Source organism: Olsenella phocaeensis (assembly GCF_900120385.1).
GTDB classification, from domain to species: Bacteria; Actinomycetota; Coriobacteriia; order Coriobacteriales; family Atopobiaceae; genus Olsenella_I; species Olsenella_I phocaeensis.
Genome location: NZ_LT635494.1, coordinates 598,396 through 653,901, shown reverse-complemented (window position 1 = coordinate 653,901; position 55,506 = coordinate 598,396). Strand labels below are relative to the sequence as shown.

At 66.8% G+C, this 55,506-nt stretch carries 52 protein-coding genes and 10 pseudogenes (1 of these 62 only partly in view); 22 read left to right on the top strand and 40 right to left on the bottom strand.

The window, feature by feature from the left end; all coding sequences use genetic code 11:
• The 3 genes from BQ7388_RS03145 to BQ7388_RS03135 all read left to right on the top strand — a co-directional run.
• Nucleotides 1-67, top strand: partial view of a sensor histidine kinase gene (locus BQ7388_RS03145; protein WP_062531684.1) — the end only. 1,250 nt of this gene lie to the left of the window's left edge; only the last 67 of its 1,317 coding nucleotides appear in the window; its start codon lies beyond the left edge, outside the window; its stop codon occupies nt 65-67.
• 116 nt (nt 68-183) lie between these two features.
• Nucleotides 184-1,110: a carbon-nitrogen hydrolase family protein gene (locus BQ7388_RS03140; protein ID WP_062531683.1), complete on the top strand. Its 927-nt coding sequence runs from the start codon at nt 184-186 to the stop codon at nt 1,108-1,110.
• A gap of 110 nt (nt 1,111-1,220) precedes the next feature.
• Nucleotides 1,221-2,645 (top strand): MATE family efflux transporter, encoded by a 1,425-nt coding sequence (locus tag BQ7388_RS03135; RefSeq protein WP_234946800.1) that lies wholly within the window; start codon nt 1,221-1,223, stop codon nt 2,643-2,645.
• Between the two features lie 49 nt (nt 2,646-2,694).
• Here the strand turns inward: BQ7388_RS03135 and BQ7388_RS03130 are convergent, their stop codons facing one another.
• Together BQ7388_RS03130 and BQ7388_RS12230 are read right to left on the bottom strand one after the other, a co-directional pair.
• Nucleotides 2,695-4,002: an alpha/beta hydrolase-fold protein gene (locus BQ7388_RS03130; protein ID WP_009278501.1), complete on the bottom strand. Its 1,308-nt coding sequence runs from the start codon at nt 4,000-4,002 to the stop codon at nt 2,695-2,697.
• Nucleotides 4,003-4,235: 233 nt separating this feature from the next.
• Nucleotides 4,236-4,868: a DUF1801 domain-containing protein gene (locus BQ7388_RS12230; RefSeq protein WP_009278500.1), complete on the bottom strand. Its 633-nt coding sequence runs from the start codon at nt 4,866-4,868 to the stop codon at nt 4,236-4,238.
• Between the two features lie 235 nt (nt 4,869-5,103).
• On the opposite strand from BQ7388_RS12230, the gene BQ7388_RS03115 reads away from it, so the two are divergent.
• On the top strand, nt 5,104-7,962 hold the full coding sequence (locus BQ7388_RS03115) for a Cna B-type domain-containing protein (protein WP_072499758.1): 2,859 nt from the start codon (nt 5,104-5,106) through the stop codon (nt 7,960-7,962).
• A gap of 143 nt (nt 7,963-8,105) precedes the next feature.
• On the opposite strand, the gene pdxR is transcribed toward BQ7388_RS03115, so the two are convergent.
• Nucleotides 8,106-9,554 (bottom strand): MocR-like pyridoxine biosynthesis transcription factor PdxR, encoded by a 1,449-nt coding sequence (gene pdxR, locus BQ7388_RS03110; protein WP_072499757.1) that lies wholly within the window; start codon nt 9,552-9,554, stop codon nt 8,106-8,108.
• A gap of 37 nt (nt 9,555-9,591) precedes the next feature.
• Nucleotides 9,592-9,933 (bottom strand): 4Fe-4S cluster-binding domain-containing protein, encoded by a 342-nt coding sequence (locus BQ7388_RS13435; protein WP_407668474.1) that lies wholly within the window; start codon nt 9,931-9,933, stop codon nt 9,592-9,594.
• A gap of 108 nt (nt 9,934-10,041) precedes the next feature.
• Between BQ7388_RS13435 and pdxS the strand changes: the two genes are divergently transcribed.
• Nucleotides 10,042-11,382: a pyridoxal 5'-phosphate synthase lyase subunit PdxS gene (gene pdxS / locus BQ7388_RS03100; protein WP_129583140.1), complete on the top strand. Its 1,341-nt coding sequence runs from the start codon at nt 10,042-10,044 to the stop codon at nt 11,380-11,382.
• A 288-nt stretch (nt 11,383-11,670) separates the two neighbouring features.
• Entirely contained in the window at nt 11,671-11,991 is a 321-nt protein-coding gene (locus BQ7388_RS03095; protein ID WP_072499755.1) for a type 1 glutamine amidotransferase family protein, read from the top strand.
• A 26-nt stretch (nt 11,992-12,017) separates the two neighbouring features.
• Here the strand turns inward: BQ7388_RS03095 and BQ7388_RS03090 are convergent, their stop codons facing one another.
• Nucleotides 12,018-12,812 (bottom strand): protein-ADP-ribose hydrolase, encoded by a 795-nt coding sequence (locus BQ7388_RS03090; RefSeq protein ID WP_072499754.1) that lies wholly within the window; start codon nt 12,810-12,812, stop codon nt 12,018-12,020.
• Nucleotides 12,813-12,902: 90 nt separating this feature from the next.
• Between BQ7388_RS03090 and BQ7388_RS03080 the strand changes: the two are divergent.
• Nucleotides 12,903-13,823, top strand: a pseudogene (locus tag BQ7388_RS03080) (DeoR/GlpR family DNA-binding transcription regulator); the annotation flags it as partial.
• 58 nt (nt 13,824-13,881) lie between these two features.
• A pseudogene (locus BQ7388_RS12870) lies at nt 13,882-15,435 on the top strand (pyruvate formate lyase family protein); the annotation flags it as partial.
• 123 nt (nt 15,436-15,558) lie between these two features.
• Here the strand turns inward: BQ7388_RS12870 and BQ7388_RS12865 are convergent.
• The 3 genes and pseudogenes from BQ7388_RS12865 to BQ7388_RS03060 all read right to left on the bottom strand — a co-directional run.
• Nucleotides 15,559-15,969, bottom strand: a pseudogene (locus BQ7388_RS12865) (flavodoxin); the annotation flags it as partial.
• A gap of 344 nt (nt 15,970-16,313) precedes the next feature.
• Entirely contained in the window at nt 16,314-17,228 is a 915-nt protein-coding gene (locus tag BQ7388_RS03065; RefSeq protein WP_072499752.1) for a CPBP family intramembrane glutamic endopeptidase, read from the bottom strand.
• Nucleotides 17,229-17,239: 11 nt separating this feature from the next.
• Complete coding sequence (locus tag BQ7388_RS03060; protein ID WP_129583139.1) at nt 17,240-17,917, bottom strand: TetR/AcrR family transcriptional regulator; 678 nt, start codon at nt 17,915-17,917, stop codon at nt 17,240-17,242.
• Nucleotides 17,918-18,124: 207 nt separating this feature from the next.
• Between BQ7388_RS03060 and BQ7388_RS03055 the strand changes: the two genes are divergently transcribed.
• On the top strand, nt 18,125-18,559 hold the full coding sequence (locus BQ7388_RS03055; RefSeq protein WP_009278486.1) for a cupin domain-containing protein: 435 nt from the start codon (nt 18,125-18,127) through the stop codon (nt 18,557-18,559).
• On the opposite strand, the gene BQ7388_RS03050 is transcribed toward BQ7388_RS03055, so the two are convergent.
• On the bottom strand, nt 18,544-19,215 hold the full coding sequence (locus tag BQ7388_RS03050) for a CPBP family intramembrane glutamic endopeptidase (RefSeq protein ID WP_456319921.1): 672 nt from the start codon (nt 19,213-19,215) through the stop codon (nt 18,544-18,546). The genes BQ7388_RS03055 and BQ7388_RS03050 overlap by 16 nt on opposite strands.
• 299 nt (nt 19,216-19,514) lie before the next feature.
• On the opposite strand from BQ7388_RS03050, the pseudogene BQ7388_RS13190 reads away from it, so the two are divergent.
• Together BQ7388_RS13190 and BQ7388_RS03040 are read left to right on the top strand one after the other, a co-directional pair.
• Nucleotides 19,515-19,712: pseudogene (locus tag BQ7388_RS13190) on the top strand (glycine radical domain-containing protein); the annotation flags it as partial.
• A 45-nt stretch (nt 19,713-19,757) separates the two neighbouring features.
• A complete protein-coding gene (locus tag BQ7388_RS03040; RefSeq protein ID WP_072499749.1) occupies nt 19,758-20,429 on the top strand; it encodes a transaldolase family protein in 672 nt (223 codons plus the stop codon).
• Between the two features lie 411 nt (nt 20,430-20,840).
• Here the strand turns inward: BQ7388_RS03040 and BQ7388_RS03035 are convergent, their stop codons facing one another.
• Nucleotides 20,841-21,635 (bottom strand): cation transporting ATPase C-terminal domain-containing protein, encoded by a 795-nt coding sequence (locus BQ7388_RS03035; protein ID WP_234946799.1) that lies wholly within the window; start codon nt 21,633-21,635, stop codon nt 20,841-20,843.
• Between BQ7388_RS03035 and BQ7388_RS03030 the strand changes: the two genes are divergently transcribed.
• Entirely contained in the window at nt 21,537-22,376 is an 840-nt protein-coding gene (locus tag BQ7388_RS03030) for an aldo/keto reductase (RefSeq protein WP_083558233.1), read from the top strand. The two genes, BQ7388_RS03035 and BQ7388_RS03030, sit on opposite strands and share 99 nt — an antisense overlap.
• 99 nt (nt 22,377-22,475) lie before the next feature.
• Complete coding sequence (locus tag BQ7388_RS03025) at nt 22,476-22,796, top strand: carboxymuconolactone decarboxylase family protein (RefSeq protein ID WP_072499748.1); 321 nt, start codon at nt 22,476-22,478, stop codon at nt 22,794-22,796.
• Between the two features lie 419 nt (nt 22,797-23,215).
• On the opposite strand, the gene BQ7388_RS03020 is transcribed toward BQ7388_RS03025, so the two are convergent.
• Both BQ7388_RS03020 and BQ7388_RS03015 read right to left on the bottom strand, forming a co-directional pair.
• The gene (locus BQ7388_RS03020; protein WP_268794039.1) at nt 23,216-24,283 is read right to left on the bottom strand and encodes a branched-chain amino acid aminotransferase; all 1,068 of its coding nucleotides are present in this window, start codon (nt 24,281-24,283) and stop codon (nt 23,216-23,218) included.
• A 359-nt stretch (nt 24,284-24,642) separates the two neighbouring features.
• The gene (locus tag BQ7388_RS03015; RefSeq protein ID WP_234946795.1) at nt 24,643-25,626 is read right to left on the bottom strand and encodes a P-type ATPase actuator domain-containing protein; all 984 of its coding nucleotides are present in this window, start codon (nt 25,624-25,626) and stop codon (nt 24,643-24,645) included.
• A 972-nt stretch (nt 25,627-26,598) separates the two neighbouring features.
• On the opposite strand from BQ7388_RS03015, the gene glmU reads away from it, so the two are divergent.
• Both glmU and BQ7388_RS03005 read left to right on the top strand, forming a co-directional pair.
• A complete protein-coding gene (gene glmU / locus BQ7388_RS03010; RefSeq protein WP_009278481.1) occupies nt 26,599-27,996 on the top strand; it encodes a bifunctional UDP-N-acetylglucosamine diphosphorylase/glucosamine-1-phosphate N-acetyltransferase GlmU in 1,398 nt (465 codons plus the stop codon).
• Nucleotides 27,997-28,992, top strand: coding sequence for a ribose-phosphate diphosphokinase (locus BQ7388_RS03005; RefSeq protein WP_072499746.1), 996 nt, complete (start codon nt 27,997-27,999; stop codon nt 28,990-28,992).
• 294 nt (nt 28,993-29,286) lie between these two features.
• On the opposite strand, the pseudogene BQ7388_RS13430 reads toward BQ7388_RS03005, so the two are convergent.
• Nucleotides 29,287-30,279: pseudogene (locus BQ7388_RS13430) on the bottom strand (HAD-IC family P-type ATPase); the annotation flags it as partial.
• 429 nt (nt 30,280-30,708) lie between these two features.
• Here BQ7388_RS13430 and BQ7388_RS02995 point away from each other — a divergent pair.
• Nucleotides 30,709-31,740 carry a zinc ribbon domain-containing protein gene (locus BQ7388_RS02995; RefSeq protein ID WP_072499745.1) on the top strand — a complete coding sequence of 344 codons (1,032 nt, stop codon included), beginning with the start codon at nt 30,709-30,711 and terminating at the stop codon, nt 31,738-31,740.
• Between the two features lie 290 nt (nt 31,741-32,030).
• Here the strand turns inward: BQ7388_RS02995 and pcp are convergent, their stop codons facing one another.
• Nucleotides 32,031-32,642 carry a pyroglutamyl-peptidase I gene (gene pcp, locus BQ7388_RS02990; RefSeq protein ID WP_009278477.1) on the bottom strand — a complete coding sequence of 204 codons (612 nt, stop codon included), beginning with the start codon at nt 32,640-32,642 and terminating at the stop codon, nt 32,031-32,033.
• 159 nt (nt 32,643-32,801) lie between these two features.
• On the opposite strand from pcp, the pseudogene BQ7388_RS02985 reads away from it, so the two are divergent.
• Nucleotides 32,802-33,350 (top strand): annotated as a pseudogene (locus BQ7388_RS02985) (sulfide/dihydroorotate dehydrogenase-like FAD/NAD-binding protein); the annotation flags it as partial.
• Nucleotides 33,338-34,303 (top strand): annotated as a pseudogene (locus BQ7388_RS02980) (FAD-dependent oxidoreductase); the annotation flags it as partial. The pseudogenes BQ7388_RS02985 and BQ7388_RS02980, both read left to right, overlap by 13 nt.
• Before the next feature lie 486 nt (nt 34,304-34,789).
• Here the strand turns inward: BQ7388_RS02980 and BQ7388_RS13425 are convergent.
• From BQ7388_RS13425 to BQ7388_RS02960, 4 genes and pseudogenes are all read right to left on the bottom strand, one after another.
• Nucleotides 34,790-34,942, bottom strand: a pseudogene (locus BQ7388_RS13425) (zinc-ribbon domain-containing protein); the annotation flags it as partial.
• A gap of 45 nt (nt 34,943-34,987) precedes the next feature.
• Nucleotides 34,988-36,058: a glycosyltransferase family 2 protein gene (locus tag BQ7388_RS02970; protein WP_062531658.1), complete on the bottom strand. Its 1,071-nt coding sequence runs from the start codon at nt 36,056-36,058 to the stop codon at nt 34,988-34,990.
• A gap of 587 nt (nt 36,059-36,645) precedes the next feature.
• Complete coding sequence (locus tag BQ7388_RS02965) at nt 36,646-37,413, bottom strand: hypothetical protein (protein ID WP_040656718.1); 768 nt, start codon at nt 37,411-37,413, stop codon at nt 36,646-36,648.
• Between the two features lie 45 nt (nt 37,414-37,458).
• Nucleotides 37,459-37,965 (bottom strand): energy-coupling factor transporter transmembrane component T, encoded by a 507-nt coding sequence (locus BQ7388_RS02960; RefSeq protein ID WP_072499744.1) that lies wholly within the window; start codon nt 37,963-37,965, stop codon nt 37,459-37,461.
• 83 nt (nt 37,966-38,048) lie between these two features.
• Here BQ7388_RS02960 and pth point away from each other — a divergent pair, with 83 nt between their 5' ends.
• The 4 genes and pseudogenes from pth to BQ7388_RS02940 all read left to right on the top strand — a co-directional run.
• A complete protein-coding gene (gene pth, locus BQ7388_RS02955; RefSeq protein WP_407668490.1) occupies nt 38,049-38,459 on the top strand; it encodes an aminoacyl-tRNA hydrolase in 411 nt (136 codons plus the stop codon).
• An 87-nt stretch (nt 38,460-38,546) separates the two neighbouring features.
• Entirely contained in the window at nt 38,547-38,921 is a 375-nt protein-coding gene (locus BQ7388_RS02950; protein ID WP_072499743.1) for a TMEM175 family protein, read from the top strand.
• Nucleotides 38,922-39,106: 185 nt separating this feature from the next.
• Nucleotides 39,107-39,391: pseudogene (locus BQ7388_RS02945) on the top strand (FAD-binding oxidoreductase); the annotation flags it as partial.
• A pseudogene (locus tag BQ7388_RS02940) lies at nt 39,372-40,061 on the top strand (FAD-dependent oxidoreductase); the annotation flags it as partial. The pseudogenes BQ7388_RS02945 and BQ7388_RS02940, both read left to right, overlap by 20 nt.
• A 573-nt stretch (nt 40,062-40,634) precedes the next feature.
• On the opposite strand, the gene BQ7388_RS02935 reads toward BQ7388_RS02940, so the two are convergent.
• From BQ7388_RS02935 to rplE, 22 genes are all read right to left on the bottom strand, one after another.
• Nucleotides 40,635-41,597, bottom strand: coding sequence for a C39 family peptidase (locus BQ7388_RS02935; RefSeq protein WP_072499742.1), 963 nt, complete (start codon nt 41,595-41,597; stop codon nt 40,635-40,637).
• Between the two features lie 174 nt (nt 41,598-41,771).
• On the bottom strand, nt 41,772-42,410 hold the full coding sequence (gene pyrE, locus BQ7388_RS02930; RefSeq protein ID WP_072499741.1) for an orotate phosphoribosyltransferase: 639 nt from the start codon (nt 42,408-42,410) through the stop codon (nt 41,772-41,774).
• Between the two features lie 99 nt (nt 42,411-42,509).
• On the bottom strand, nt 42,510-42,992 hold the full coding sequence (locus BQ7388_RS02925) for a hypothetical protein (protein ID WP_072499740.1): 483 nt from the start codon (nt 42,990-42,992) through the stop codon (nt 42,510-42,512).
• A gap of 762 nt (nt 42,993-43,754) precedes the next feature.
• On the bottom strand, nt 43,755-45,419 hold the full coding sequence (locus BQ7388_RS02915; protein ID WP_072499739.1) for an ATP-binding cassette domain-containing protein: 1,665 nt from the start codon (nt 45,417-45,419) through the stop codon (nt 43,755-43,757).
• Between the two features lie 76 nt (nt 45,420-45,495).
• Nucleotides 45,496-45,981, bottom strand: coding sequence for a 50S ribosomal protein L17 (rplQ, locus tag BQ7388_RS02910; RefSeq protein WP_072499738.1), 486 nt, complete (start codon nt 45,979-45,981; stop codon nt 45,496-45,498).
• Between the two features lie 28 nt (nt 45,982-46,009).
• The gene (locus tag BQ7388_RS02905) at nt 46,010-46,951 is read right to left on the bottom strand and encodes a DNA-directed RNA polymerase subunit alpha (RefSeq protein WP_072499737.1); all 942 of its coding nucleotides are present in this window, start codon (nt 46,949-46,951) and stop codon (nt 46,010-46,012) included.
• A 23-nt stretch (nt 46,952-46,974) separates the two neighbouring features.
• On the bottom strand, nt 46,975-47,568 hold the full coding sequence (rpsD, locus tag BQ7388_RS02900) for a 30S ribosomal protein S4 (RefSeq protein ID WP_072499736.1): 594 nt from the start codon (nt 47,566-47,568) through the stop codon (nt 46,975-46,977).
• A gap of 18 nt (nt 47,569-47,586) precedes the next feature.
• On the bottom strand, nt 47,587-47,988 hold the full coding sequence (rpsK, locus tag BQ7388_RS02895) for a 30S ribosomal protein S11 (RefSeq protein ID WP_009278461.1): 402 nt from the start codon (nt 47,986-47,988) through the stop codon (nt 47,587-47,589).
• 10 nt (nt 47,989-47,998) lie between these two features.
• On the bottom strand, nt 47,999-48,370 hold the full coding sequence (rpsM, locus tag BQ7388_RS02890) for a 30S ribosomal protein S13 (protein WP_009278460.1): 372 nt from the start codon (nt 48,368-48,370) through the stop codon (nt 47,999-48,001).
• 15 nt (nt 48,371-48,385) lie between these two features.
• Complete coding sequence (rpmJ, locus tag BQ7388_RS02885) at nt 48,386-48,499, bottom strand: 50S ribosomal protein L36 (RefSeq protein ID WP_009278459.1); 114 nt, start codon at nt 48,497-48,499, stop codon at nt 48,386-48,388.
• A 117-nt stretch (nt 48,500-48,616) separates the two neighbouring features.
• Nucleotides 48,617-48,835, bottom strand: a complete 219-nt coding sequence (gene infA / locus BQ7388_RS02880; protein ID WP_009278458.1) for a translation initiation factor IF-1 — start codon at nt 48,833-48,835, stop codon at nt 48,617-48,619.
• A gap of 176 nt (nt 48,836-49,011) precedes the next feature.
• Nucleotides 49,012-49,797, bottom strand: coding sequence for a type I methionyl aminopeptidase (gene map, locus BQ7388_RS02875; RefSeq protein ID WP_072499735.1), 786 nt, complete (start codon nt 49,795-49,797; stop codon nt 49,012-49,014).
• Nucleotides 49,794-50,420 carry an adenylate kinase gene (locus tag BQ7388_RS02870; RefSeq protein ID WP_009278456.1) on the bottom strand — a complete coding sequence of 209 codons (627 nt, stop codon included), beginning with the start codon at nt 50,418-50,420 and terminating at the stop codon, nt 49,794-49,796. The genes map and BQ7388_RS02870 overlap by 4 nt, the downstream gene beginning before the upstream one ends.
• A 217-nt stretch (nt 50,421-50,637) precedes the next feature.
• Nucleotides 50,638-51,918 carry a preprotein translocase subunit SecY gene (gene secY, locus BQ7388_RS02865; RefSeq protein ID WP_009278455.1) on the bottom strand — a complete coding sequence of 427 codons (1,281 nt, stop codon included), beginning with the start codon at nt 51,916-51,918 and terminating at the stop codon, nt 50,638-50,640.
• Nucleotides 51,912-52,361, bottom strand: coding sequence for a 50S ribosomal protein L15 (rplO, locus tag BQ7388_RS02860; RefSeq protein WP_009278454.1), 450 nt, complete (start codon nt 52,359-52,361; stop codon nt 51,912-51,914). Before rplO ends, secY begins: the two co-directional genes overlap by 7 nt.
• Nucleotides 52,362-52,371: 10 nt before the next feature.
• On the bottom strand, nt 52,372-52,560 hold the full coding sequence (gene rpmD / locus BQ7388_RS02855; RefSeq protein ID WP_009278453.1) for a 50S ribosomal protein L30: 189 nt from the start codon (nt 52,558-52,560) through the stop codon (nt 52,372-52,374).
• A 2-nt stretch (nt 52,561-52,562) separates the two neighbouring features.
• Nucleotides 52,563-53,084: a 30S ribosomal protein S5 gene (rpsE, locus tag BQ7388_RS02850; RefSeq protein ID WP_009278452.1), complete on the bottom strand. Its 522-nt coding sequence runs from the start codon at nt 53,082-53,084 to the stop codon at nt 52,563-52,565.
• Nucleotides 53,085-53,095: 11 nt separating this feature from the next.
• Entirely contained in the window at nt 53,096-53,464 is a 369-nt protein-coding gene (gene rplR / locus BQ7388_RS02845) for a 50S ribosomal protein L18 (RefSeq protein ID WP_062531648.1), read from the bottom strand.
• A gap of 64 nt (nt 53,465-53,528) precedes the next feature.
• Complete coding sequence (gene rplF / locus BQ7388_RS02840; protein WP_072499734.1) at nt 53,529-54,065, bottom strand: 50S ribosomal protein L6; 537 nt, start codon at nt 54,063-54,065, stop codon at nt 53,529-53,531.
• 29 nt (nt 54,066-54,094) lie between these two features.
• Entirely contained in the window at nt 54,095-54,493 is a 399-nt protein-coding gene (gene rpsH, locus BQ7388_RS02835; RefSeq protein WP_009278449.1) for a 30S ribosomal protein S8, read from the bottom strand.
• A gap of 87 nt (nt 54,494-54,580) precedes the next feature.
• Nucleotides 54,581-54,766 (bottom strand): type Z 30S ribosomal protein S14, encoded by a 186-nt coding sequence (locus tag BQ7388_RS02830; protein WP_009278448.1) that lies wholly within the window; start codon nt 54,764-54,766, stop codon nt 54,581-54,583.
• 59 nt (nt 54,767-54,825) lie between these two features.
• A complete protein-coding gene (rplE, locus tag BQ7388_RS02825) occupies nt 54,826-55,383 on the bottom strand; it encodes a 50S ribosomal protein L5 (protein WP_072499733.1) in 558 nt (185 codons plus the stop codon).
• Nucleotides 55,384-55,506: the final 123 nt, after the last annotated feature.

Sequence of the window (55,506 nt, the reverse complement as noted above, 5' to 3'; positions counted from 1 at the left end):
CTCGCGCGAGGGCGTGGGCACGCGCTTCTCCGTGAGCTTTCCCGTCTCTGCGGATGGACGCGCCTGACGGGGGACGCCCCGTGCTTCTCCCCCGTAAAATGTCATGGCCCCACGGCGGCCGCCCGCCGTGGGGTGGCTATTCTCCCCTTTGCACGACTCGCAAGCCCGCAGAAGGAGCAGCGCATGAGGGAACTCGCCGACGCCTGCCGCATTGCCGTGGTGCAGATGCAGCCCACGATCTTCGACCGCGACACCTGCGCCTCTCGGATGGTGGAGACGATCGATCACGTCTCGCGCGAGCGCCCCAGCGACCTCATCGTCTTCCCCGAGCTGGCGATTCCCGGTTACCCGCATGGCCTGACCTTCGGCTTCGTCACCGGTGCGCGCAAGCCAGCCGGCCAGCTCGACTGGAAGCGCTACTACGACGGCTCCGTCCTGGTCGACGGACCGGAGGTGGGGACCATCGCCGAGGCGGCGCGCCGAACCAGCAGCTGGGTGAGCGTGGGAATATCGGAGCGCGACGCCACGAGCGGCACGCTCTACAACAGCAACGTGGTCATCGACCCCGAAGGAAGGGTCGACGCCGTGCACCGCAAGCTCAAGCCCACGGGCCTCGAGCGCGTGGTGTGGGGAGACGCCCAGGACCACTACTTCCCCACCTCCGACACGCCCTGGGGGCCGATGGGCACCCTCATCTGCTGGGAGAGCTACATGCCCCTGGCGCGCGTCGCGCTGTACCAGAGGGGCGTGACCATCTACCTCGCCCCCAACACCAACTGCAACCCCGAGTGGCAGGCCACGCTGCGGCACATCGCCCTGGAGGGGCGCTGCTTCGTGGTCAACTGCGCGCCCTACGTCGAGCGAGCGGACTACCCGGCCGACCTGGCGGAGCCGGAGGAGGTCGAGGCGCTGGACGAGGTGGTGTACACGGGCGGGAGCTGCGTGGTCGACCCCTACGGACACTACGCCGCCGGCCCCCTGTGGGACGAGCCGGGCGTCATCTATGCCGAGCTCGACCTGCAGCAGGTGGCGGCGAGCAAGTGGGAGTTCGACCCCGTGGGCCACTATGCCCGGCCCGACGTGCTCGAGCTGCGCGTGAGCGACCGGTAGGACCTCGTTCGGCCGGTTCGCCCCTCCCGCACGTAACGATTCCGTGAGGATGTGAGCACCGGCTCAGCATCCCGACGGGCCACGCCGGGCTTCGGTGCATCATGCCTCTCATGCGAAGCGACGCAGACGACACAGACGTGACCGCACGGACGGACGCGGCCGAAGCCCACCACAGGGGCAGGCAGACCCCCGAGGAGAAGTTCCGGCAGATGACCGAGGAGCCCATCCGGCCCCTGATACTCTCGCTCGCCACGCCCTCGATCCTCTCCAACCTGGTCACCAGCATCTACAACCTGTCCGACACCTTCTTCGTGAGCAGCCTGGGCACCTCCGCGTCGGGTGCCATCGGCATCTCGTTCGTCGCGATGACCGCGATCCAGGCCATAGGCTTCTACTTCGGGCAGGGCACGGGCAATGCCATCTCGCGCCACCTTGGGGCGAGGGAGAGGGACGAGGCCTGCGTGCTTGCCACCACGGGCCTCGCCTGCACGCTGACGCTGGGGCTGGTCGTCGCCGTGCTGGGCAACGTCTTCATCGACCCCATCTGCCTCCTGGCCGGGTCGACCCCCACTATCCTCCCCTACGCGCGGCGCTTCGTGGGCATCATCCTCATGGGCGCGCCGTTCATGTGCAGCTCGCTCATGCTCAACATGCAGCTGCGCTTCGAGGGGGAGGCCTTCTACTCGATGGCGGCCATCATGACGGGCGCCGTGCTCAACATGGCGCTGACGCCGTTCTTGATCTACGTCTGCGGCATGGGGATCGCGGGCAGCGCGACCTCCACCGTCATCTGCGAGTTCATAAGCTTCTGTCTCCTGGTCTTCCAGATGCAGAGAGCGGGCATCACGCCGCTGGGCCTACGGTGGCTGCGGCGTCCCACGAGGGAGATGGCGCTCAAGATCAACAACGGCGGCGTGCCGTCCTTCGTACGACAGATCATGCTGGGCGTGGCGACGACGCTGCTCAACGACGCCGCGCGGCCGTTTGGCGACGCGGCCATCGCGGGACTGGCCATCGTCCAGCGCATCTGCGGCTTCGGCAACTACGTGCAGATTGGCATCGGACAGGGCTTCCAGCCCCTCGTGGGATACAACTACGGGGCACGGCGCTTCGGGCGCATCCGGGAGGGCTATGCGTTCGCGGTGCGCGCGGCGCTGGTCGCGGTGTTCTCTGTGGGCGTGTTCACCTGCGCCTTCGCGCCGCAGCTGGTTGCCTTCTTCAACGACGACCCCGAGGTGGTGCGCATAGCCACGCTCACCCTGCGCGTCGAGAGCTTCACCATGTCCATCACGGGCATGGCCATGATCACCAACTTCCTGCTCCAGACCACGGGGCGCATGTGGCGCGCCACCATCCTGGGTGCCTGCAGGCTGGGCCTGGTGATCGGCCCGGTCGTGACCGTGCTGCCGCACTTCATGGGGCTCCTGGGCGTGCAGCTGGCCCAGCCCCTGACCGACGTGATCACGGGCCTGGTGGCGCTGCCCATGGCGGCGAGCATCCTCGGCGAGCTTGGGCGCGAGGAGCGGGCGGCCTAACGAGCGCGACTCGATTCAGCTGCGGATCGATCCGCGGCTGCAGTGTGGTCTAGCTGCGCTTTGACTTGGACCGGCTGGTCTTGCCAGACTTGAGCCGGCGGGCCTCGTCCCTCTCCGCGTCGACCTCCGCCTGCACCTCGGCGAGCGCGGCGGCAAGGCGCTCCGCCTCCCCCTGGGCTGCAGCCACGGCCTCCTTGGCGGAGGCGAGACGGGCCGTGGCGTCCGCCTGGGCTTGGGACGCCCGCTCGACGGCAGCCTCGGCCTCGCCCGCGATCCAGCGCGCGGAGCCCAGGCGCTCGGCGGCCGCGTCTGCGGCCGACTGCGCCGCACCCGCCGCCTTCGTGGCCTCGGCCAGCAGCAGGGCGATGCGGTCCCTCTCGGCCCAGGCCTCGGCGGCGGCGACGCTGAGCTCCTCGTCCTTCTGCGCTGCCGCCTCGACGGACTCTGCCTCGTCGCGGGTGCGCTTGCGAGCGGCCCTGAGCTCGGACTTCGCCTGCTTCAGGGCCTCGGACGCCTCCCTGAGCTCGACCGCCGCGGCCTCGCTCTGGTCGGCGGCATGCTCCGCCTCGGTGCGTGCGGACGCGAGACGGGCGACCAGCTTGCGGTCGATGAGGCCGTTGGGCGCCAGGAGGCAGGGCAGCAACTGGCGTGCCTCCTCCTGCCACCAGAACCAGCTGGGCACGACGTCCCAGCCCCAGTACTCGAAGCTTGCCTCGAGCCCCAGCTCGCAGCAGAGTGCGTCGAGGCCACGCTGGGAGCCCAGGCCGAGCTCGTCGGAGGAGCGACCACAGACGAAGGCAAGCTGCTTGCCAGCAAGGGCCTTCATGCCCTTCGCGTCATTGGCAAGCGTTCGCACGATGTCGACGGGAGAGACGTCAAGCCACGCCTGGTCGGGGTCGGCTCCCGCAAACGCGCGCGCGTCATAGCTGCCCGACATCGCGAGGAGCCCGCCCAGCCTCTTGGGCTGTCGCAGCATGAGTGCCGTGGCGTTGAGCGCGCCGATGCTGGCACCGGCAACGAGCGGCAGCTCCTTGCTGGCGGAGTGCCGTGCCGCATAGGGAAGGAGCTCCTTCTCCACGTAGCCTTGCCATTGCTCAAGGTTGCGCAGGCGGTAGTCGTCCACGGCGCCGCGGGCGAGCCAGGTCTGCGCGTCCATGGACTCGGTGCAGAAGAGCTGCAGCTCTCCAGCCTCGATGCGCTCGCGAAGCGCCTCGACCATGCCGCCGTTCTCCCAGCTGGTGCTGCAGCCGTCCTCTGACGGGAAGGCGATGACCGCGCGTCCGGCATCGCCATAGACTGACACGTCGAACGACCTCTGCGCCAGCTTGCTTTGGATGCTGATGTCTGCCTGCTTCATGGGAGACCTCCGGTCTGGCTCGTCGGCGGCGCATCGCCCAGCGATGCCCTGGTATCCAGGCTTAATTGTACGCGCTCGAAGGACGGCCGAAGCGCCAGCGGGCCGCTCGCAGGCCACGCCTGGCGAGGGCGCACCGAAAAAATGCGCATTGGATTACGTTCAGGCGAGGACATTCTGGGCAAACGCGGCGCGTCTCCACAATTCGACACTACCGTGCGCATTTTTTTGGCGCACTAGTCCGATTCCCCAGCCAACCAGAGACAGATGCGCGTGACAAGTCCCCTTGGGAGCGGCTCGTCATACTCCAGGCGCAGCGTCCCCTTCGAGCTGCGGCGCGAGCCAAGCTCTTGGGCGAAGTGGTCGAGAGCGGCCGCTCCCGGGTAGATTCCGACATGGCTCGCGTAGCCCGCGAAGTGCAGAAGCAGCTTCCCGTCCAGCCGATAGCTGGGCATCTGCCACGAGATGGTCTCCTCGGCCCCTGGGAGAGCGTCAACGACAGTCGCCCTGAGCTCGTCCAGCAGGAGGCGACGCTCCGCAGGCTGGGCCTCTAGGTACTCGTCCGCCGTGCGAGGTCCCGCGACGACGTCAGGGGCCTCGGGGCCGCCCACCTCCGCACCGCCCGACGACGTCGCATCCTTCTCCTTGCGGGACGGACGGTGCTCCATGCCCATGTACACGCCACCGCGCGCAAGCTCGTCCAACATCTGGGCGATATGCCGCTCGCGCGTGGCCGGAAGCTTGGCGCGGTCAATCCAACCCAGGTAGTCGTTTCGTTGGTAGGCGGGGCGCTGGTCGTAGTCCGCCCTCAGCCCGCGAGACTCGAGCAGCTCAAGGACGTCCTGCGGCATGGGGTTCCTCGCGCGCATACCATCCTCCCTTGGTTATTTAAACGAGAGACGCAGTCAAAGACGGCACCGGGCCTCATGCTGAGCAGATATCGACAGGCGACAAACACTGTATTTTTGGAAAATCATACACAAACGGAACCAGATATTATCTGCTAGATGCAGGAATTCGGTTACCATGGCACAGATACGATGGAATTTGACAAAGACGCCCTTCTGGAGAAGACAGACCAAACACACGAGAGGAAGGCCCGCCATGAAGAGCAGGCTCTTTGCCCTTTTGGGCATGGTGCTGGCATTCTGCATCTGCCTACCCCTAGGCATGCGGACAGCCCTTGCCGAGAGTGACCACCCCATCTATGTGAACGGCTCCACCGGGTCTGACAGCAACCCCGGCACGGAGGATGCGCCGGTGAAGACCTTCGCCAAGGTCAAGGAGCTGCTGCCCGGCTCGGGCTTCGACTTCGCCTACGTGAGCGGGGCGCTCAAGCCCTCTGGCGACGAGACCTGGGACCTCGGCGGCAAGATGCTCCAGCGGGCGTCTGGTTACTACGGCGAGCTCATCCATGTCGGGGGAGGCGCGAAGCTGACGCTCGCCAACATCGTCGTAGATGGCGGCATTGACAACGGCAGCTGGGCAGAGTGCACGGGCGGCTCAGGCGAAGGCGGATCCATCGTTGGCGTGTTCGACGGCGGTGCGCTGACGATCGCCGAGGGCGCCACGTTGCAGAACAACTACATCCGCAGCGAGGGGCATTGGTACCCCGAGGCAGGAGGCGGGGTCTTCGCGAAGGATGCGGGCACCACGGTGAACGTCGAAGGCGGCACCATCCGCAACAACTCCGCCGTCCGCGGCGGCGGCATCTACGGCTGCGATAATGCCGTCATCAACATGTCAAGCGGCACCATCACGGGCAACCACGCCGTCGATGGCACAAACAGCAACCCCGATCTTGATCAACGCTATGGCGGTTCCGGCGGCGGCATCTGCGTGTTCGATGGTGCCGACATCAACCTCTCGGGCGGCACCATATCCGGCAACGATGCCTTCGAGCGGGGCGGCGGCATCTCGGTAGGCACATTCTTTGGCCCCCAAAGCCAATCCGTCCTCACCATGACCGGCGGCACGATCGACGGCAACAGCGCCGGGAGCGGTGGCGGCGGCATCTTCGTGCAGTACGGCGACGATTCCGCCTATAGCATCGCGACCATCACCGGCGGCAGCATCACCAACAACGCCATGACGGGCGAAGGCGATGACAACGGCATGTTCGGCGGCGGCGGCATCTACGTCAACGGCATCGGTGACGGATATACCGGCTGGCACGACGCCGAGCTCTATCTCTCGAACGTCGAGGTGGCTAACAACTCGACGAAGGTCTACGGCGGCGGCTATGCTGCCTGCCCCGCCTCCGTCACCGAGATCAACCTGACTAACGGCTCGGTCTTCTACAACAACAAGGCCGACGAGGGCGCCAACGAGCTCTACATCCTCGCCGCGACCTGGCTCGGCACCCACAGCGGTAACCCTCCCTACGAGATCTCGCCCTCCATGCTCGGCGGTGGCGCCTACAGGTGGACCTACGACGACGGCAGCGAGGTTCCCCTCGACGACCTCAAGGGCGTGCTGGATGCCTGGTCCGGTCAGGAGCTCTCGCTCGGTAACGCGCTGACCAAGGACGATCCGGGCGTGCAAAAGGCACTCGGTTTGGCGAAGGTTCACATCACGGGCAACAGCTCCGCCACACGCGGTGGCGGTATCGGCTCCAACGGCACCGTGTTCATCGGCAAGTCCGTCGAGACCACCGAGATCAAGGTCACCAAGACCTGGAACGACGGCTCCGAGCAGAACGCCACCCATCCGGGCTCGGTGCTGGTCAACCTCTATCGCGACGGCCAGTACGTGGGCTTCCAGAAGGTCACCCCCGACTCCGACGGCAACTGGACGGCGACCTTCCAGAACCTCCCCAAGAACGACCCCAGCGGCCACGTGTACGACTACACCGTCGAAGAGCGCAAGGTCGAGGGCTACGTCCCCGAGGTCAGCGGCAGTGCCGCAGAGGGCTTTGTCATCACCAACACCCCCGCCACCTCCGTCCAGGTGAAGAAGAGCTGGGTCGGTCCCGTCGCAGGACCCGTGACGGTAAAGCTCCTGGCAGACGGCCACGACACGGACAGGGAGCTCGCACTCAACGAAGGGAGCGGCTGGAAGGGCAGCTTCGACGACCTGCCCAAGTATGCCGAGGACGGTCACGCGATCGCATACTCCGTGCGGGAGTCCGACGTGCCCGACGGCTACGAGGCCAGCGATCCGGCGGGTGACGCAGCGACCGGCTTCACCATCACGAACACCAACGTCGAGAAGGTCCACGTCCAGGGAAGCAAGACCTGGGACGACGACAACGACCGCGACGGCCTGCGACCCGCGAGCATCACGGTGCGGCTCCTCGCCGGCCAGACGGAGGTCGCAAGCAAGGAGGTCACGGCAGAGCAGGGCTGGAGCTGGGACTTTGGCGAGCTGCCGAAGTACGACGGCAACGGCAGCCCCATCAGCTACCGGATCGTCGAGGACAAGGTCGGGGGCTATGCGAGCACGACGTCCGAAACCGACTTCGACGTCACCAACACGCACTCCCCCAGCGTCACCTTCGTCAAGGTGGAGAAGGTCTGGGACGACGCGGACAACGCCTCCGGCAAGCGTCCCGCCTCGGTGCGCGTGCAGCTGACGGCCAACGGCAAGGCCACGGGCGACGCGGTTGAGCTCTCCGCCGCCAACGGCTGGAAGCACAGCTGGGACAAGCTGCCCGTCAACGAGGCCGGCAAGAAGGTCACCTACGCGGTCCAGGAGGTCGAGGTCCCCGACGGCTACGCCTCCGAGGTCACGGGGAACGCTGGTGAGGGCTTCACGATCACCAACAAGCTGACCACCACCCCTCCCGACAAGACCCCCAAGAAGCCGAAGCCTGAGACCCCGAGCAAGGCAACCCCGAAGCCGAAGCCCGCGACGCCCAAGACCGGGGATGACAGCGCCTCGCCCATCGCTCCCCTGCTCGCGTCGGCATGCGCCCTGAGTGCGGGACTCGCCCTGCGACGCGGCGCGCGTCGCGAGGACTAACACCAGGCGAGAGCATCCACGACACCGATTGACGGTCCAGGCGGCCAGCGGAGTCAACTCCGTTGGCCGCCTTCTCGTTGGCATGACGGACGGAACGGATACGCCACCCGCGTTGCCAGCACACCAATGTTTGGCGCGAACCCCTAGCGTGCGTTCCTGACGAGAGCGGCCAGACGCGCGGCAACGGACGCGACGTCACTCTCACCAAGACTTGAGTAGCTCATCACGAAGGCGTGCCGGTCGGCCTCGGGCGCCTCGCCCCCGGCGTAGAAGCCGCTCATCGCCCGCAGGGGCACGCCCGCCTCGCGGCACGCGCGCTCGAGCTCCTGGTCGCTCGTGCCGGAAGGCAGCTCCAACCGTAGGACGAAATGCAGCCCCGCGTCCTTTGACCTCACGTCCGCGAGACGCACCCCAAGCTCCCCCTCAAGCGCGAGGAGAAGCCGGTCCCGCAGGTGGCGACAGCGCGTGCGCGTTCGGTTCACGTGCCGCTCGAAGCTGCCGGACTCTATGACGCGCGCCAGGACGAGCTGGTCGACGGTGCCCACGGTGCCCGACGCGAACGAGAGCTCGTCTCGCCAGCGCCGCGCCAGGGCCTCGGGCAGCACGGCGTACGCCACGCGGAAGGCCGAGCCAAGGCTCTTGGTGAAGGTGTTGGTGTATATCACACGACCCGCGACGTCGACGGACTGCAGCGTAGGCGCCGGCAGGCCCGAAAGGCGGAACTCGCAGTCGTAGTCGTCCTCGACCACGTAGCGCCGGGGACGCTCCGCCGCCCAGGCCAGGAGCTCGTAGCGGCGGCCAACCGGCATGACGACACCCGTGGGGAACTGGTGGGACGGCGTGACGTGCGCGACGTCGGCGCCGTTCGACCTGAGGCCGTCCACGACGAGGCCCGCCACGTCCATTCCCACGGGGACGACACGCACGCCGCTGGCCTGGTAGAGGCGGCGCAGCTGGGGATATCCGGGGTCCTCCACCGCAAAGCAGAGGTCCCGGCCCAGGAGCTGCGCCAGCATGGCGTCGAGCAGCTTGGAGCCGGCGCCCACCACGACCTGGTCCGGCGTGGCCGCGAGCCCGCGCGTCTGGGCCAGATGGCGACAGATGGCGGCGCGTAGGCGGGGTGACCCCAGGGGATCGGTCTGCCCGAGCAGGGAGCGCTCGTCCTCCTCGGCAAGCACCTCGCGTGTGATGCGCGCCCAGTTGCGAAGGGAGAAGAGGCCCGCTGAGCCCAGCTCCGCCTCCTCGTCGGGGAGGGTGGGAACGAATCGTTGCGCCCCGGACCCATGGGCTGGCCCCGACGCCATGGCGTGGCTCGGGACGAGGGGCCGCGCAGCTCTCGCCTGCCCGGAGGCGCCCCGTGCCACGAAGTAGCCCCGGCGCTCGGCAGACTCGACGTAGCCTTCGGCCAGGAGCTGGCGATACGCCGCCTCCACCGTGATCACGCTCACGCCCAGGTGCTCCGCCAGGCGACGCTTGGGGGGCAGCCGGTCGCCCGCCACGAGCCGCGCCGACTCTATGTCTGCCCGCAGGCACTTGTAGAGGTGCGCGTACAGCGTGTCGCTGCCACGCCGCCCCATGTCGTAGGTAAGCATTTCTGACCCTGTTCTGGACTGGTACTGACCTTGTTGATTAATCATCTATTGGATATAGCGACAATATCAGACTCAATCTAGCCTTTGGTTCGTGACACCAGACGGCCTGCGCGGACGGGCGGGGGCACACGACCAAGGGAGAATGGCATGGCAACGGAGCNGTCACGCGCTCGCCCGCCCCAGCGCAGAGATCGACGCAATGCCCGCAGCCCACGCAGGAGGCGCGCTCCCACTCCAGCTCTGGCTCGCGCCGCTGGCTCTCTGGGTTGGCGCACCACTGGCAGCGCAGGGGGCAGCCCTTCAGGAAGACGACGGTACGAATGCCCGGGCCGTCGTTCAGGCTGAACTTCTGGACGTTGAAGACGGTCGCCGTCTGCATGCTGCCTCCACGGGGACGTTTTTCTCGCCTTGACTTCTCTTCCGTGTCACCTATCATTATATTTACGTTCGTAAGTATATATTATTTCTTACGTAATTAGGAGAACGGATGGAGAACGCACCGCACTTTGGGTCTCTCACCCCGCGTATGCAGGCGTATCGCGAGGAGGTCCTGGACGAGAAGCCCTTCGTCGACGCCGAGCGCGCCGTCCTCTGCACCGAGTCCTACCGCCAGACCGGCAGCCAACCCCCCGTCCTGAGGCGCGCGCTCTCGTTCGCGCACATCCTGGACAACATGAGCATCTACATCGAGGACAAGACCCTCCTCGCAGGCAACCAGGCCACCAAGAACTGCAACGCGCCCGTCTTCCCCGAGTACACGCTGGGCTTCGTCCTGGACGAGCTCGACGAGTTCGACAAGCGCGACGGTGACGTCTTCCACGTGACCGACGAGGACAAGGCGCGCATCCGTTCCATCGCCCCCTTCTGGGAGGGCAACACCCTGCGCGAGCGCGGCCTGGCGCTCCTGCCCGACGAAGTCGCCGTCTTCATGGAGACGGGCGTCCTTGGCATGGAGGGCAAGCTCAACGCGGGCGACGCCCACCTGGCCATCAACCACGCGCGCCTGCTGCGCNTCATGGACGTCACCACGCCCGAGCAGGCGCGCGTCGCGGAGGAGGCGGGCGCGGTCGCGGTCATGGCCCTGGAGCGCATACCGGCAGACATCCGCGCGGCAGGTGGCGTGTCCCGCATGAGCGACCCCAAGATGATCAGGGGAATCCAGGAGGCGGTGGGCATCCCCGTCATGGCGAAGTGCCGCATCGGCCACTTCGTCGAGGCGCAGGTCCTCCAGGCGATTGGCATCGACTTCATCGACGAGAGCGAGGTGCTCTCGCCCGCGGACGACCTGAACCACATCGACAAGACCGACTTCGCGGCGCCCTTCGTCTGCGGCGCACGCGACCTGGGCGAGGCGCTGCGCCGCATCGCCGAGGGGGCGGCGATGATCCGCACCAAGGGCGAGGCCGGCACGGGTGACGTGGTGCAAGCCGTGAGCCACATGCGCAGGATGAACGCGCAGATCCGGCAGGTCCAGAGCCTGCGCGTCGACGAGCTCTTCGAGTTCGCCAAGGAGCTGCAGGTGCCCCTGGGGCTGCTGAGGCGCGTTCATGACGAGGGCAGGCTACCCGTGGTCAACTTCGCCGCCGGTGGCGTGGCGACCCCGGCGGACGCGGCGCTCATGATGCAGCTGGGCTCTGAGGGCGTCTTCGTCGGGTCGGGCATCTTCAAGAGCGGCAACCCCGCCAAGAGGGCTGCGGCCATCGTCGAGGCCGTGCGCCACTACGAGGACGCCGAGCTCGTCGCCCGCGTGAGCGAGGACCTGGGCGAGGCCATGGTTGGCCTCAACGAGGACGAGGTAACGCTGCTCATGGCCAAGCGCGGGAGGTAGGGGCCGCAGGCGCGCCCGGACAGGCCGGAACGGAAGGCTCAGCCGCCAGGCCGATGGGCGCGACCTGCACGACCTACATTTCAGGCGCAACGGGCGCGGCGCGGTCACCCAGTTCGGTGGTCGCACCGCGCCTTGCGCGCCGATACTCGGAGGGGCACCAAGAAACTGTACATTGGATTTCTTTCAGGCGATAAAATCCTGGGCAAACGTCCCTCGCCTCCACAACTCTGAGGAATCATGCGCAGTTTTTCCCACGAAGTCTGATAGGTCGCGCGCGATAAGAATTGGATGTCGGGTATCAGGATAAAGAGCGCAGGCGAGGCCGCCGTCCCAGGAACGACCACCCACCCATTCCGCGCGCCCGATGGCTCCTACCTGGTTGAGGGCAAGCGCGTCAGCGGCTTCACCAACATGGAGGAGAAGCTCAACCGCACGGCGAAGGCCATGCCCTTCTCACCCGAGGACGAGATCGGCAAGCGCGGCGGCAGGTTCACCAAGAGGCCGCCGTTCAGCACGTTCGCCGTCGCTGACGGGCGCCTGATTAGCGGCCAGAACCCCATGTCGGCCGCCAAGACCGCCACGCTGCTCGTCGAGGCCCTGCAGGCGTAGGCGGCAGGGCCCTGCGTCCTTGCCCGCTACCCTAGCAGCCCCCGGTAGATTTGCTCATCCCGGGCGAGGAACACGTTGAAGACCACCTGGTCGACCGCACCGGGATGCTCGTCGAGCCAGTTGCGGACGGAGCCCACAGCGATGCGCGCCGCCTCCTCCTGAGGGAAGCCGAAGAGCCCCGTGCTGATACAGCAGAAGGCGACGCTACGGTCGCCCGCCTCGCTCGCAGCGTCGAGGCAGCTCGCATAGCAGTCTGCCAGCTGGCTTCGGTGCAGTCGCGTGGGCGCACCTCCCGCGATGGGTCCCACGGTGTGGACGACGTGGCGCGCCGGAAGGTTGTACGCCGACGTCAGCTTGGCCTGGCCCGTCGGCTCCTCGTGGCGCTGCGCCGTCATGAGCCGCGCACACTCCTCGCGCAGCTGCACCCCCGCGTAGCTGTGGATCGCGTTGTCTATGCAGTGGTGTCCAGGCACCCAGCAGCCCAGGAGCTGCCTGTTGGCCGCGTTGACGATGGCATCCACCTCGAGGGCGGTGATGTCGCCACGCCAGAGCGAGAGGTGCCCGTCGACGTCGCAGCGCGGCAGCTCCGTGGCACGCACGATGCCCTTCTCCTGGGCAAGCTCGCGCAGGAGCCGGTCCTGGCGCACATAGAACTCGTCGCTCGTCCGACGCGGCTCACGCAGGTTCATCAGCGCCCTGAGGTAGGGCCAGAGCTGGCCCGGCTCCGTGGCCGAGGCGCGGCTGGCCGAGCCGCGCTCCTCCTCGAGGTAGTCGATGAGCCACCTGAGCTCTGACTCCCTCTTGTCTCCAATGGCACCCATGGCACCTACGCCCCCTCGGCGAGCTTCGCCCTCAGCCCAGAGATCACCTTAGCCGCATCGTCGCGAATCAGGATCGCGCGATCAGCCAGCATGGCGGGAGCCAGCGGCTCCATGGCGTTGACCTGTGTGTACGTCGCCCGCCCTTCCCATTGGCATCGCGACCCCCCCCTCCCGTTTCCGCAAGCGTTTCCGTCCATTCTTACCCAAGCGAGAGGGGCTCTGGCGCACGATGCCCCCGCTTCCTCTCGCCTGTATTTTTCTTCCTTTTTGCTAGAATGTGCTTTCGTACGTAAGAAACATGCCACTGCCATAGCTTCGCGTCGATGCGCTGCCACACAGTCGCCCTCTTGGTGCAAGCCAGACAGAAGGTCCCACATGTCCAAGCGCGACGCCAAGATCCTCGAGCTGCTCACAGTCGAGAAGAAGATGGAGGTCACGCGCCTGTCGGAGCGGCTCGGCGTCTCCAACGTCACCATGCGCAAGGACCTCGACTCGCTCCAGGACCGCGGCCTCGTGCTGCGCGAGCACGGCTTTGCCCTCCTTGCCAACCCCAACGACGTGAGCGGGCGCCTGGCGTACCACTACGAGGAGAAGCGCCGCATCGCCCAGCGCGCGGCCGAGCTCGTGCCCGACGGCTCCACCGTCATGATCGAGAGCGGCAGCTGCTGCGCTATCCTCGCACGGGAGCTCGCCAACACGAAGCAGGGCGTGACGATAGTCACCAACAGCGCCTTCATCGCCAGCTACCTGCGTGACTTCCCGAGCGTCGAGGCAATCCTGCTGGGCGGGATCATGCAGCGCGACTCCCAGGTCACCGTGGGTCCGCTCCTGCGCACCTGTGCCCGCGAGTTTGCGGTCGACCACCTCTTCGTGGGAGCGGACGGCTGGATCGACGGCGTGGGCTTCACCAACGGCGACCAGATGCGCGCCGAGGCGGACCGCACGATGGCAGAGTCGGCCGGACACGTGGTCGTGCTCACGGAGTCCGAGAAGTTCCGCCAGCACGGCGCCATCCCCCTGCGCTTCGGGGACAAGCCGCTGAGCGTCGTGACCGACCCCGGCCTGGGCCATGAGACCCTCCGGAGGCTGGAGNGAGGACAAGGCGCGCATCCGTTCCATCGCCCCCTTCTGGGAGGGCAACACCCTGCGCGAGCGCGGCCTGGCGCTCCTGCCCGACGAAGTCGCCGTCTTCATGGAGACGGGCGTCCTTGGCATGGAGGGCAAGCTCAACGCGGGCGACGCCCACCTGGCCATCAACCACGCGCGCCTGCTGCGCGAGGGACTTCGGGGCTACGAGGAGCGGGCTCGCTCCGCCATGGACGCGCTCGACCTCACCGACCCCGAGTCCATCGACAAGCTGGCGTTCTACCGCGCCGTCCTGACGGTCATCCCCGCCGTCCGCCGCTGGGCCCGGCGCTACGCTGGCCTCGCGCGCGAGCTCGCGGCAAAGGAACAAAGTCCCTCTCGCATTAGGGAGCTCGAGCTCATGGCCAGGACCTGCGAGCGCGTGCCTTTTGAGCCTGCGCGCAGCTTTCGCGAGGCGGTGCAGGCGGTGTGGTTCTCGCAGGTGTTGCTGCAGATCGAGTCCAACGGCCACTCGCTCTCGTACGGCCGCCTCGACCAGTACCTGCTCCCCTACTACCAGGCGGACGTCGAGGGCGGCGCCATCACGCGCGAAGAGGCGCTCGAGCTTCTGACCAACCTCTGGATCAAGTCGCTCACCGTGCAGAAGATCCGCAGCAGGTCGCACACGCTCTCGTCGGCCGGCAGCCCCATGTACCAGAACGTCACCATCGGCGGCCAGACCACCGGACACGAGGACGCGGTCAACAAGCTTTCGTACCTCGTCCTGCAGTCCGTGGCGCAGACCCGCCTGACCCAGCCCAACCTCACGGTGCGCTACCACGCGGGCATCGACAAGCGCTTCCTGGACGAGTGCGTCGAGGTCATGAAGCTGGGCTTTGGCATGCCCGCCCTCAACAACGACGAGGTCATCATCCCATCGTTCGTCAAATGGGGCGTCGCCGAGGAGGACGCGTACGACTACTCCGCCATCGGCTGCGTCGAGACCGCCGTGCCGGGCAAGTGGGGCTACCGCTGCACCGGCATGAGCTACCTCAACTTCCCCCGGCTGCTCCTCTGCTGCATGAACGGCGGCGTCGACCTCACCAGCGGCCAGCGCTTCACCAGGGACTACGGCCACTTCACCCAGATGGGCAGCTTCGAGGAGCTGATGGGGGCGTGGGACAAGACCATCCGCGAGATGACCCGCTACTCCGTAATCGTCGAGAACTTCATCGACAAGGCCTCCGAGCGAGAGGTGCCCGACGTCCTCTGCTCCGCCCTCACCGACGACTGCATCGCCCGCGGCAAGACCATCAAGGAGGGTGGCGCCGTCTACGACTTCATCAGTGGTCTGCAGGTGGGCATCGCCAACATGGCCGACAGCCTCGCCGCCATCAAGAAGCTCGTGTTCGAGGAGGGCAGGATCGGGCGGCAGGAGCTCTGGGACGCGCTGCTCGACGACTTCGCCTCGCCGGAGGGCGAGCACATCCGGCGCATGCTGGCGGAAGACGCACCCAAGTACGGCAACGACGTCGACTACGTGGACCAGCTGGCCGTGGAGGCCTACGAGCCCTACATCGACGAGGTCGCGAGGTATCCCTCGACGCGCCACGGACGCGGGNAGCTCGCGCACCCAGGACGCGAGCTCGGCCGCAGAGGCGCCGGCGCTCAACCTGCGACCACCGCGCACCGTAGCGTCGGGCACGAGCTGCTGCATGCGCTCCGGAGCCTTGCCCAGACCACTTCCGCCGCTGGTGGCAAAGGGCACGACGGTCTTCCCGGAAAAGTCGTGAGCCTCCAGGAAGCTGTCTACGATGCGCGGCTCGACGTACCACCATACGGGGAACCCCACGAAGATGACGTCGTAGCCAGAAAGGTCGACGTCGTCGCCCGCAAGCTCGGGACGGCAGGACTCGTCCCGCATCTCGACGCTGCTGCGCGACGCCCTGTCGTTCCAGTTGAGGTCGGCGCTGCTGTAGGGTCGCGCCGGCGCGACCTCGTGCAGGTCGGCCCCCGCGGCGTCTGCCAGCGTCTTTGCCACGCGCGCAGTGGTTCCCGTGGCCGAGAAGTATGCGACCAGAACCTTTGCCATGATCCTCTCCCCCTCCATGGACGCCGGCGGACGCACCATGCGGCCAATCGGCGCCCCGCTCGTTGGGATAATCATGCGCCGACGTGGAGCCATCGTTCAATGCCCAGAATCGTCGCGCGTGGAGTCGTCCGGCATCCTTCCCAACTCGGCAAAAATTGAAATTTTGCCGAGTTGCATGTGAGCTAGCTGGGGCCTTGCAAAACGAGTCAGCAAAATTTCGAATTCTGCGGACTTCGCCGGCGCGACGCGGCAACATGCGGACTTCGCCGGCGCGGCACGGCAACCTCACGCGAGAGCCTGCGTACTCGGACGGCACGCGACGGCGGCACGCGGCAGTCCGGCCGCTACTCCTCCACGAGCAGGGGTTCTCCGGCCCTCTCCAGGCGACGAAGCCTGGCAAGGAGCAGCGCCGCAGCCACGACGAAGCCCACGCCGCCCAGGATGCCCGTGGGCGCCGGACCCACGAGGGGATTGCCTGCCGTCCGCGCGAAGGCATAGCTCAGCCCCGCCGTCCCGTCGAGCGAGCCGTGCGCGAGCGTCGCCGGGATGCAACTGCCCGACCTCAGCGTGAGGTAGCTCAGAAACACCCCCACCACGGTGCAGTAGGCACAGCAGGCGACGACCCCCGCGACGGGAAATCCCGCGTAGCCCGCTCCGTACTCGCTGCCCAACACGACCAGAGGGGCGTTCCACGCGCCCCACACCAGGCCGCTCGCCAGAATCGCCCTGGTCACGGAGCCCTCCTCGAGCAGCTTGGGAAGAAGGTAGCCCCTCCAGCCCCACTCCTCCCCAAAGGAGTAGACGAAGTTGGCCATCGGGGCAACGACGATGATGCCCAATGCGAACGGGATTCCCTCGAACACGAGGTCGAGGTTGCCCAGCAGCGGCAGCTCCTCGCGCGCATAGCTCATGCTTGGGTCGAAGGCACCGAGAACGACCAGGTAGTAGAGGCAGGCTCCCACCGCCGCGAGCACGACGGGCCCAAGGTATCCCGCAAGCCAATAGCGCCAGGTCTTGTCGAAGCCCGCCGAAGTGAGGTGGGATGTGCCCTGGAACCCCTCTCCCGTGACGGCCCTCGTCACGATGACGGCGATCGAGGGCGCGAGCATGATCGCCCCCGTGACCAGCTTGGTGGCCATGGGCAGGTAGCTTGCCAGCGCGCTCCTGCTCATGGGGTACACCGCAAGGAACGCATACGCCCACGCGATCCCAAAAGTCACGAGCAGGAAGATGAGGATCCGCCTTCTGGTGTCACTCATTCGGGAACCAGTCACCTGCCACTCTCGCCTGGCTGCGGCTGCCGTGCCGAGGCCCGCTGGGCTGGCGGCTGCCGTGCCGAGGCCTGCTGGGCTGTGGCCTGACGGGCCGCCGGTTCTCCGCCGACGTCACGCACGCTACGGACGCCGTCCTCGATCAGGCCGCCCAGGAGCTCGGCAAGCCGTTCGGGCGAGACGCGCCTTCCCCCTTCCACCCAACGGCGGAACATCACATGCGAGGCACCGCTGGCAAAAGAGTTGACGAGGTCCTTCTCCTCGGGCGGAAACGACGCGAAGGGGTCGAAGCCCTCCCGGTTGCTCCGCAGAGATCGTGCCGACACGGCCTGGAAGAGGTCCGCCCAGCGCGGGTCGCAGATGAGCCGCTCGGCAAAGGCGTCACGCGTGTAGAAGTCGACGAAGACCCGCGTGAGCCTCTTGTAGTCGTAGGGCACGGGCAGCTTGGAAACCTCGTCGGCGTATTGCTGGCACACCTCTGCGACCATGTCCTCATACAGCGCCTCGATGCAGCTGTAGTGCAGGTAGAAAGTCTTGCGATGTATGCCCGCGCGCTCCGACACTGATGTGACGGTCACTGCGTCGGGGCTGCCCTCCACCACAATCTGGCGAAACGCCTCCCTGATCGCGTCGCGCGTACGCCGCGAGCGCTGGCTCCTCTCGACCGCCTGATCCATGGCCCACACCCCCTCCCGGCCCATGCGACGTCCGTCATGCCACGCAAGGCACCACCTTGGGCACAAGTGGCCATTGAAGATGGGCGCGGCTGTGGCTAGCGTCTGGAACATACAGTATATCCACGTGAGCAGCGCGCCGGCACGTGGTCCGGGCCGGGAGTGGCCCCGAGCTGGCTTCCAGGAGGCACGCAGATAGGGGGACGCGACATGAAGTACCTCGACGGGGAAGAGTTCCAGAAGGCGGACGCCTTTGGCGTGGGAGGGCCCAACGACGCGTACGCGGCGTACTTCGTGGGCAACTCCTACCTCAAACTGCTGACGGACCCGAGCAAGGTCTCGCTCGCGGTGGCAAACGTGAGCTTCGAGCCGGGCTGCCGCAACAACTGGCACGTCCACCACGCCAGCGAGGGCGGCGGGCAGATCCTCATCTGCACGGCCGGAGAGGGCTGGTACCAGGAGTGGGGCAAGGAGCCCGTGGAGCTGACGGCGGGCAGCGTGGTCTCGATCCCGCCCGAGGTGAAGCACTGGCATGGCGCCAAGAGGGACAGCTGGTTCTCTCACCTTGCCATCGGCGTGCCTGGCAAGGACGCGTCCAACGAGTGGCTCGAGGCCGTGAGCGACGAGGACTACCTGGCGCTGTAGCTACGCCGGAGGCAGTCCGCGTCACGACATGCAATGACGCCGCAGCGGGCGATGCGGCGGCGGGGTGGGACGGTCTGCGGCAAACGGCACGAACGAGTCTTTATGGCGAGAGGAGCCAACGATGGTCCTTGAAGAGAGCTTCGTCCTGAGNGCGCCGCAGCCACGACGAAGCCCACGCCGCCCAGGATGCCCGTGGGCGCCGGACCCACGAGGGGATTGCCTGCCGTCCGCGCGAAGGCATAGCTCAGCCCCGCCGTCCCGTCGAGCGAGCCGTGCGCGAGCGTCGCCGGGATGCAACTGCCCGACCTCAGCGTGAGGTAGCTCAGAAACACCCCCACCACGGTGCAGTAGGCACAGCAGGCGACGACCCCCGCGACGGGAAATCCCGCGTAGCCCGCTCCGTACTCGCTGCCCAACACGACCAGAGGGGCGTTCCACGCGCCCCACACCAGGCCGCTCGCCAGAATCGCCCTGGTCACGGAGCCCTCCTCGAGCAGCTTGGGAAGAAGGTAGCCCCTCCAGCCCCACTCCTCCCCAAAGGAGTAGACGAAGTTGGCCATCGGGGCAACGACGATGATGCCCAATGCGAACGGGATTCCCTCGAACACGAGGTCGAGGTTGCCCAGCAGCGGCAGCTCCTCGCGCGCATAGCTCATGCTTGGGTCGAAGGCACCGAGAACGACCAGGTAGTAGAGGCAGGCTCCCACCGCCGCGAGCACGACGGGCCCAAGGTATCCCGCAAGCCAATAGCGCCAGGTCTTGTCGAAGCCCGCCGAAGTGAGGTGGGATGTGCCCTGGAACCCCTCTCCCGTGACGGCCCTCGTCACGATGACGGCGATCGAGGGCGCGAGCATGATCGCCCCCGTGACCAGCTTGGTGGCCATGGGCAGGTAGCTTGCCAGCGCGCTCCTGCTCATGGGGTACACCGCAAGGAACGCATACGCCCACGCGATCCCAANCCTACTCCACCCGCCTGCACGGCTACCACGTCCAGTTCAACGTGGTCTCGCGCGAGACGCTGATCGACGCGCAGAAGCACCCCGAGGACCACAAGGACCTCATCGTGCGCGTCGCGGGCTACAGCGCCTTCTTCAACGCGCTCAGCAAGGCCACGCAGGACGACATCATCGGACGCACCGAGCAGACGCTCTAGAATCAGGAAGCAACAGGGCAGGAAGGGCCAGGGGAGAGGAACGACATGGAGTTCTTCATCGACACCGCAGACATCGAGGCCATCAGGGAGCTGAACGCGTTTCTCCCCCTTGACGGCGTGACCACCAACCCCACGATCATCACGAAGTCCGGCAAGACGCCCGAGCAAGTCTTCGCCGAGCTCGAGGAGGTCCTGAGCGAGGACCAGAAGATCATCGCCCAGGTCATCGCGACCGACTACGAGGGCATCCTGGCGGAGTCGCGACGGATCGCGTCCCTGCGCGGCGGCAAGAACGTCGTGGTCAAGATTCCCGTGTCGCGCGTGGGACTACGCGCCATCCCGGCCGTCAAGGCCGAGGGCATATGCGTGCTGGCGACGGGCATCTACAGCCCCGACCAGGCCTTCTGGGCCGCGAAGGCGGGTGCGGACTACCTGGCGCCCTACGTCAACCGCATGTGCAACTACGGCGACGGCGTGAGCCAGGTAATCGAGCTCGTCGACACCCTGGCCACCTACGGCTTCGACGCAAAGGTCTGTGCCGCGTCGTTCAAGAACGTCGACCAGGTGCATCAGCTCCTCGCGGCGGGCACTCCCGCCGTCACCGTTGCGCCCGACGTAATCCGCGCGATGGTTGACCACCCCGGCACCGCCATCGCCGTGGACGAGTTCACCGACAACTGGCAGAAGGCCTACGGAAGGTCCACGCTCGAGGCGTAGGGTCTGAGGCCGGAGGCAATGGATGCCGCTCGAGAGGTGGAAAGGACAGCATTTCGCGTGAAATGCTGTCCTTTTTCTCGCTCAACTGGGCAAACGCAAAATTTGACAGCATTCTACGCAGAATGCTGTCTTGGAGGGCCTTCGCCAAAGCAAGGTCGACTGCGGCTACCCCAGGCCCAGGCTCACAGTCCGAGCTCGCGCACCCAGGACGCGAGCTCGGCCGCAGAGGCGCCGGCGCTCAACCTGCGACCACCGCGCACCGTAGCGTCGGGCACGAGCTGCTGCATGCGCTCCGGAGCCTTGCCCAGACCACTNCCACCAACCCACTTCGAATCCGGCACGCGGAAGGCCCGAAGTGGGTCGCGGACCAGCAAGTAGGTCGTGGGTTAGCAGGCGAGCCGAGGCCAGTCGCTAGCCGCGGGCACGCCCTCGCACGCCCCGCACGAGGACGAGGCGGTTCGCCACCATTGCCGCAAGCGCGTACGCCACGCAGACGACGGCCACGACCCCCAGCCCCCACGCGGGAAGCGCGACGAAGTCCAGCGGCTCGGCCAGAGGCGAGAGGGGCAGCCATGCGCCCAGGAGCCCCACCGCGACGGCGACCAGGGTCACGCGCCAGGAGGCGCGGCTCTGGACGAGCGGCAGCCTGCGCGTGCGCATGACCTGCACGGCCAGGAGCTGCGTGACCAGGCTCTCCGTGAACCAGGCGCCCTGGAAGACCGCCACGAAGAGGGCGCGCCGTGCCGCCATCCCCGCGCCGGCCGCCGCGAGCTCCGCCCAACTGCCACCCGCGACGGCAGGGCAGACCCAGAAGAAGAGCAGGCCAAAGGTGAGAAGGTCGAACGCCGAGCTCACGGGCCCGATCCGCCTCATGTAGCCGCCCAGCGAGCCCACGTCCCAGCCGTTGGGCGCGGCCACGGACTCCTCGTCCACGTTGTCCCAGGGAATCGCCGTGCAGGCGATGTCGGAGAGCAGGTTGAGCAGGAGCATCTGGGTGGCACGCATGGGCAGGAAGGGCAGGAACAACGACGCGGCGAGCACGCTGAAGACGTTCCCGAAGTTCGAGCTGGCAGCGATGCGCACGTACTTCTCCATGTTTGCGAAGGTGTGACGACCGGCCATGATGCCCCTCTCCAGCACCATGAGGTCCTTCTCGAGGAGGATGATGTCCGCCGTCTCGCGCGCGACGTCGGTCGCCCCCTCCACGCTGATGCCACAGTCGCTCTGGCGNACACCGCCCAGGCCTACGGCAACGAGCGGGGCGTGGGCGAGGGCGTGCGCACGGCAGGCGTCGCGCGCGAGGAGCTTTTCGTGACCACCAAGCTGGCGGCCGAGTCGAAGGACCGCGCCACTGCGGCGGCTGCCATCGACGAGTCGCTGCGAAAGGCAGGCCTCGACTACTTCGACCTCATGCTCATCCACAGCCCCCAGCCCTGGGAGAACTGGCGCGAGGGCAGCTACGCCGAGGGCAACCGCGAGGCCTGGGAGGCGCTGGAGGATGCGTACCGCGCGGGCAAGCTCCGTGCCATCGGCGTCGCCAACTTCGAGGAGGCGGACCTCCAGAACCTGGAGGCCGAGGACGTGCGGCCGATGGTCAACCAGCTCCTGGTCCACGTGGGCAACACCCCGGAGCAGCTCATCCGGCACTGCCGGGACAAGGGCATCCTGGTCGAGGCGTACTCTCCCGTCGCTCACGGCGCAATCCTGGACGACCCGAGGGTCGCCGGAATGGCCGAGCGATACGGCGTGAGCGTGGCCCAGCTCTGCATCCGCTACGACCTGCAGCTGGAAACCCTCCCCCTGCCCAAGACGGCGAACCCCGACCACATGCGCCAGAACAGCGAGCTGGACTTCGAGATCTCTGACGAGGACATGGACACGCTGCGCGGCTACGACGCGGTCGACTACGGCAGCTATGCGGCGTTCCCCGTGTTCAGCGGAAAGTAGGGCGCCTGGAGCAGGGACGCGACGGGCGCGCGACGGGCGCGCAGACGGGCGTTCGGCCCAGACGAATCGAGAAAAGGCATCAGGCGAGAGGGGCCAGGCATGGCAGTGAGGCAGACGGCAGGACGCGACCAGCTGGGCGAGTTTGCCCCCAAGTTCGCGGAGCTCAACGACGACGTGCTGTTCGGCGAGGTGTGGAGCCGGGAGGAGGAGCTCTCGCTGCGCGACCGCTCGCTGGTCACCGTGGTCGCGCTCATGGCGCAGGGGCTCGTCGACTCGTCATTCAAGTACCACCTGATGACGGCGAAGAAGAACGGCATCACCAAGGAGGAGATCGCCGAGGTCATCACCCACGCCGCCTTCTATGCCGGCTGGCCCAAGGCCTGGGCCGCCTTCAACATGGCCAAGGAGGTCTGGAAGTAGGATACGGCCGTGCCGGGCTGGGTGTGACTGAGTTGGCCGTGCCGGGCTGGGTGTGGCTGAGTTGGGTGTGGCTGGACCGAGCCGGAAGGCGCAGCGCCGCCCAATCTTGCGATCGTGGACTGAATTGGCCCCGCACGGCGGCAAAACTGTCCACACTGGCAAGACTAAGCCTTACAGCATGAGGCTTCGGACGAGAGTGACGCGCGTACGATGCCGGCCGCACCGTCTCACCAACGACCCGCATTCATGCTCGTACCGCACGCCACGCGCCACGCTGCGCTCGTTCCCTATGCACGCAGAGCTTGCACCCGGACACATCACGCACGTCGACGCAACGCGCCCCGGGGCCGAAGCCCCGGGGCGTGGCATGTCTCACGCGACGAAGAGCCTCACGGCAGCAACGCCGGCGCGCCTCTCGCCTACTCGACGTCGATCTTGTGGACCCAGTTGAACTTGTCCTCGACCTCGCCGGACTGGATGCCGGTCAGGGTCTCGCGCAGCTTCCTCATGACAGGTCCGACCTCGTCCATGCCGTAGACGACCTCGCCATCGGGGCCCACGACCTTGCCCACCGGCGAGATGACGGCCGCGGTGCCGCACATGCCGCACTCGACGAACTCGCCGATCTCGTCGAAGCGCACGGGACGCTGCTCGACGGTCATGCCCAGCATGTTCTGGGCCACGTCCACCAGCGAGCGGCGCGTGATGGAGGGCAGGATCGAGTCGGTCGCGGACTGGGGAACCACCAGCGTGCCGTCCTTCTTGACGAAGAGGAAGTTGGCGCCGCCGGACTCCTCCACGAAGGTGCGGGTCTCGGGGTCGAGGAACATGTTGTCGGCGTAGCCCTCGGCATGCGCCTCGACGCTGGGATACAGCGACATGGCGTAGTTGAGGCCGGCCTTGATGTTGCCGGTACCATGGGGAGCTGCGCGGTCGTACTCTGAGACCTTGACCGCGACGGGCCTGACGCCGCCGGAGTAGTACGGGCCAACGGGGGTCACGAGGATGCGGAACTGGTACTCGTCGGCGGGCTTGACGCCGATGACGTCACCGGTGGCGATCATGAGCGGGCGCACGTACAGCGTGGCGCCAGAGCCGTAGGGCGGCACCCATGCAGCGTTGGCGCGTACGACCTTCTCGACGGCGTCGACGAAGCGGTCCTCGGGGAAGGGCGGCATCACGATGCGCCTGGCGGAACCGGCCATGCGGGCGGCGTTCTGGTCGGGACGGAAGCAGACCACGTCGCCGTTCTTGGTGGTGTACGCCTTGAGGCCCTCGAAGACCTCCTGGCAGTAATGGAAGATGCCCGCGCACTCGGAGAGCGTGATGCTGTGGTCGGTGGTAAGCGCGCCCTCGTCCCAGGCACCGTCCTTGTAGTTCGAGACGTAGCTGTAGTCCGTGGGCATGTAGCTGAAGCTGAGGTGCTCCCAGTCCAGGTCCTTCTTCTGCATGTGGCCCTCCTTGCCTTGTTTGTGGTTCGCGCGGATGCAGCCCGGGAGCGTCCCAGGCGTCACCTCCGCCGCGATGCACAGTGTACTCTCGCCCTTGCGGGCGCCCTGAGTAGGTGACGCTCCCGAAACATGGGAGGGGCTTCTCCTCGCGTTCATCATCTGGTCAAGCATCTTGCGGACGGGTGCCACCGGACGTCGGGACGCGGGTGGCAGGAGGCGTGGCGCGGGCTGCGCTCACCTCAGCGGCGGGGCACGTGGTCGGCAATCCAGCGGCGGGGCGCACGGTCGGCACAGGAGGCCCGAAGTGGGTGATTTCCGTCCCCTCGAAGGCGAGAAAACCACCCACTTCGAGCGCGCGACAGCAACTCACTCACCCATTTCTCGCCTCTCGCGCGCTAACGCCGAAGTGAGTGGTTACGCCCTTCTCGCCCGCGAGAGAACCACNCGGGCGTGAGTCCCACGGCGACGCTCGAGGCGAAGAGCAGGGCGGCGAGCCAGTCCCCCTTGGTGAGGCCGTTCGCAAGCAGGACCAGAGGGGCGATGACCAGGGTCATCCTCATGAAGAGCGCGCCAACCTCGTCAAGGCTGCGCTGGTAGGCGCCCTTGGGACGCACCTCTCCAAGCGAGCTGGCAACGCGTCCGAAGGCGGTCCCCTCTCCCACGGCGACCACGACGCAGCTAGCCCCGCCCGAGATGACGGTGGACCCCATGAGGGCGACGTTGGGCAGGTCGGTGACCTCCCGGCTGGCGGCAGCGCACTCGTCCAGCGCGGCGGCGCAGCGCTCAACGGGAGCGCTCTCGCCCGTGAGGGAGGCCTGGCTGACGAAGAGGTCGCGCGCGTGGGTGAGGCGCACGTCGGCGGGGACGATGTCGCCCGCGCGCAGGTGGATGACGTCGCCTACCACGACTTGGTCGAGCGGGAGCTCGGCGCGTCCGACGTCCGCGCGCTCGACGCAGCAGGTGGTCTGGATCGAGCGCGCCAGCGCCTCCGCGGCGTTTGCGCTGCGGCGCTCCTGCACCTCACGCATGAGGACCGAGATGCCCACCATGACCAGGATGATGAGGGTGGTGGATGGGTCGCGCTGGCCAGGCTGGGCAAATGCGACGTCAGTCACGAACGAGACGATGGCCAGCACGACGAGGATGTCAGTGAAGGGGTCCGAGAACACGGACAGCAGACGAGAGAAGACGGACGGCCGGTCGGGCGCGCCCACCACGTTGGCGCCCCACTCGGCGCGGGACTCCTCGACCTCCTCGGGCTCAAGGCCCGCCTCATGGCTCTTGAGCTCGTCGAACGCCTGGTCGATGGACAGGGTTGCGAGGTGGCGCAGCCAGGAGAGCCTCAGCTCCCCAGCAGTGCCGACGTTGATCAGGGACATGCTATGGCCCCCTCCCTCCAGCTGGTCCCGCCTGCATGGCGGAAACCAGGGTCAGGGGGCGCAGGCGCTCGGGCTTGCTAGCTCAGACACGGCGCGGCAAAGGCGCGGGCAGGCGCCCCCTCTCGGAAATTGCATGATCGACTGTGACCAAGACCGACGTCCATGGGGCACCTCCTTGGGGTCAGGGACTCCCGTCCCTCTCGCCTTGCCTGAAAGCCTGCCGGGCCATCCCTGGCGCAACGGCGTGTGCGGCACGCGGGTTCGCTGCGTGCCCATGCCTCGACGCATGTATACCCGAGCACGGACCATCTTGAACCCCTTCACCACCAAAGGCAAGCCCGGCGGGCCGTCTCGATCCGGCAGAAGGATCGCTTTGGGCTGACGAGAGGAACCCGCCACGGGCTTCCCGCACAAGGACGGCGGCGCGAGCGGATGAGGTGCCACCAGAACGGCGATGTGGGTGGGCAAGATGCCACCACAAGCGGGAAGTGGGTGGTTCTCTCGCCTGGCGGAGCCTTGCAACAACCCACCTCGGCCGCGACGCGCCGGAACGGCGATGTGGGTGGGCAGACGGCCGCGCCGAGGTCGAAGTGGGTGATTCTTGCGCAGCCGAGAGGGGCGGAACCACTCACTTCGGGGCTCGCACGCCACACGGGGCTCGCACGCCACACGGGGCTCGCACGCCGCATAGGGCTCGCACGCCACACGGGGCTCGCACGCCATCGCGGGATGTGGAAGACATGCGAGTCCCCCGATGCCGGCGCGGCATTACGCACACGAGCCTCGGATGGTCGTCACGACGCCTCACCCCGTACCCCATGGCACCCGCGCGTTCCCATGTGTTCATCGTCTGAGCAATCCGCCACCCGCAAACCGACGTTTCTCCCCGACAGCGCGAGCGCGTTATGATGAGACTGCCGTGTCCTGCCGCGACGCGGCAAAACCGAGACCGTTCATCGTTGGAGGCCCTACATGCCCGTAACCGCGATCATCCTCGCCGCCGGCGAGGGAACGCGCATGAAGTCTCGCCATCCCAAGGTAATGCACAAGATGCTCGACCACCCCATGATCTGGTGGGCCGCCGACTCCGCCCGCAAGGCGGGGGTCGAGCGCATCGTCGTGGTCGTGGGCAACGGCGCCGACGAGGTGCGCGACTACTTCGCCCATGACGAGCTGGGCGCAAGCGTCGAGTTCGTCGAGCAGGCCGAGCGCCTGGGCACCGGCCATGCCGTCCGCGTGGCGCGCGACGCCCTCGGCGCCTTCGAGGGACCCACCGTGGTGATGTACGGCGACACCCCGCTGGTGCGCCCCCAGACCATCAGGTCGCTCATCGACCAGGCGAGAGACACGCACGCCGCGTGCACCGTGCTCACCATGACGCCGGACGACCCCACGGGCTACGGCCGCATCCTGAGCGAGGACGGCCAGGTCAAGGCCATCATCGAGCACAAGGACTGCACCCCCGGGCAGCGCGAGGCCCTCAGGGAGTGCAACTCCGGCCTCTACTGCTTCTGCGGACGCCGCCTGACCCAGAACCTGGACAAGATCGGCAACGACAACGTCCAGGGCGAGTACTACATCACCGACATGGTGGGCATCTACGCCCAGATGGGCGAGCCCGTGAGCGCCGTGCACTGCGAGGACGCCGGCGAGCTCCTGGGCGTCAACAGCCGATCGCAGCTCGCCGCCGTGACCAAGATCATGCAGCGCCGCATCAACGAGGGCCTCATGGCCGCCGGCGTCACCATGATGGACCCCGAGCAGGTCTGGGTGGGACCCGAGGCGACCGTCGGCCAGGACACCGAGCTCCTGCCCCAGACCTTCGTGTGGGGAAGGAGCCACGTGGGCTCCGACTGCGTCGTGGGCCCCAACAGCCGGCTCGTCAACGCGAGCGTGGGCGACGGCTGCCTGGTGGACGAGACGATCATCGTGGACTCCGCGATCGACGACGAGGTCAAGTGTGGCCCGCGCGCCTACCTGCGCGGCGGCGCCCACTTCCACAAGGGTGCCAAGGCAGGCACCCACGTCGAGATAAAGGGCTCCGAGGTGGGCGAGAACTCGAAGGTGCCGCACCTCTCCTACATCGGTGACGCGACCCTAGGCCGCGACGTCAACATCGGCGGCGGCTCCATCACCTGCAACTACGACGGGAAGCACAAGAGCCACACCCAGATCGGAGACCACGTCTTCGTGGGCTCCGACACCATGATGGTGGCCCCCGTGACCATTGGCGACAACGCGCTCATCGGCGCGAGTTCGTGCATCACCAGAGACGTGCCGGCGGGAGCCCTCTCGCTGGAGCGTTCGAGGCAGTACGTCCAGGAGGGCTGGGCGGATCAGTACTGGGAGAGACTTGGGAAAGAGGAGTAGATGTACGAGAACCTGTGCAAGCCGCTCAACGTCGAGAAGGAGATAAAGCTCTTCTCCGGCACCGGTAACCCGGAGCTGTCGAAGCGGGTCGCCGAGATCCTGCACCTCGAACTGCAGGGCCTGCACCTGGAGAAGTTCGCAAACGGCGAGACCTACGCGCGCTTCGTGGAGTCCGTCCGCGGCGACGAGGTCTTCTTCATCCAGACCCTGGCCGGCCCCAACGTCAACGACCTGCTCATGGAGACGCTGATCGTGGCAGACGCGGCCACGCGCGCCTCCGCGGACAACTTCACCGTGGTCATCCCCCACTACGGCTACGCGCGCCAGGACCGCAAGGCCGCGCCGCGCGAGCCCATCACCGCCCGCCTGGTGGCCAACCTGCTCGAGGCCGCCGGTGTGGACCGCGTGATCACGCTTGACCTGCACTCCAACCAGATCCAGGGCTTCTTCGACATCCCCGTGACCCACCTCACCGCCCTCTACCTCTTTGGCGACTACTTCAAGGAGAAGGACTTCGACTGGGAGAACACCGTCGTGGTCTCGCCCGACATGGGCCGCGCGAAGGTCGCCAAGAAGCTCAGCGACTACCTGGGCTGCGAGGTCGCCATCGCCCACAAGAGCCGTCCCAAGCACAACGCCGCCGAGGTCATGGGCATCATCGGCAACATCAAGGGCAAGACCTGCATCATCAACGACGACATGATCGACACCGCGGGCACCCTGGTGGGGTCGATCAACAAGCTCAAGGAGATGGGCGCGGGCGACATCTACATCAGCGCCACCCATGGCATCTTCTCGGGCCAGGCCATCGAGCGCATCGAGAGCGCCCCCATCGTGGAGTGCGTTGTGTCCGACGCCATCCCCTGCGCTGTGGCCAACCAGCCCGGCTCCAAGATCAAGACCGTGTCCGTCGCGCAGGAGCTGGCCGACGCGATCTACGCCGTGTACGTGAACACTCCCGTGTCCGGCGTGTTTGGCGGCAACTCCGAGATGTAGCGCTGCCAGAAGCGCAAACCACCGGCAGCGAGCATGGGCAACATGCGCCCTGTAGCTTGCTTCGGTTCCTGNGCTGGGCAGGTCGCGCGCACCCGACGTCATGGCGATGCCAGTCGCGACCGCGCCGGCCTCGTCACTCTCGCCCGCGTCCCTCGCCGCCGCGCTCAGCTCCTGCGTGCGGCGGATGATGGCGGAGTCGACGAGGTTGCGCAGGCCGGTCTCGAAGAAGCTGTTCAGGAAGGCCTCGAAGAGCACGCGGTCGTCCTCCCGGCCCAGGGCGTCGAGGTGGCGTTCCAGGACGACGCGGTTCTCGGTGAGGGTGCCCGTCTTGTCGGTGCAGAGGACGTCGATCGATCCCAGGTTCTGCACGGCGTCGAGGCGCTTCACGATGGCCTTGCCGCGGCTCAGGTCCTGAGCGCCCTTGGCCAGGCAGGCGGTCACGATCATGGGCAGCATCTCGGGCGTGAGTCCCACGGCGACGCTCGAGGCGAAGAGCAGGGCGGCGAGCCAGTCCCCCTTGGTGAGGCCGTTCGCAAGCAGGACCAGAGGGGCGATGACCAGGGTCATCCTCATGAAGAGCGCGCCAACCTCGTCAAGGCTGCGCTGGTAGGCGCCCTTGGGACGCACCTCTCCAAGCGAGCTGGCAACGCGTCCGAAGGCGGTCCCCTCTCCCACGGCGACCACGACGCAGCTAGCCCCGCCCGAGATGACGGTGGACCCCATGAGGGCNAAGCTCCCCGTCTTGTGCGCGAACGCGACCCCATCCGGCAGCCCCTGCGCCAGGCCTCGCGTGTCCGCCTGGTCCTCGAGCCAACCCAAGGCGCGCTCGGAGGCCTCAGGGCTCACGAGCTCCCCGCGCGCCACCATGAGCAGCAGCCTCGCCTGGTCGCTCGCGCTCGTGTAGTTCTCGCGCCCGGAGGCGGCCGCAACCGTGTCCATCATCTTGCGGCGGAGGCTCGTGTCGGCAAGCCCAAGCCGCTGGCACTCCTCGTTCACCGCATCCATGCCCAGGGCGTCGATGAGCAGGTTGGTGGCCATGTTGTCGCTCTGTCCGATCATGTATGCCGCAAGCTGCCCATAGCTGAGCCAGGTGCCCGCGCGCATGCCCTGCACCACGCCCGAGCCTGCCACGCAGTCCTGACCGCGCAGGATGGTGCCGTCCGCAAGCGAGATGCGGCCGTCCTGGGCCTCCTGCAAGAGCGTCGCCATCACCACAGTCTTGATCATGCTGGCCGAGGGGACGCGCTCCTCTCCCCCAAGGGAGAATCCCGTGGTGCTGCCATCCACCGACTCGTAGGCGACGTAGGCGCTTCCGGAGTGGCCGGCGAGCGCCGCCTCGACCGCCGCCTGGATGGGGACTGAGTCCCGCGGCCACGTGCCCGACGAGGAGTCGCCCGGGGACGCGTCGCTCACCGTGGGCCACGCCGTCTTCTGTCCCGCCGTGGCCGGTCCGACGCGCCAGGCTGGCTTGCCTGGCCTTCCGCCGCGCCCGGGCCACTCACGACCCGAGGCGAGCAGGCGCCCAGGAGGCAGGGGGCGACTGCCACGAGGGTGACGAGGGCGACAAGGGCTATTCTGGAATGGTGCATGTTCACGCCTCACGTACGCAGGTCTTTGACGTTCGGGCGCCTCGAGGCGCGGACGGGTCGGACGATGGCCCAGCCAACCATGGTACCTGCCATGAAGCCTTGCCCACGCGAGCTCACGGAGGAAGCGATGGCCGGAAACAACTTTTGCGTCAACTGCGGGGCTCCCCTCCAGGAGGGCGCCCGCTTCTGCACCAACTGCGGAGCGCCCGTGCAGGCCCTCGTCGACGGCGGCGCTACCGAGCCCACGAGTGACGCTTCGGCAACGGAGCCCCAGCCCGACCAGACGCAGCGGCTCGCGGCTCCCGGGGAGGCCGCTCCCATGCAGCCTGCGGGAGCCCAGCCTTACGTGCCCGTGAGGCCCGGCAGTCCCCATCCCCAGGCTGCGTTTGCGCAGGCTCCCTATGCACGGGCGACCTCCGCCGTCGCGGGCGGCAACAACCGCCACAGGACCATCGTCGTCATCGCCGTCGTCGTGGCGGCGCTGGTGGCCCTCGCCCTCGTGGCCGCACTCGCCCACGCGTGGCTGTCGGGCACGGGCACGGGCGGCAACGATGGGCAAGCCCAGCAGGGCCAGCAACAGGGTGACTCCGATGGCGAGGCAAACGGCGACGCCTCGAGGAAGCAGGAGGACGACAAGGCGGGGGCCGAGGCAGAGGCCAAGAAGAAGGAAGAGGAGGCCGAGGCCCAGGAGGAGAAGGCCAAGAAGGAGTCCCTCGACCAGCAGGACAGCGCCTTCCACGACTCCCTGGTCTCGTACTACAACGTGCTCTCCGACTACGACGCGCGCGTGCGTGACGCGGCCTCGAACTTCAACGCGTCGTTCCTCTCCAAGGACATGGACCTCAGGCGCAGCCTTGCCAGCAGCTGCTCCAGCCTCAAGGTCGAGCTCCAAGGCAAGGTGGACTCCCTGGGCAAGATGACGGCACCGGAGGGGTCCGCGTGGACCACGCAGCTCTCGCAGATCCGCCAGTGCTACCAGGACCACCTGAGCCGTGTCACGGTGATGGACTCCGCCTGGCAGGTTGACCTGCGCTACCCGGACCCGGAGCCCCACCAGTCAGAGATCTTGGGACCGATCTCTGCCGGGAACCTGGACGGCTCCAACAAGAACGCAGCGCTGGACGACTACGAGAAGCTGTACCCACAGATCACGCTGTAGGAGCGTAGGCGCAGGCGATGGCGCTGGACCCGGACGCGCATGGTTCGACGTTCACGCCGTTACGCACGAGATTGCCAGCGAGCACGCTCTTGCGCACATGAGCCAGTCCCATCAACTGGGCAAACGCGATGCGGCATGTGCGTTTGAGCGTGAGCGACGAGGCGTGCGTGCGTTCGAGCGTGCCCGGCGGCCGGGTGCGTGCGTTCGAGCGTGAGCGATGAGCCGTACGCGGGCAATGGCGCGCGTGACGCATGGCGTGCACGGCAAACGTCAGGCGAGAGAGGCGCGCCTCACGCCTCGAGGCAGGCCCCCAGCATGAGCTCAAGCCCACGCGTGGCAACGTCCAGCGACATGCTGGGCACGTCCGACCCAAGCGCCGCAGCCTGCTGGGGCAGGTAGGGCAAGTGGACGAAGCCGCCCCTCACGCCCGGCCTCCCGCCGCGCAGGCAGTCCAACAGGCAGAAGAGAAGCTCGTTGCACACGTAGGTCCCGGCCGTGTACGAGACCGCCGCAGGCACGCCGCCGTCAGCGGCCGCGCGCGCCATGCCCGCCACAGGCAGGGTGGAGAAAAGCGCGTCCGGGGCACCCTCGAGGATGCGCTCGCCAAGGGGCTGCCTGCCGGCGTTGTCCGGAATGCGTGCGTCACGCCAGTTGATGCCCACGAACTCCGGCATGACCTTGGAGCGCCCGCCCGCCTGGCCCACGCAGAGCACCAGTTCGGCGTCACAGGCCTCCAGCTCCTCGCGCAGCCTCGCGAAGGCGCCGCCGAACTCCACGGGAAGCACGACGCGCACGAGCTCCCTACCCAGGATGGTATCCGGAAGCGATCGGACCGCCTCCCAGGACGGGTTGGTCGCCTCTCCCCCAAAGGGTTCGAAGCCCGTGACAAGAACCTTGCCCATGGTACCGCCTTCCGACGCTCTCCTGCGTCCGCATGATACGACAGCGCAGGTCCTGGACGAGGTGCCTCTCCCCTGCGCTATGCTCTTTGCAACGAACGGCTACGCAAGAGAGGCTGGCATGAAGGCGGTACCCAAGGCACCCAAGCAGATTTCCCTNGCAAGTGGGCCGTCATCGGCGGCGGCGTGGGCCTGGCCATTGCCTTCCCCGTCGCGCGCCAGCTCGCGGCAACCGGCCACGAGGTCCACGCCATCATGGGCGCCCGCACCAAGGACCTGCTGCTGCTCGAGGAGCAGTTCCGCTCCATCCTGCCCGAGGACCACATCCACATCACCACGGATGACGGCTCCTATGGCGAGAAGGGCGTCGTCACCGCACCCCTGGAGCGCCTGCTCCAGGACAAGGCCGTCAACCAGGTCTTCTGCGTCGGCCCCGTGCCCATGATGAAGTTCTCCACCCTTACTGCCGAGAAGTACGGCACCCCCATCATCGCCTCGCTCAACCCCATCATGGTCGACGGCACAGGCATGTGCGGCTGCTGCCGCGTCGAGGTGGACGGCCAGACCAAGTTCGCCTGCGTCGACGGCCCCGACTTCGACGCCACCAAGGTCGACTGGAACGACCTGCGCGCCCGTCAGGCCGCGTACCGCACCGAGGAGGGCCAGTCCCTCAAGGCCTATGAGGAGGCGAACTGCGCATGCCAGAGGTAAACGGCCGTTGGGTCGCCGACATGAAGGCGCCCCGCACCGCAGACAACGAGGAGCCCGCCGCCGAGCGCGCGCTCGACTTCCGTCCCGTCGACAAGGGCTTCACCGAGGAGATGGCCGTGGCCGAGGCCGCGCGCTGCATGAGGTGCAAGAAGCCCCTCTGCGTCCAGGGCTGCCCCGTCAACATCAACATCCCCGCCTTCATCGAGGCCATCTACAACAAGGAGTACGGCAAGGGACTCGACGTCATCCGCGAGCAGTCCATGCTGCCCGCCATCTGCGGCCGCGTCTGCCCGCAGGAGAGCCAGTGCGAGGGCGTCTGCATCCGCGGCAAGAAGGGCGATCCCGTGGCCATCGGCCAGCTGGAGCGCTTCCTGGGCGACCAGCCCGAGCTTGCCAGCAAGCCCCAGATGGCCCCCAAAAACGGCATGAAGGTCGCCGTCATCGGCTCCGGCCCCTCCGGCATCACCTGCGCCGGCGAGCTGGCCCGCAACGGCTTCGACGTCACCGTCTTCGAGGCCTTCTTCACCGGCGGCGGCGTGCTGGTCTACGGCATCCCCGAGTTCCGTCTGCCCAAGGCCGTCGTCAAGCGCGAGATCGACGGGCTGAAGGACATGGGCGTCAAGTTCGAGTTCAACTCCGTCATGGGCCGCCTGGCCGACGCGGAGGAGCTCCTGGGCGAGAAGGGCTTCGACGCCATCTACGTGGCGACCGGCGCCGGCCTGCCCAAGTTCCTCAACATCCCCGGAGAGAACCTGCCCAACGTCTTCTTCGCCAACGAGTACCTGACTCGCGTCAACCTCATGAAGGCGAACGGCTTCCCCGAGTACGACACCCCCACCAAGCACGGCAAGAATGTCGTGGTCTTCGGCGGCGGCAACGTGGCGATGGACGCCGTGCGCACCGCCAAGCGCCTGGGCGCCGAGCGCGCGGNCGTCACCAGCGCCCGCCATGAGGCCGGCGAGGCGGTTGAGCTGGCTCACGGTGCCACGCAGCTCGGGCATGTTCCAGCTGCCCCTGAAGAGCGAGAGCATCCTCAGGGCGTCGGGCGACGTCCCGCCCATGAGGTACGCGATGGGGCTGGACGACGAGCCCATGGCCGAGGCGGTGAGCTTGATCAGGGGTGATGTGACACAGGGCATTATGAGCGAGAGAAGCGCCACGGCCTTGCCTGCGAGGGTGACGATGTCGCCGGTCCCATATGCGTGGCGCGCGCCAGGAGCGGTCGCGCCGGCGGCAGGCTCGGCTGCGGCCACATAGGGGTCGGCGGCGGCCTGGGCGGGAACGGGATTCGCTGCCTGCGCGGGCGCCGGCTGCGCAGGCTGAGCGGGCTCCGTCGCAGGCTGCGCCGGTCGTTCGACGGCCTCCGGATGGACCGTCACCGCGTCCTGGGCCGTCGCCTCGGGCCGAACGGAAACGGGCCTCTCCCCTGCCTCCAGCCTGAACCCGCAGTTGCCACAGAAGGCCTGGCCGGGCTGGACCTCGTTGCCACAGTTGGGACAGAACAAGACGGCTCCCCTCGTCGCATGCGCCGTAGGGCCGCACGGCGGCCTCGTCCTACTGTATCGCAGTCGAGAGGCGCCGATGGCCTGCACTGCGGCCAACAAGGCCTCCGGCGCGGGGCGCCAGCGGACGGCTGGCTAGCGGTTCGCCTTCAGCGTGGCGAAGATCCGCGTGTTGTGGCGCTTCACGAAGCTGATGAAGCGACCCTCCCGGTATGCCATGGCGACGTTCTTCTCCCGTATGGGAAGGAGCATGAGGGCCATCATCTTGGTGCGGGGACGCGCGACGGCAACCGCCAGCTGGGCGCGCTCGCTCGTGATCATGCGCTCGATCTGGGCGAGCTTCTCCTTCGCGTCCAGGGAGCACTGGGGGTTGCAGACGTTCTCTATGCAGCCCACGAGACGCTCGATGTAGCGCCTCTGCACGACCTCCATGCTGGCGGCATCGCCCTCCAGGCCCCAATGGCGATAGAGCTCCAACATCCAGCCGTGCTCCTCCTCGCGCTTGTCGTACATGTCGGGGCGCCAACGGGCGGTCTCGGACTCGCTGCGCTGCCTGATGAAGTGGTAGTACGGCGTCTCCATGACGCCCACCCGCTCCACGTCGCGCACGAAGTCGAGCACGTAGGGGAAGTCGTCCCAGAAGGTGGGACGAAAGCGCAGGCCCAGCTCCTCGATGCGGGAGCGCAGGAAGATCTTGTTCCATGGGGCATAGAGCTGGTTGGCGTCGAAGAGCTCCCAGGCGGAGGTCCTGAACTCGCGCTGCGTGCCGTACACGCGGGTGGGGCAGCTCTTGAGCTCGGTGGTGTGCTGCCCGTCGTCACCGTAGTAGGTGTCGATGTAGAAGCCGGCAACGGCAAGCTCGAGCTGGCCGGCCTCGGCAAACTCGTACATCTCTTCCAGCATGCGGGGTTCGGCCCAGTCGTCCGCGTCGAAGAACATGACGTACTTGCCGCGGGCGCGGTCGAGGGCGAAGTTGCGGGCCGCGGGGGCGCCGCCGTTCTCTTGGTGGAAGGCAGTGACGCGGATGTCGCGGTCGGCGATGGAATCCAGAATCTGGCCCGTGCGATCGGTGGAGCCGTCGTCCACCACCAGGAGCTCGAAGTCCGCGAAGGTCTGGTGCTGGATGCTTTCGACGGCACGGCGAACATATCTGTCGACGTTGTACGCCGGCATGATGATCGAGATCTTGGGTGCCTTGGGCGTCATTCCAAGCGTCTCCAGACAACGTCGTCAGCTCGTCCACGGGCGAGGCTTCGTGTCAGGTTGCCCGTGCTCACAAGCTGAATTATGGCCCAGCAGGTGGCAAACGTTGTGACGAGGGGGTGAAGGGCGCAGATTACAGACTAAGCACAGAAGCGAGAGGGACGGCGGCGGCGATTTCGTCGAGCACGCCGTTGCGCTCACGTTTGGCTGTCACGCGCGTTTGGCTTCGACGTGCACGCTGTTACGCACGTCTCGTTCCATTGCCCACGCCGTTGCGCACGCCTCGTTCCATTGCCCACGCCGTTGCGCACGGCCAATTCATCGAGCACGCTGTTGCGCACAGGCGGGCCCACAAAAGCGCAGATAGATTTTCTCGCCTTGTGCGTTCGAGCGTGATTGATGGCAAGCGCGTGCGTTCGAGCGTGATTGATGGCAAGCGCGTGCGTTCAAGCGTGCTTGGTGCCGGCGACGCTCGCGTCCTGAGGCGCGACCTGGCGGCAGGCGCGTGCGTTGGAGCGTGCTCGACGGCGGATGCGTGCGTTTGAGCGTGCCCGATGCAACAGTAGCGCAGCGCCAGCCCGACACACCACCTACGACGTGGGGCGAAGCGTGCCCACGAGCAACCCGAGCTCCGTCTGGCGGATGCGAGACCAGCTCCCGCCGTCGCCGTCGTCCTCCGCGTCCGCCGGCGCATCCTTTAGGTCGAGGTTCTCGACGCCGATGGACTGCACGAGCTCGACCACATCGAGCAGCTGCGACGTGCTCATGTCGGTGGAGATGTTGGAGAAGAGCCCGGATGCGCTATCCAGCAGCGCCGATACGCCAGAGTTGCGCAGCCCCCTCACCTGGTCCCAGAGCTCGTCCGTCGCCACCAGGACATGGGTCGCCCTGATGTTGCATGCTGCGGCAAGCGGGGCGATGCAGCTCTGGGCGCCCTTCGCGGCAAAGAGCTCCTGCAGCGTGCTCGCGCCAGACGCGTCCTCGACGCGCACGTCGAGGGGAATCTCGACCAGATAGCCCTTGCGCTTGGTTGCGTCGAGCGAGAGGAGCTGCGCCCTCTGCAACGTGGGCGCGCTCTTCCTGACGTCGTCCACCGTAAGCACCAGGATGTGGGTGAACACGTCGTCCGACGCCTCGTAGCCCTCGTCGGGGTCCAGCGTCTCCGCCTGCGTGCTGATGCCGCTGCCAAGGCCTGCGTCACCCACGCGGCCGTCAGCGTTCGCGCACCTCCAGAGCTGCGTCAGGAGTGCCGCGAGCCCTGCCGCCAAGACGAGCAGAACGGCCAGCGCGACGAGGTTGCGATGCGCGGACTCGCGCGGAACGTCACTGCGCTCGAAGCGCTCGCGCCTGTGCGGCATGGGACCTCCCCTCGCAGTGGCGGCGCAACGTTGTTCTCCCCTGCACTATAGGGCATGAGGGCTGGGTGGCGCAGGGNCGAGGGACGTGGCGAGCGAGAGGCGCTCCCTTGCCCCCCAGGTCTCGCCCCGCTGCCACGGCTGCCCCGAGCCCGAGGCGTAGCAGCGGTCGCGCAGGGCCTGGGCGAGTTCGTCGGAACGTCGGAAGAGGGCCACCACCAGAGGGATCATGACGGCCGCGTAGGCCCTGAGCCTGCGCACGGGACCCCCCTGGTCGAAGCGCACGCCACGTGCGCGCTGGGCACGCACGATGAGTGCGAACTCCTCCTCGACCTCCGGGATGAACCTCAGGGCGACCACCACGACCATGGCCACGTCCCCCACGGGAAGCCCCAGCCTCCCCAAGGGCGAGAGACCCCGCACCAGGGAGCGGCTGAGGCTGCTGGTGCTCGTCGTGGACGTCATCACGAGCACCAGCCCCACCATGAGCACGATGCGGCACACGGCCATTCCGGCACGCGCGAGCCCTGCCCAGCGAAGGCCCACGCCCCCCATGAGGCCAAGGTCGAAGCTCCCGTCCACCACGAGGCNGGGTAGAAGAGACAGGGAAGGGCCGGGCGGGCTGCGACGTCGCGCGCATCGGCTGGACGTCGGCGGGAGAGGCGCGCGAGGTCGTCCTCGCAAAGCCGCAGAGCTACATGAACACCAGCGGCGGCCCGCTCTCGAAGCTCATGAGGGAGCTGCGCGTGGGACCGCAGGAGGTCCTGGTGGTCCACGACGAGGTGGACCTCCCGCAGGGCCAGGTGCGCGCCAAGTTTGGCGGTGGCCTCAACGCGCACAACGGACTCCGCTCCGTCGCGGACAAGCTGGGCACGCGCGACTTCGCCAGGCTGCGCTTCGGCGTGGGCAGGCCCCCGGGAAAGATGAGCGTGGCAGACTACGCCCTCCGCCAGCTCAAGGGCGGCTTCCTGGACGAGTTCAGGCTCACCGCGCAAGACGCGGCGGACCTGGCCGAGCGCTGCCTCGACGGGAACGTGAGCTGGGACTAGACGACGCGTACGACTGGCACGTCCAAACGGACAGCGCTGGAACGGCCGGGCGTCTTCGCGCGACCGCATTCCGGGGGAGGGCAACGCATGGAAACCGACAAGCTCGAGGCGTTCTCGGATGGCTGCATCGCCATATTCATCACCATCATCCTCCTGACCTTCCACGCCCCCGACGGCGGGACCTACCGCGACCTCCTCGCCTTCGTCCCCAGCCTCCTCTGCTACCTGATGAGCTTCATCGTCATCGCCATCTACTGGGGCAACCACCATCACCTCCTCCACGTCATCAAGAACGTGAACGGCAAGGTGATGTGGGCGAACCACGCCCTGCTCTATGCCGCGGATGCCATCGTGTCGCTCTGGCTCCCGTGGGTCGCCCTCGCCATGTACTTCATCGTCAACGTCATCTGGTTCGTCCCCGACCGTCGCATCAGCAGGGCGCTGGACGCCCGTCCGGAGTAGGACCGGAACTCCCCTGCGGCAACGGCCGCGACGCCCCTCTCACCAGAGCCGAATAAATCGGCTAAAGGCGAAGTTGCGTACGCAAGCGGACCCTTTGAGCATAAAATGGACGAGGCCGCCGCAATTTGGGGAGAGCGGCTCGCCAGACCGTTGCACGAATGATGCTTCAGGAGAGGAGCCATTTGATGTACAAGATCCTCGAGAAGACTCAGTTCTCGGAGAAGGTGTTCAAGTTCCGCATCGAGGCACCCGAGATGGCCAAGCACGCGCATGCCGGCCAGTTCCTCATGGTGCGCGCCAACGAGAAGGGCGAGCGCGTGCCGTTCACCTTCGCGGACTGGAACCCCGAGGAGGGCTGGGTCGAGTTCATCTTCATGGTGATCGGCAAGACCACCCAGATGCTCTCCAGCTACGAGGCGGGCGACGAGCTGCAGGACGTCACCGGACCNCGGCGCCGGCCTGCCCAAGTTCCTCAACATCCCCGGAGAGAACCTGCCCAACGTCTTCTTCGCCAACGAGTACCTGACTCGCGTCAACCTCATGAAGGCGAACGGCTTCCCCGAGTACGACACCCCCACCAAGCACGGCAAGAATGTCGTGGTCTTCGGCGGCGGCAACGTGGCGATGGACGCCGTGCGCACCGCCAAGCGCCTGGGCGCCGAGCGCGCGGTCATCGCCTACCGCCGCACCGAGGACGAGATGCCCGCCCGTAAGGCCGAGCTGCACCACGCCAAGGCCGAGGGCGTCGAGGTCATGCCGCTGGTGTCGCCGCTCGAGTTCGTCGCGGGCGAGGACGGCAACGTCTGCGCCGTGCGCGTGCAGAAGATGGAGCTCGGCGCGCCCGACGACTCCGGCCGTCGCCGTCCCGTGCCCATCGAGGGCGCGATCGAGGAGATTCCCTGCGACGTGGCCATCTCGGCCATCGGCACCAACGCGAACCCCTTCGCGAAGCTAATCGGCGGCATGGAGCTCAACAAGTGGGGCTACATCGAGGCCGACGAGAACGGCCAGACGAGCAACCCCAAGATCTGGGCCGGCGGAGACATCGTCACCGGTGCCGCCACCGTCATCCTGGCCATGGGCGCCGGCAAGAAGGCCGCCGCTGCCATGACCGCCGCGCTCACCGGCAAGGGCGAGTAGCGGGCGAGACACGCGGCGCGGCAGGCACGCAGCGTACTCGGCTTCGTGCAGGCGAGAGGAGCCCACGAAGTTGGATTGAGACTCGGACCCCGACGGAGGGTTTTCTCTCCGCCGGGGTCTTTTTGTATGCGGACGATAGGCGACAGGGCGCGAGTGCGTCGAACGCGTGCACTTGGGCAGCAAGTACGTCCAACGCGCGCAATCTGGCCGCGGCTACGTCGAACGCGCGCGCAAAACTCCCGAGTACGTCGAACGCGTCTCTCGCCTCGCAAACCCGCAGGTAAAATTTCGCGCTCAGACGCGTTGGACGTAGTCGCGAAGCCAATCGACGCATCGGACGTTGTGGGAGGGGGTCGGAGCACCGTCGTGCATCAAGCACGCTCCAACGCACGTCTCCACGTGTCGCGCACGCCCCAACGCACAGCTAATTCATCCCGCACGCCCCAACGCACATGTCGAAAAATTTGACCTGCACTTTTACGACGACACCTGTGCGCAACTGCGTGCTCGATGACAATGGCGTGCGTTGGCGCGTGTCCGGCGCAAGCGAGTGGCACGCACGCCCAGCCCCCACTACAGCTTGAAGCTATGCAGGCGCATCGTCTGGCCGACCAGGCGCTCCGGGTCCCAGGTCTGTCCCGACCTCACCGACGAGTACGGGTCGCAGATGGACACGCTCCCGTCCGCGTTCCAAACCGTGAGCACGATGAAGTGGCCCGCCGTGGTGAAGTCCCCCGGTCCCACGTTGGCGATGAGCACGTGCCCGCTTTGCAGCTCAGCCTTGATCACCTCGACCGACCTGCCCACCTCCCGGCACTCGAGCCCGTAGCGCTCCGCCGCCGTGGGGATGAAGTCGCCGTAGGTGCCCGCGTCGTCGTCCACCATGTCGAGCTCCTGCGCCAGCTCGCCCGCAACGCCAGGCGTAACGTCGGTCTTCCCCGTCACGGCCATGTACACCATCGAGAACGACGTCGGACAGCAGCCCGTGGTGCCAAAGTCTCGGCCGCAGTATTCCGTGTAACCCCAACGCTTGTCCCACTGGTACAGCCGGGGCACGACGCCCTTGGTCACGCCGGACGCATACTCCTCGGACCTGGCCCGCGGATAGCTCTCTGGCAGGTCCGCGACGAAGTCGATGGCAGCGGGGTCGTCCGCCGCCAGCTTGAGCAGCTTCTGCTGTTCGTACGCGCCACCGTTGCCCACCTTCGCGTAGGCGTCAAGATTGTCCAGCGCCTTTGCGACGCGAACATCCTCGCGCCCCAGCTCCTGCAGGCGAGAGGAGAGCTGCGCGTCGAAGCTCGCAGGCAGCTGCCAGCTCCGGACATCGGCCACCTCGCCCGCGGACCCCGCGTCGGACGTCGCCCGCCCGCTGCCGCCTGCGCCACCGGCCACGCATCCACGCACGCAGGAGCCCAGACCCAGCAAGGCTAGCACCAGCAACAACGCTCCCAAGGCCATCACGCCGTACGAGAGCGGCCTGGCATCGATGAGCCAGAGCAGAGACCTTCTGAGCCAGCGATGCAGGCGACGGGCCATGCGCTGCGGCCGGGGAGGCATCCTCCTCACGGCAGCGGCGAGCGGACGTCGCACGGCAGAGCGCGCGGCCGCCCTCCTGGAGCGGACGCGGCCATGGCGGGAGCCTCTCTCCCCTTGCCCCCTATGCCTTCCCTCACGTCTCAAGTCATGGACTCCAAAGCGCGGCGCGCCGGGCTACCCCCTCATCCAGCTCTGGTCGGAGGGGTCGTCACGGAAGGCGAGCAGGCGAGCCTTGTCGCCAGGCTCGATGTAGCCCTCCTCCACGGCCACCTCGACCAGCGCGTCCAGGTCGCAGAGGCTGGTGTTGGTGACGTTTGCCGCAGCCAGGCGGTCAAGCCCGCGCCGCATGCCGTAGGTGAAGATGCTCACGACGCCCAGGACGTCCGCTCCCGCCTCCCGCAGGGGGTTGACGCAGTCCAGGACGCTTCCACCGGTCGAGATGAGGTCCTCGATCACCACGACCTTCTGACCGGGCTCGAGGCGACCCTCGATCTGGTTCTGGCGCCCGTGGTCCTTGGCGGAGCCACGAACGTAGCCCATGGGGATGCCCAGGCGGTCCGCCGCGATGGCGGCGTGCGCGATTCCGGCGGTGGAGGTGCCCATGAGCATCTGGACCTCGGGATACAGCTCCTTGGCGGTGGCGGCGAGCGCCTCGTCCACCAGGGTGCGGACCTCGGGATAGCTCAGGGTCAGGCGATTGTCGCAATAGATGGGGCTCTTGATGCCGGAAGCCCAAGTGAAGGGCTCGTTGGGCCTCAGGAACACGGCCCTGATGGAAAGAAGCGCCTTAGCGATGTCCTGCTTGCTGGTCATGGGAGCCTCCAAGTGCTCGTGGTTTCCTGCCGTACCGTTGCGTTCGGGCGGGCCCTCGACCGCATGGGGGCCGCTGGCCGATGGAACCGATGGAACTAACTAGCTCGCGAGCCCCAGACGACGTGACAGCTGGGGCCAGAAGGCCGTGAGAAGGGATGCGATGCCCGCGACCCAGGGCCAGGACGTGAGCTCGAGAGGCTTCGCCAGGGCCAGCGCCTGGCCCACCTGGCTGCCGCCCACACCTGCCGCGAGGGACTCGATCTGCCCGTTGGCGAAGATCACACAGGCGCACCACAGAAGCGAGAGCGCCCCCACGCCGACCATCAGGACCTTCTGGAGGTCGACGGCGCCCTCGAGCGCCCGCAGCCTGTCGTTGCCGGCCACCTTGAGGAAGGGTCTGACGATGCAGAAGCACAGGGCGACGAGCATGAGCGCCCAGACGACGAAGGCGACGGTGACGACCGCATTGAGCGTGCCGATCTTCGAGAGCACGCCCGCAGTGGTGAGGTCGACGTCACCAGCGCCCGCCATGAGGCCGGCGAGGCGGTTGAGCTGGCTCACGGTGCCACGCAGCTCGGGCATGTTCCAGCTGCCCCTGAAGAGCGAGAGCATCCTCAGGGCGTCGGGCGACGTCCCGCCCATGAGGTACGCGATGGGGCTGGACGACGAGCCCATGNACCACCAGTCGCTCTCCCGCCTCGACGACCTCGCCCGCCTCGACCCGCGTGAGGCGGCGGCAGGTGGAGCGGCCATCCGCCTCGAGCAGCTGGGCCGAGGCCGCCTTGCAGAAGCTCTTGAAGTCGTGCTCCCCCAGCAGGGCGGAGGCCGCCTCGTTCATGGCGGCGACGTCAAGCGCGGGGACCCCGCGCAGCCACCAGCTGTGATCCCAGGCGAGGACCGGGCGCGCAGGGCCAGGGCAGATTCGGTAGCGGTAGCTCCGCCCCCGCGCGTCGAAGCGGGCGGAGAAGCCCGCCTCCGCGCGATAGATGCCGGCGATGGATATGTCGTCCGGCGTGAGCGCCACGAGGGAGGCATGGAGCCTGCGGCCCTCCAGGAGCTCCTCACCCGGCTCGAGCGGAAGGCTCAGGAACTGCGCGAGGGCGCTCACGCCCGCGTCCGTGCGACCGGCGCACTCGAGCTCCACGGGACGGCGAAGGACGGTCTGCAGGGCGCGCCTCAGCTCGCCTGCCACCGTGCGCTGTCCCGGCTGCTCGGCAAAGCCGGCGAAGCCCGCCCCACGATAGCCCAGCCTGAGGACGAGAGTGCCCGCGGACGCCCGCATGACGCCGTCGCCTGCGGAGGTCGTCTGGTCTGCCTGCATGTGAGCTCCTTCTGGAAAAGTCGTCAGGCGGTCGAGCCTAGAATAGCGCCGGCAGCACGATCGCCGCCGCGAGCAAGGCGAGGGACGTGGCGAGCGAGAGGCGCTCCCTTGCCCCCCAGGTCTCGCCCCGCTGCCACGGCTGCCCCGAGCCCGAGGCGTAGCAGCGGTCGCGCAGGGCCTGGGCGAGTTCGTCGGAACGTCGGAAGAGGGCCACCACCAGAGGGATCATGACGGCCGCGTAGGCCCTGAGCCTGCGCACGGGACCCCCCNGTGGGTTCGTCGAAGACGTAGGCGCTCCTTCGCATGGCGATGACTCCCGCCAGGGCCGTGCGGCGCCTCTCCCCTCCCGAGCCTTCCAGGGGCGAGAGGGGCCAAGCCTCCTCGCCGACCCCCATGCGGCGCAGCGCATCCTCCGCCGCCCTGCGCGCGTCCGACGCGCTCGCCCCCAGGTTCCTGGGCCCCAGGCTCACGTCCTCGAGCACCGTCGCGCAGAAGAGCTGGTCCTCGGGCCTCTGGAAGGCCAGCCCCACGTCCGGGGGCCTGACGGGCCTTCCCAGAAGAGTCACCTTGCCCCCGTCGGGCTCGAGCACCCCCGCAGCGACGAGGCTTGCCGTGGTCTTGCCCGACCCCGACTCGCCCGCCAGAAGCGTGAGCCTGCCACCCCGAGCAACCAGGGAGACGTGGCTGAGCGCGGGCGCCCCCGCCTCGTAGCTGACGCTCACGTCATCGAGCACGAGCTCGACCCCGGTCGGAGGGCGCAAGGCCTCGCCGCCGCATCGCCTGCCCGTGGGTTTGCCCCCCAAGGACACGGCCCCCCAACCTACAGGGCCAGAGGCGTCTCGTCGCAAGGCCCCGGGCTGCACACACGCGCCGCCGGCTCTCCCTTCGACAAGCCCGCGCAAGGTCGTGGCGTCGGCCGCAAGAGCCTCCCGTGGCTCGACGCCCCGACGAGCCAGGGCATTGAGGGCGTCAGCCGAGTCCCCCAAGACCCCCGCGCGCGCAAGGAGCGCCGCATCGGAGAAGAGCTCGAGCGGGCTCCCCTCCCAGCAGATGCGGCCCGCCTCCATTACTAGGACGCGATCGGCGGACGCGATGTCCTCCGGCAGGTGGGACGCCAGCAACATCCCCACGCCCCGTCCCGCGAGCACGGCGAGCGATGACCTGATCCCCTGGCGGGCGCGCGGGTCGAGCTGGGCGCAGGGCTCGTCCAGCATCAGGTACGACGGGCCCATCGCAAGGACAGCCGCTAGGGCGACGCGCTGCATCTGCCCGCCCGAGAGCCCCATCGTGCGACTGTGGGCGAGGTCCTCGACGCCACAGAGCCGCAGCGCCTCACGCACGCGACGTCCAAGCTCCTCTCCCTCGATTCCGAGGTTCTGGGGGCCGAAGGCGAGCTCCTCCTCCACGAGCGAGCTCACAAGCTGACCGCGGGGGTCCTGGCGGAGGATGCCGACGCCCTCTTGGAGGAGACGGTCCCCGCCCCTGCCGGCGGACACCCCATCGACCAGAATCTCGCCAGAGCTTGGGCTCACCCCTCCCTTGCAAAGCGAGAGAAGCGTGGACTTCCCCGAGCCGTTGCGTCCCACCAGGGCGACGCGCTCGCCCCTCTCCACGCGAAGGGAGAAGTCCCTTACCGCATCGCGACGGGCACCCGCGTAGCGATAGCTCACTGACCTCAGCTCGAGCATGTCACCCCCTAGAGAAGAAGGGAGGCCCGCTTTCGCAGGCCTCCCTGGCATTGTGTCCGTTGCAGGAAGGACGGAGCTACTCCGCGCTCTCCTCGGCAGCCTCGGGCTCGCTGACCTCGGGCTCGACCTCGGCCTCAGGAGCGGCCTCGGCGACCTTCTCGACCTTCTTGACGGTCGTGGCGGCCTTCTTGGGCTGGACGGGCTCGGTGACGAGCTCGATGATGACGACCTCGGCGGCGTCACCCTTGCGGGGACCAAGCTTCATGATGCGGGTGTAGCCACCGTTGCGGCCCTCCCACATGCCCTGGGCGGCCTTCTCGAAGACCTCGCGCACGATCTCCTTGTCGCCGACCTTGGCGATGGCGAGGCGACGAGAGGCAAGGTCGCCCTTCTTGGCCCAGGTGATGACCCTGTCCACGTCGGGACGGATGGCCTTGGCGCGGGGCTCGAGGGTCTTGATGCGGTCGTTGGCAAGGAGCGCGGCAACGAGGCTCTTCTTCATTGCCTTGGTATGGGCGGCATCGGTGCCGAGCTTCATACCCCTCTTCTTGTTGTGTCTCATGGTCTAGCTTCTCCTCTAAATGCTGTGTCTAGTCCTTGAGGCCCAGGCCCATGGCCTCGAGCTTGTCCTTGACTTCCTCGATGGACTTGACGCCAAAGTTGCGAATGTTGAGCAGGTCGTTCTCGGAGAACTCGACCAGCTGGCGGACGCTGTGGATGCCCGCACGCTTGAGGCAGTTGTAGGAGCGGACGGAGAGGTCCAGGTCCTCGATCTGCTTGTCAAGCTCGGTGCTGTCCTCCTCGATGCCGTTCGAGAAGATGGAGACGTCCTCGACGGGCTCCTCGTCGTCGGCCAAGCCCATGAAGGCACTCATGTGCTGGTTGACGATGTTGGCGGCCTCGACGACGGCGTCGCGGGGCGAGAGGGAGCCATCGGTCTCGACCTCGAGCACGAGGCGGTCGTAGTCCGTGTGCTGCCCGACGCGGCAGGGCTCGACGGCCTTGGCGCAGCGGCGCACGGGGGAATACAGGGCGTCGACGTGGATGAGGCCGATGGGATCGCCCTCGCGCTCGTTCTCGTCACCGGACACGTAGCCGCGGCCCATGCCGATGCGCATCTGCATCGAGAGGTGGGCGCCCTCGCCCAGGGTGCAGATCACGTGATCCTTGTTGACGAGCTCGAACTCGGCGGGAACCTTGAAGTCGCCGCCGCACACGGTGCAGGGACCATCGACCGAGATGGTGGCCGTGGCCTCGTCGCCCGTGCCCATGGGACGGAACACCAGGCCCTTGACGTTGAGCACGATGTCGGTGACGTCCTCGTAGACGCCCTCGACGGTGGTGAACTCGTGCTGGACGCCGTCAATCTGGATGGCCTCGACTGCCGCACCCTCGAGGGAGGAGAGCAGCACGCGACGAAGGGAGTTACCGAGGGTGTTGCCGTAGCCACGCTCCAGCGGCTCAGCGCTGACGCGGGCGACGTTCTCGGAAATCTCCTCGACAGACACCTGCGGTCGGATGAATTCTGACATGAATACCTCCTACCGGTGTGGGCTTACTTGGAGTAGAGCTCGACGATGAGCTGGGCGTCGATGTCCAGGTCGATCTGGTCGCGGACGGGAGTCTGCAGGACGGTGCCGCGCAGCTTCTCGATGTCGACCTCGAGCCAGGCGGGAACGGCCATGTGCTCGGAGGAGACGATGGCCTCCTTGATGGGGAGAAGGTCCTTGGCCTTGGGGGCCACGGCGACGACGTCGCCAGCCTTCACCTGGTAGGAGGGGATGTCAACGCGGTGGCCGTTCACGGTGATGTGGCCGTGGTCGACGGTCTGGCGGGCCTCCTTGCGGGTGCGGGCGAAGCCGAGGCGGAAGACGACGTTGTCGAGGCGGCACTCGAGCAGGCTCATCAGGTTGTCGCCGGTGACGCCCTCGCCCTTTATGGCCTTCTCGTAGTAGCCGCGGAACTGCTTCTCCAGGACGCCATAGATGAACTTGGCCTTCTGCTTCTCGCGCAGCTGCTCGCCGTACTCGCTCTTCTGGCGACGGGTGCGCCTGGGCTGGCGGTTGGACTTCTTGTTGATGCCCATGACGATGGGGTCGATTTCAAGCTGGCGGCACCGCTTGAGGACAGGGGTCCTATCAATTGCCATTGCTACTGTCCTTCCTTACTACACGCGACGGCGCTTGCACGGACGGCAGCCGTTGTGCGGGATGGGGGTCTTGTCCTGGATACCCGAAACCTCGAGGCCGGCGGCCTGGAGGGAACGGATTGCGGTCTCGCGGCCGGAGCCGGGACCCTTCACGAACACAGCCACCCTGTGCAGGCCGTGCTCCATGGCCGCCTTCGCGCAGGCCTCGGCCGCGACCTGGGCCGCGAACGGGGTGCTCTTGCGGGAGCCCTTGAAGCCGACGGTGCCACCGGACTGCCAGGCGATGACGTTGCCCTGGGGGTCGGTGATCGAGATGATCGTGTTGTTGAACGTGCTCTTGATGTGGGCCTGGCCCACGGCGATGTTCTTGCGCTCGGCGCGGCGGATGTGCTGCGTGCGCTGGTTCTTCTTCTGCGGCATTGTCTCTCCCCTACGCCTTCTTCTTTGCACCGATCTGGCGACGCTTGCCCTTGCGGGTGCGCGCGTTGGTGTGGGTGCGCTGGCCATGGACAGGGAGGCCCTTGCGGTGACGGAGGCCGCGGTAGCAGCCGATCTCCATCAGGCGGGCGGTGTTCTGCCTGACGGCGCGGCGCAGGTCGCCCTCGATGGTGAAGTTCGCGTCGATGTAGTCGCGAATCTTGGTCACCTCGTCCTCGGTGAGATCCTTGACGCGCGTGGAGGGGTCGACGCCGGTCTCGGCGCAGATCTTCTTCGCGCTGGTGGCGCCGATGCCGTACAGATACGTAAGACCGACCTCAGTGCGCTTCTCGCGCGGGAGGTCGACACCGTTGATACGTGCCAACTTCGAGCTCCTCTCTTAGCCCTGACGCTGCTTGTGGCGAGGGTTCTCGCAGATCACGTAAACCTTGCCATGGCGACGGACGATCTTGCACTTGTCGCACATCTTCTTGACCGAAGGACGCACCTTCATAGTCTCTTCCTTCCGGTAGTGCTTGTACGAACTGGTACTGCCGAGGCAAGTCAGGTGGAAGCTGGCCTGCCCTATCTCCTCGCCCAGCCGCAGGCGTGAATATCTGGAGTCTTGGGGTTACTTGTAGCGGTAGGTGATGCGACCCCTGGTGAGGTCGTACGGGGAAATCTCGACCACCACGCGGTCACCGGGAAGGATACGGATGTAGTTCATCCTGATCTTGCCCGAGATGGTGCAGAGGATGGTCTTGCCGTTTTCGAGCTCCACGTTGAACATGGCGTTGGGAAGTGGCTCCACTACCTTGCCCTCAAGCTCGATGCCGTCCTGTTTGCTCACCGTGCCTACTTTCTCCCTGTGAATCACAGCGACTGATAATCATACGGAATGCAGGGAAATCGGTCAAATTCACACGCCCTTCGCACACGCCAGGACCACAGTCGGCAAAAAGGGGCCGATCGCGGCTGCGACCGGCCCCGAAGGCCTCTCCCACAAGGCGGGTGCGAGGCGTTTGCCTACTCGCCGCCCTGCATGCTGCACCAGGACCCGACCTCGTCCTGGGTCAGGATGACGGGACCGTCCTCGGTAATCGCCACGGTGTTCTCGTAGTGGGCAGCCTGCAGGCCGTCGTCGGTCACCACGGTCCAGCCGTTCGAGAGGGTGTGATTCTCGTAGGTTCCCAGGGTGATCATGGGCTCGATGGCGATGACCATGCCCGCCTGCAGCCTCACGCCGCGGCCCTTCTTGCCATAGTTGGGCACGTTGGGGTCCTCGTGCATGACGCGGCCCACGCCGTGGCCCACGTACTCGCGCACGACCCCGTAGCCGTTCTTCTCGGCCAGGCTCTGCACGGCATAGCCGATGTCACCCAGATGGTTGCCGGGGACCGCCTGCTCGATGCCCGCCTTGAGACAGTCGCGAGTCACCTCGCAGAGGCCCTTGACGGCGTCGGAGGGGGTGCCCACGTAGAAGGTCCAGGCGTTGTCTCCCACCCAGCCGCCGAAGGTTGCCCCCGTGTCGACGGAGATGATGTCGCCGTCGTTGAGGAATACCTCGGGCGAGGGGATGCCATGGACGATCTGCTCGTTGACGGAGGCGCAGATGCTCCCGGGGAAGCCGCCATAGCCCTTGAAGGTGGGGATGGCGGAGTGCAGGCGGATGAAGCCCTCGACCGCGCTGTCTATCTCCTTGGTCGAGACGCCGGGCCTGACCATGCTGCCCGCGAGGCGAAGGGCCTGCTTGGAGAGCGAGCCCGCCATCTTCATCTGCTCGATGTCCGCTTCAGACTTGATCTTGATCATAGGCTCAGGAGGGCCTTGACGTCGGCATACACCTCGTCCACAGGCCTGTCTCCATCGACCTCCTTCAGGATTCCATGGCCGCCGTAGTACTCGATGAGCGGGGCGGTCTGCTGTTGGTAGGTGTCGAGGCGCTTCTTGATCGTCTCTGGCTTGTCGTCGTCACGCTGGTACATCTCGCCACCGCAGCGTGGGCAGACGTCCACGCCGGCGGGCGCGGTGTAGCCGCAGGAGCGGCAGGTGCGCCTCTGGCTCAGGCGCTCCACGATGACCTCGGGCTTGACGTCCACGAGGAGCGCCGCGTCGAGGTCGACTCCCATCTCCTTGAGCTCGGAGTCGAGGACGACGGCTTGCTGGGTGTTGCGGGGGAACCCGTCCAGGATGAAGCCCCTCTTGGCGTCGTCCTCCTGGAGGCGTTCCTTGACCAGGTCGACGACGAGCTGGTCCGGCACGAGCTGCCCCGCGTCCATGTAGCCCTTGGCCTCGATGCCAAGCTTGCTCTGGGCCTTGACCGCGGCACGCAGGAGGTCTCCGGTGGAGATGTGCGCCACGCCGTAGTCGGCGACGAGCCTCTGGGCCTGGGTGCCCTTGCCCGCGCCGGGCGCGCCGAGCAGAACGATGTTCATGCGGGTTCCCTTCTTCCTCTGGGTGAGCGATGGAAGCGCGACTTCGCGGCGGGCGCGTTCGCCGCCGCATGACAATCCACAGTTTACCCACCTAGGGGCATGTGGTCTCATGCGATCCAAAAGACCATCCACCGCCACCCGTGCCCGCCGCCGCACACGGAAGAGGGGCGGCCACCGGAGTGACCGCCCCTCTCGCCTGAAGCTGCCCATGAATGGCCTACTTGAAGAAGCCCTCGTAGTTGTGCATCTTGAGCTGCGACTCCAGCTGCGAGATGGTGTCCATCGCCACGCCGACCATGATCAGCACCGAGGTGCCGCCGAAGGCCTGCATGAGGGTGTTGCCCGTCACGGCGAAGAGGATCGACGGCACCACCGCCAGGGCGGCCATGAAGAGGGCGCCAGGAAGCGTGATGTGGTCGAGCACGCTCTTGATGTACGCGGCGGTGGCGCTTCCGGGACGGACGCCCGGGATGAAGCCACCCGCCTTGCGGAGCTGGTCTGCCGTCTCGTCCGGGTTGAACACCATGGCGGTGTAGAAGTACGCGAAGAAGACGATCAGCACCACCGAGAGGACCCAGTTGACGACGCCGGAGCTCAGCATGTTGGCGAAGCCCTGGATCCAGCGCACGTTGGGGAAGAACACGGCAAGCTGCGCCGGGAGGTACAGGAGCGCGGAGGCGAAGATGATGGGCACGACGCCTGCGGTGTTCACCTTGATGGGCAGGTAGGTTGCCTGTCCGCCCATGACCCTGCGCCCCACGACGCGCTTGGCGTACTGCACCGGGATGCGGCGCTGGCCGCGCTCGATGTAGACGATCACGGGAATAATCGCGATGATCACCAGCAGGGTGACCACCGTTGCGATGATGCCCGTGGTGGAGGTGCTCACCGAGGCGGTGAGCGAGTGGGGCAGGCCTGCCATGATGTTGGCGAAGATGATCAGGGACATGCCGTTGCCGATGCCCCTCTGAGTGATGACCTCGCCGAGCCACATGATGATGATGGCACCGGTGAGGAGCACGCCCACGATGATCAGGTTCTCGATCATCTCGGGGAAGCCCATGGCCGAGAAGTCGATGCCGTAGCTCTTGAAGAGGAAGAGGTAACCGACGGCATTGATAAGGGCCAGGACGATGGTGAGGTAGCGGGTGTACTGGGTGATCTTGCGCTGTCCGCTCTCGCCTTCCTTAGCGAGCTCCCCAAGGGAGGGAATCACCGCCTGGAACATCTGGAGGATGATCTGGGCGGTGATGTAAGGCATGATGCCGAGGCTGAACACGGAGACGCGCGAGAGCGCGCCTCCGGAGAACAGGTTCAGCACGGCAATGGCACCGCTGCTGGACGCGGCCGCCTGGAAGGCGGCAAGCATGCTGGCAAAGGGCACGCCGGGGGCCGGCAGGTAGGCGCCAAACCTATACAGGAGAAGGATCCCGGCCGTGACCAGGATCTTCTTCCTGAGCTCAGGAATGCGGAACGCGTTTGCGATTCCGTTTAGCACGCCTGCTCAACCTTTCCGCCAGCCGCCTCGATCTTGGACTGAGCAGAGGCGGAAACCTTGTCGACCTTGACGGTGAGCTTCTTGGTGAGCTCTCCGTCGCCGAGGACCTTGACGGGGATGTAGTCGTGCTTGATGACGCCCTTGGCGACGAGGGCCTCGCCGTCGACGGTCTCGCCATCGGCGAAGAGGGCTTCGAGGCGCGCGACGTTGACGGGGGCGTACTCGACGCGGTTGCGGTTGGTGAAGCCGGGGAGCTTGGGCAGGCGCATGGCCAGGGGCTGCTGGCCGCCCTCGAAGCCGGCGCCCTTGCCGCCGCCAGAGCGGGACAGCTGGCCGTTCATGCCGCGGCCAGAGAAGGTGCCGTGCCCGGAGGAGTTGCCGCGGCCGACGCGCTTGCGCGCCTTCTTTGCACCCTCAGCGGGACGAAGATCATTGAGCTGCATTGGATGACTCCTAGTTCTCTTCAACCTCAACAAGGTGCTTGACCTTGAAGATCATTCCACGAACGCTCGGGTTGTCGGGAAGCACCGAGGTGTCGCCAATCTTGCGAAGGCCCATGGCGCGGCAGGTGAGCGTCTGGTCCTTCTTGACGGAGGCGACCGCGCTGCGAACGAGCCTGACGGTGACGGTCTTGTCTGCCATGGTTACTCCTCCTTGCCGGCGAACAGCTCCTTGACCGTGAGGCCGCGACGAGACGCCGCCTCCTCGGGGCTGGAGAGGTTCATGAGGCCGTCGGCTGCGGCCTTGATGATGTTCAGGGCGTTGTCGGTGCCAAGGGACTTGGCGGTGACGTTGGTGATGCCGGCGAGCTCGAAGAGAGGACGCACGGGACCACCGGCGATGACGCCGGTGCCCTCGACGGCAGGCTTGATCAGGACGCGGCCGGCGCCGAAGTGGCCCTCGATCGCGTGGGGGACCGAGCCGCCCTTGGTGACGGGGACCTTGAACATGTTCTTCTTGGCGTTGTCGACGCCCTTCTGGATGGCCAGGGGCACCTCGGTGGAGCGACCCATGCCGAGGCCGACGTTGCCCTTGCCGTCGCCAACGACCACGAGGGCGACGAGGGTCATGCGGTGACCGCCCTTGGTGGTCTTGGAGACACGGTGGATGTAGACTACGCGCTCCTGAAGATCGGAGTCATTCTGGCGCTTACGATCACGTGGCATCTAAATTCCTCCTAGAACTTCAGGCCCGCGGAACGGGCTCCGTCGGCCAGGGCCTTGACGCGGCCGTGGTAGATGTGGCCGCCGCGGTCGAACTTGACCTCGGTGACGCCCTTCTCGGCGGCACGCTCGGCGACGAGCTTGCCCACGAACTCGGCAGCCTCCTTGTTGGAGCCCAGCTTGCCGGTGGCCCTGAACTCCTCGCTCAGGGTAGAGGCGGAGCAGATGGTCCTGCCGTCGACGTCGTCGACGACCTGGGCGTAGATGTTCGCGTTGGTGCGGTGAACGGTCAGGCGCGGACGCTCGGCAGTTCCGAAGATCTTGGAGCGGACGCGGCGCTGGCGGCGCTTGAGGCCCGCACGCTTTGCCTGGTTCTTGTTCATTCCTTCTCCTTAGGCACGCCACCACCTGACGGGGTGGTGGTCTTTCTATATCGCCAGCAGGGCCTTACTTGGCAGCCTTGCCGAGCTTCCTGCGGATGTGCTCGCCCTCGTAGTGAATGCCCTTGCCCTTGTAGGGCTCGGGGGGACGCTTGGCGCGAATCTCGGCGACAACCTGGCCGACCTGCTCCTTGGAGATGCCCTTGACCACGATGTGGGTGTTGTCGGGCACCTCGAAGCTGATGTTCTCGGGAGCGGCGTACACCACGGGGTGGGAGTAGCCGAGCGAGAGGTCGAGGTCCTTGCCCTTGAGCGCGGCACGGTAGCCGACGCCGGTGAGCTCGAGCTTCTTCTCGAAGCCGACGGAGACGCCGACGACCATGTTGTTGATGAGGGTGCGGACCAGGCCCTGCTGGGCGTTGGACTCGGTGGAGTCGTCGTTGCGGGTGACGAGGACCTCCTCGCCCTCCTGCGTGATGGTCACGAGCTCGGAGAAGTGGCGGTCGAGCTCGCCCTTGCTGCCCTTGACCGCAACGTGCGTGCCGTCGATGGTCACGGTAACCCCAGCGGGAACCTCGACAGGCTTCTTACCAATACGAGACATAGTCTCCTCCTATCTATTCCTGTCGCGGGTTACCAGATGTAGGCGATGACCTCGCCGCCGATGCCCATCTTGCGGGCGTCGCGGTCGCACATCATGCCCCTGGAGGTCGAGATGACGGCCGTGCCGAGGCCGCCGCGGACGCGGGGCAGGTCGGCAGCGGTGGAGTAGATGCGAAGGCCCAGCTTGGAGATGCGGCGGATGCCCTGGATGACGCGGGCGCGCTTGGGGCCGTACTTGAGGGTGATGTGCAGGGTCTTCTGAGGGGTGGTGTCCTCCACCTCATAGGACTCGATGTAGCCCTCCTCGCAGATGACGCGGGCGATCTCGGCCAGGACCTTGCTCGAGGGCATGGACACCTCGGACTTGCCGGCGGAGTTCGCGTTGCGGATGCGCGTCAGCATGTCCGCTATGGGATCAGTAACCTTCATTGATTCCTTCTCCTTCGTTAGTGATGAAACTGCGCATGCGGTTCATTTGGGCCCGTGGCCCGCACGCCTGCATGCCAGAGCCCTGGCCTACCAGCTAGCCTTGCGGACGCCAGGAAGCTCGCCCTTGCTCGCCAGCTCGCGGAAGCAGACGCGGCACAGCCCGAACTTGCGATAGACGGAGTGGGGGCGCCCACAGCGCTGGCAACGGTTCTGGGTGCGCGTCGAGAACTTCGGCTCGCGGTTCGCCTTGACGATCATCGAAGTCTTAGCCACAAATCCTCCTTCAGGAAGAGGCCCCGGGACCCTTCCCGGGGCAACTTACAAGCGATTAGTTAGTCCCTCTTGAACGGGAAGTGGAAGGCGTCGAGAAGCGCCTTGCCCTCCTCGTTGGTGGGGGCGGTGGTGACGATGGTGATGTCCATGCCACGGGTGTGGTCGATCTTGTCGTAGTCGACCTCGGGGAAGATCAGCTGCTCGGTGACGCCCATGGAGAAGTTGCCGTGGCCATCGAAGCTCTTGGCGCTGATGCCGCGGAAGTCGCGGATGCGGGGGATGGCGATGGCGATCAGGCGGTCGAGGAACTCGTACATGCGGTCGCCGCGCAGGGTCACCTTGGCGCCGATGGGCATGCCCGCACGCAGGCGGAAGGTGGCGATGGACTTGCGGGCGCGGGTCACCATGGGCTGCTGGCCGGTGATGGCGCGCAGGTCGGCGACGGCGCCGTCGATGGCCTTGCTGTCGGTAGCGGCCTCGCCGACGCCCATGTTGACGACGATCTTCTCGATCTTGGGGATCTGGTTGACGTTCTTGTACTCGAACTGCTTCTGCAGCTGGTCGCGGACCTCGGAGTAGTAGTGCTCCTTGAGGCGGGGAACGTACTTGTCTGCCATGTGCTCTCCTAACTCATGGGGTTTTACGTGCGGGGATGGGCCTCGCACCTCCCGGATGGCACCCGGGAGCCGGTTGCATCGCAAGCAATATGGGCAGAACTCTCCCTAGCAAGAGANCATGCC

Coding starts and splice junctions, on each gene's coding strand:
- BQ7388_RS03140 (WP_062531683.1), top strand. CDS start 184: ATGAGGGAACTCGCCGACGCCTGCCGCATTGCCGTGGTGCAGATGCAG.
- BQ7388_RS03135 (WP_234946800.1), top strand. CDS start 1,221: ATGCGAAGCGACGCAGACGACACAGACGTGACCGCACGGACGGACGCG.
- BQ7388_RS03130 (WP_009278501.1), bottom strand. CDS start 4,002: ATGAAGCAGGCAGACATCAGCATCCAAAGCAAGCTGGCGCAGAGGTCG.
- BQ7388_RS12230 (WP_009278500.1), bottom strand. CDS start 4,868: ATGCGCGCGAGGAACCCCATGCCGCAGGACGTCCTTGAGCTGCTCGAG.
- BQ7388_RS03115 (WP_072499758.1), top strand. CDS start 5,104: ATGAAGAGCAGGCTCTTTGCCCTTTTGGGCATGGTGCTGGCATTCTGC.
- pdxR (WP_072499757.1), bottom strand. CDS start 9,554: ATGCTTACCTACGACATGGGGCGGCGTGGCAGCGACACGCTGTACGCG.
- BQ7388_RS03095 (WP_072499755.1), top strand. CDS start 11,671: ATGTCGGGTATCAGGATAAAGAGCGCAGGCGAGGCCGCCGTCCCAGGA.
- BQ7388_RS03090 (WP_072499754.1), bottom strand. CDS start 12,812: ATGGGTGCCATTGGAGACAAGAGGGAGTCAGAGCTCAGGTGGCTCATC.
- BQ7388_RS03065 (WP_072499752.1), bottom strand. CDS start 17,228: ATGAGTGACACCAGAAGGCGGATCCTCATCTTCCTGCTCGTGACTTTT.
- BQ7388_RS03060 (WP_129583139.1), bottom strand. CDS start 17,917: ATGGATCAGGCGGTCGAGAGGAGCCAGCGCTCGCGGCGTACGCGCGAC.
- BQ7388_RS03055 (WP_009278486.1), top strand. CDS start 18,125: ATGAAGTACCTCGACGGGGAAGAGTTCCAGAAGGCGGACGCCTTTGGC.
- BQ7388_RS03040 (WP_072499749.1), top strand. CDS start 19,758: ATGGAGTTCTTCATCGACACCGCAGACATCGAGGCCATCAGGGAGCTG.
- BQ7388_RS03025 (WP_072499748.1), top strand. CDS start 22,476: ATGGCAGTGAGGCAGACGGCAGGACGCGACCAGCTGGGCGAGTTTGCC.
- glmU (WP_009278481.1), top strand. CDS start 26,599: ATGCCCGTAACCGCGATCATCCTCGCCGCCGGCGAGGGAACGCGCATG.
- BQ7388_RS03005 (WP_072499746.1), top strand. CDS start 27,997: ATGTACGAGAACCTGTGCAAGCCGCTCAACGTCGAGAAGGAGATAAAG.
- BQ7388_RS02995 (WP_072499745.1), top strand. CDS start 30,709: ATGGCCGGAAACAACTTTTGCGTCAACTGCGGGGCTCCCCTCCAGGAG.
- pcp (WP_009278477.1), bottom strand. CDS start 32,642: ATGGGCAAGGTTCTTGTCACGGGCTTCGAACCCTTTGGGGGAGAGGCG.
- BQ7388_RS02970 (WP_062531658.1), bottom strand. CDS start 36,058: ATGACGCCCAAGGCACCCAAGATCTCGATCATCATGCCGGCGTACAAC.
- BQ7388_RS02965 (WP_040656718.1), bottom strand. CDS start 37,413: ATGCCGCACAGGCGCGAGCGCTTCGAGCGCAGTGACGTTCCGCGCGAG.
- BQ7388_RS02950 (WP_072499743.1), top strand. CDS start 38,547: ATGGAAACCGACAAGCTCGAGGCGTTCTCGGATGGCTGCATCGCCATA.
- BQ7388_RS02935 (WP_072499742.1), bottom strand. CDS start 41,597: ATGGCCCGTCGCCTGCATCGCTGGCTCAGAAGGTCTCTGCTCTGGCTC.
- pyrE (WP_072499741.1), bottom strand. CDS start 42,410: ATGACCAGCAAGCAGGACATCGCTAAGGCGCTTCTTTCCATCAGGGCC.
- BQ7388_RS02925 (WP_072499740.1), bottom strand. CDS start 42,992: ATGCCCGAGCTGCGTGGCACCGTGAGCCAGCTCAACCGCCTCGCCGGC.
- rplQ (WP_072499738.1), bottom strand. CDS start 45,981: ATGAGACACAACAAGAAGAGGGGTATGAAGCTCGGCACCGATGCCGCC.
- BQ7388_RS02905 (WP_072499737.1), bottom strand. CDS start 46,951: ATGTCAGAATTCATCCGACCGCAGGTGTCTGTCGAGGAGATTTCCGAG.
- rpsD (WP_072499736.1), bottom strand. CDS start 47,568: ATGGCAATTGATAGGACCCCTGTCCTCAAGCGGTGCCGCCAGCTTGAA.
- rpsK (WP_009278461.1), bottom strand. CDS start 47,988: ATGCCGCAGAAGAAGAACCAGCGCACGCAGCACATCCGCCGCGCCGAG.
- rpmJ (WP_009278459.1), bottom strand. CDS start 48,499: ATGAAGGTGCGTCCTTCGGTCAAGAAGATGTGCGACAAGTGCAAGATC.
- map (WP_072499735.1), bottom strand. CDS start 49,797: ATGATCAAGATCAAGTCTGAAGCGGACATCGAGCAGATGAAGATGGCG.
- BQ7388_RS02870 (WP_009278456.1), bottom strand. CDS start 50,420: ATGAACATCGTTCTGCTCGGCGCGCCCGGCGCGGGCAAGGGCACCCAG.
- rplO (WP_009278454.1), bottom strand. CDS start 52,361: ATGCAGCTCAATGATCTTCGTCCCGCTGAGGGTGCAAAGAAGGCGCGC.
- rpmD (WP_009278453.1), bottom strand. CDS start 52,560: ATGGCAGACAAGACCGTCACCGTCAGGCTCGTTCGCAGCGCGGTCGCC.
- rpsE (WP_009278452.1), bottom strand. CDS start 53,084: ATGCCACGTGATCGTAAGCGCCAGAATGACTCCGATCTTCAGGAGCGC.
- rplR (WP_062531648.1), bottom strand. CDS start 53,464: ATGAACAAGAACCAGGCAAAGCGTGCGGGCCTCAAGCGCCGCCAGCGC.
- rplF (WP_072499734.1), bottom strand. CDS start 54,065: ATGTCTCGTATTGGTAAGAAGCCTGTCGAGGTTCCCGCTGGGGTTACC.
- rpsH (WP_009278449.1), bottom strand. CDS start 54,493: ATGAAGGTTACTGATCCCATAGCGGACATGCTGACGCGCATCCGCAAC.
- rplE (WP_072499733.1), bottom strand. CDS start 55,383: ATGGCAGACAAGTACGTTCCCCGCCTCAAGGAGCACTACTACTCCGAG.